Raw genomic sequence first — 57,180 nt, forward strand, 5'->3', positions numbered from 1 at the left:
GCCCTTCCTCCGCGACCGCTGCATCGACGCCCATGGGCGTCCGATCAGGCGCTTCCGGGGACGCCGAGCGCCACCGGAGTCCTTAGAACTGTCATCCGTTTTCCTTCGAGATTCTGCGTCTCCGGGAAAAACGCTCCTGCAGCTCCGACACCAGACGCTTCTCTTCGCGCCCTTCGCTCCTTCGCATCCTGGCGACGATCCTGGTGTACCCCGCCACTCATTGTGTGACCTACAACGTGCGCCTGAATCGACAGTGCAAGGCGCGGCCCGCAGTGAGTGGCCAGCCCATGACAAGGGACGCAAGGCCGCAATGTCGGTTCAGGCGCGCTCCTTGGAAGGGCGAGCCGGAGAGCCTTCATCGGCGGCGTTCCGTCGCCTGGATAAGGACGCTGCCATTCCCTGCGAGACAGGCCTTGCAGCCAAACGCTCTCCGACTCGCCATACGTTACCCAAGGAGTGGCGGGGCACACTGGAAAACGAACCGGGCACCGACCGACAACGAGGCCTCACTCCATCGAATACCCGTACTCGTCGAGGACCGGCTGCAAGCGGTCGCGATACGGCATCAGCGCGTCCCGGTAATTCCGCCAGCGCCCCGCCGAGCGGCGGTAGATGCTCTCGGCGACCTGCTCGTAGCTGTTGGTGCGGACCCGCTCGCGGCCGGCCAGGCGAGTGGCCGGATCGAGCATGGCGGGGTCGAAGTCGATGCCCAGGAACGCGCAGGCCCGAGCGACTTCGGCCTCGGGGTCGTCGACCAGGTCTTCGTAGCGAACAAGGTGCAGGCGCCCTTCGAGCAACGGCCGGATGGCGGCCCACAGCTGCATCACGTCGAGGTAGGTCGCGACGGTGTCGTCGAGCGTGTCGAAGTGGACATAGGCGTCGTTGGGCACGTAGTGCTGCATCAGGTTGCTGAGCACCACGTCGGCCGGGTGGCGAAGGGAAACGACGAACTTCGCCGCCGGGAAGGCCTGCGCCAGCAGCGGCGCGTGCAGCACGCGCAGCGGCAGTTTGTCGACGACCCGGTCGGTCGGGCGGTCGCCCAGTTCGTCGGCCACGGCCTTGCGGTAGGCGGCGCGGAAGGCGTCGGCGTCGGCGGCGGGGAACGGCCGGCGGCGGCTCCAGTACGGCTGGCCGTTCGGCTCCAGTGCGGCGCGGGCGCGCTCGAAGGTGGGGCGCTCGTCGAGCGTGGCCAGGCCCTCGGCGGCGTTGAGGATGGTATCGAGCAGCGTGGTGCCGCAGCGTGGGAAGCCGATCATGAAGCACAGCTCGGCGCCGCTGTCGGCGCCGCGGCTGTCGATGCCCGGCGCACCGGCAGCCAGCCAGTCGCGAACGCCGGCAACCTCGCGCGGGAACGCGGCGCGGTCGATCCGCGCTCGCCGCGCGCCGGATGCCGCCCGGCGGTTGGCATCGCGCACGGCCGACAGCGCTTCGTCGTAGCGACCGGCACGATCCAGCGCGTTCGCGCGCTCGAACTGGACCTCCAACGCGAGCCGTTCGGGCAGGCCGCGCGGATCGATTCGGTCGAGCAGCGCCAGCGCGCCGGCCGCGTCGCCGCGCCGCCGCTTCAACCGGGCGGCATCGACGACGACACCGGGGTGCTCGGCCGCGGCCGGTAGCGCGGGGGCCAGCGCGGCCTCGGCCTGGTCCAGGCGATTGGCCTTCTCGAAGACATTGGCCAGCTCGCGCCGCGCGTCGAGCTCGTTCGGGTCAAGCGCCAGCGCGCGCTCGAGGGCCTCGACGGCCTCGGCGGTGCGCAGCTGCTCGTTGCACAGGATGCCCAGGTAGGTCCAGGCCAGCGGGTGATCGGGCGCGCGCTCGAGTACGGCCCGGTAGTCGGCCTCGGCGGCGTCGAGATCGCCGAGCGTCTGTCGGGCCAGGCCGGCGTTCAGGCGCGCTTCGAGATCGGCGGCATCGGCCTCGAGCAGCGCCTGGAAATCGGCCAGCGCCGCGCCCGGACGCTCGGCCAGCGAGTGGGTGATACCGCGATGGAATCGCGCGGCACGCAGCCCCGGTGCCCGCGCCAGCGCTTCCCCGTAGGCGGCGACGGCGGCATCGAGGCGTCCGGCGGCGCGCAGCAGATGACCCTGGTTGTAGCGGGCCACCGCCGAATCGGGGTCGCGTCGAACGGCCTCGGCAAAGCAGCGCTCGGCGTCGGCCATCCGGCCGGCGTTGAACAGCGCGCGGCCGAGGTGCCCGTAGGCCGCGGCGCAATCGGCGTCGCGCCGGATCGCCTGCCGGGCGGCCTCGACCGCCCGCCCCGGATCACCGGCCAGCAGCGCCTGCGCCGAGCGCGCCGCCCAGCCTTCCGCGCTATCGGCTCCGACCAGCCGCTCCAGCACGGGACCGGCCCGATCGGGCCGCGCTTCGGCCAGCCACCAGTCGCGGAGCAACGCGTCGGTGGCTTCGTGACCGGCCCGGGCTTCGAGTTCGAGCAGCACCGCGGCGGTGTCACCGGCGGCCAGTCGGCGCCGGGCCTCCGACAGGATCGACGCGGCCTGCGGGGACTCCTCGGGCGTGGATTCGGTCATCGGTCGGACAGCGAACGCGGGTGGCAAGGCGAGTAGGATACAGGGGGACGCCGGTGCAAGCGCACCGGCCGGGGACCGGCACGATGCAGAACGTGGAGCGCAGCAGAATGGCGTCACGGCCGCAGCAGCAGACCGACCGGGACAGGGCCTTCGACGGAACGCCGCTGTTGCGGATGCGCGGCGTGACCAAGCGCTACGAGGTCGGCGACAGCGAGATCCTGGCCCTGCGCGGTGTCGATCTGGACCTGCACCGCGGCGAGCTGCTGGTGCTGCTCGGCGCGTCGGGCAGCGGCAAGTCGACGCTGCTGAACATCCTCGGCGGACTGGACAGCGCGACGGCCGGCTCGGTGCGCTACCGCGACCTGGAGCTGTGCGGCGCCGATGATTCCACGCTGACCGAGTACCGCCGCGAGCACGTCGGCTTCGTGTTCCAGTTCTACAACCTGGTCCCCAGCCTGACCGCGCGCGAGAACGTCGCGATCGTCACCGAAATCGCCCGCGACCCGATGGCCACCGACGAGGCCCTGGCGCTGGTCGGGCTCGGCGAGCGCGCCGATCATTTTCCGGCCCAGCTGTCCGGCGGCGAGCAGCAGCGCGTCGCGATCGCCCGGGCGATCGCCAAGCAACCGGCCGTGCTGCTGTGCGACGAACCGACCGGCGCGCTGGACTCGCAGACCGGTGTGCAGGTGCTCAAGGCGCTGGAGCGGGTCAATCGCGAGCTGGGCACGACCACCGCCATCATCACCCACAACGCGTCGATCGGCGCAATGGCCGACCGTGTCGTCCGCCTCAGCGACGGCCGGATCGTCTCGATCGACGAGAACGACGAGCGGGCGGCGCCCGAGTCGCTGAGCTGGTGACCATGCTGGCGCTGAACCGCAAGCTGTGTCGCGATCTCTGGAACCTGCGTGCGCAGGCGGTGGCGATCGCGATGGTGATCGCCGGCGGCGTGGCGACCTGGGTGATCTCGCTGTCGACGATCGACGCGCTGGACGATTCGATGCGCCTGTTCTACCAGGACTACCGCTTCGCCGAGGTGTTCGCCGACCTCAAGCGGGCGCCGCGCTCGACGCTGGCGCGCATCCGCGAGATCGACGGCGTACAGGTCGCCGAGGGCCGGATCCGGATGCCGGCGACGCTGGACCTGGCCGGCTTCGACGAGCCCGTCGAGGCGCTGATCGCCTCGCTGCCCGAACGTGGCGAGCCGATGCTCAACCGCCTGTTCATCGACCGCGGCGAACTGCCGGAAGGCGACGGCGCGGCAAAGGTGGTGGTCTCCGAGAGCTTCGCCGAGGCCCACGCGCTGGTACCCGGCGACACGCTGCAGGCGATCGTCCGCGGCCGCGCCATGGCGCTGACCATCACCGCGATCGGGCTGTCGCCGGAATACGTCTACCAGATCCGCCCCGGCGCGCTGTTCCCGGACTACGAGCGCTACGCCGTGCTGTGGATGCGCGAGTCGGCGCTGGAGCGCGCAGCGGACATGGACGGCGCCTTCAACAGCCTGGCCGTGGCACTCGCCCGCGGGGCGTCGACGGCCGACGTCATCGACCGGATCGACGACGAACTGGAACCCTGGGGCGGCACCGGCGCCTACGATCGGAGCGACCAGACCTCGCACAGTTACCTCGACGCCGAACTCGCCTCGCTGCGCGCGATGGCAAAGATCGTGCCGGTGATCTTTCTCGGCGTGGCGGCCTTCCTGCTCAACATCGTCATGCACCGGCTGATCGGCATGCAGCGCGACCAGATCGCGATCCTGAAGGCCTTCGGGTATCGCAACCGGACGATTGCCGCGCACTACGTCGGACTGGTGCTGGCGATCTGCCTGCTGGGCCTGGTGCCCGGCATGATCGCCGGCACCTGGCTGGGTCACGGCCTGGCCTCGATCTACCGCGAGTTCTTCCGCTTTCCTGCGCTGTACTACCAGCCCGGCCTGTCCATCTACGCCAGCGCGGTGCTGGTGACGGTCGCGGCCGCGCTGGCCGGCACGCTGCGCGCGCTGTGGGCCACGTTCCGGCTGGCCCCGGCCGAGGCGATGCGGCCGGAGCCACCGCGCGGATTCCGCCGGACCGTGCTCGAGCGCCTGCCCGGCGTTCGCGGCATGGACCAGCCGACCCGGATGATCGCGCGCAACCTGGAACGCCGGCCGGTCAAGTCGACGCTGGCCGTGGTCGGCATCGCGCTGGCCGTGGCGATCCTGATCACCGGCCGGTTCCAGCAGGACACGATCGACTACATGCTCGACGTGCAGTTCGGCTTTTCGGCGCGCGAGGACCTGACCGTGACGCTGACCGAGCCGGCCGGCCGCGACGCACTGCACGAGATGGCCTCGATTCCCGGCGTGACCCGGGTCGAGCCGTTCCGCGGCGTGCCGGTGGAGCTGTCCAGCGCCCATCGCCGCTACCGCACCGCGGTTCAGGGCTACGCGTCGGATCCCGTGCTGCACCGCGCGCTGGACGCTTCGCTGGCACCGATCGAGATGCCCGACGACGGGGTGCTGCTGACCGACTGGCTGGCCGATCGGCTCGGCGTCGGCGCCGGTGACCGGGTCACGATGAAGCTGCTCGATCGGCGCGACGCGGTCTTCGACGTGCTCGTGGTCGGTGAAGTCCGCGAATTCGTCGGCGCCTCGGGCTACATGCACATCGACGCGCTGAACCGACTGCTCGACGAAGGCGACCGCATTTCCGGGGCCTTCCTGGCCGTCGACGGGGACCGTCTGGCCTCGGTGTTCGACGCGCTGGAGGAGCGGCCGCGGGTCGCGGCCAGCACGCTCCGGCGGGCGATGATCGACGCCTTCAACGACACCATGGGCGAAAACATCCTGGTGTTCGCCTTCATCAACACCGTGCTGGCGGCCACCGTGGCCTTCGGCGTGATCTACAACACCGCGCGGCTGTCGTTGTCGGAACGTTCGCGCGAACTGGCGTCGCTGCGCGTGCTCGGCTTCCGGCGCAGCGAGATCGCCTGGATCCTGATCGGTGAACTGGTCCTGGTCACGCTGATCGCGATTCCGCTGGGCTGCCTGCTCGGCACCTGGTTCTGCGACTGGATCGGCCGCGCCATGGCCTCGGAGTTCTATCGGATCCCGACCGTGATCCAGCCGGCCAGCTACGCGTTCGCCGCCGCCGTGGTGCTGATCGCGATGCTGGTCTCGGCCGTCGCCATCGGTCGCCGCCTCTATCACCTGGACCTGGTCGAAGTACTGAAGACACGCGAATGAAGACTCCGGAACGAAAGACCCTTCTCGCCGCCGCGGTCGTGATCGCCGTCGTGCTGCTGCTGACGCTGAGCTTCCGGCCGCAGCCCGTGCCCGTCGACATCGTTCGGGCCGAGGCCGCCACGGTCATCGACTCGGTCCGCGAGCGGGCGCGGACGCGGGTCAAGGACCGGTTCGTCGTCTCCGCACCGGTGGCCGGCTTCGCGCTGCGCATCGACTGGGACGTCGGCGACCGGGTCGAGGCCGGCCAGGAGTTGCTGCGCCTGCAGCCGGCACCGAGCTCGGTGCTGGACCGGCGGAGCCTCGAGGCGGCGCGGGCCGAGGTCGCGCGCGCCGAGGCCGCGGTGGCGGCCACCGAGGCCGGACTGGAAGCCGCGCGGGCCACGGCGGAACTGACCGAGCAGGAATTCCTTCGACTGGAACCGCTGTTCGAGCGCGGCACGATTTCGGCCAACCAGCTCGACCGCGCCCGGGCCGCGCGGCGCGAGGCCGAGGCGCACCTGCGCTCGGCGGAGTTCGACGTGGAGGTGGCCCGCCAGGGCCTGCGGCACGCGCGCGCCGCGCTGCTCCAGGGAGAAACCAACGGCGACGACGAGCTCGAGGCCTTCCGGGTGCTCGCGCCGGTCGCCGGCCGGGTGCTGGCCGTGCTGCACGAATCGGCCGGCGTGGTCCAACCCGGCGAGCCGCTGCTGGAACTCGGTGACCCGGCTTCACTCGAAATCGTCGCCGAGGTCCTGACCGCCGACGCGGTCCGGCTGTCGCCGGGTCTGCCCGTCGATCTCGAACGCTGGGGCGGCGATGCGCCGCTGGCCGGCGAGGTGCGGGTCATCGAACCGGCGGCGTTCACCAAGATTTCGGCGCTGGGCGTCGAAGAGCAGCGCACCCGGGTGCTGGTCGACCTGGTCTCGCCGTTCGAGGCCTGGTCCGCGCTGGGCGACGGCTTCCGCGTCGAGACCCGCTTCATCCTCGACCGCGCGACCGATGTGCTGAGCGTGCCGAACGGCGCGCTGTTCCGGCACGGCGGGGGCTGGGCGGTGTTCGCGGTGGTCGACGGCCGGGCCGTGCTGCGACCGGTCGAACTCGGCCTGCGAGGCGACCTGCGCACGGTGATCGGCTCGGGCCTCCAGGCCGGCGACGCGGTCATCGCGCATCCCGATACGGAAATCGCCGACGGGGTCCGGGTCGAACCGTTCCGCGCCGCCGACTAGCCGCGCCCGCTCACGTGCCGGGGCCGCAGTCCATGCACTCGTCGAGATCGGTCGTGGTCTGCTTCATCGCGCCGTTGAGATCGCGCAGCGCGGTGCGCAGGCCTTCCTCGACGACCGGGTGGTAGAACGGCATGTCGAGCATCTCCGGAACCGTCATTCGCTGCTGCGCCGCCCAGGCCAGCAGGTGCGCGACGTGCTCCATCGCCGGACCGAACAGTTCGGCACCGAGGAATCGCCGGGTGCCGTGCTGGCCGAACAGCCGGATCTCGCCGCGATCGCGGCCCATGGTCCGGGCCCGGCCCTGGTTGCGCATCGACGCACCACCCACCGCCAGTTGATCGCCGCAGCGCGCCTCGACCTCGTCGCGGGTCAGCCCGACCTGGGCGATCTGCGGATCGGTGAACACGATGGCGAGCGGGCAGCGGCGCAGGCCGGCGCGCACATCGGGCCAGCGCCCGGCGTTGGCGCCGGCGATGCGACCCTCGTCGGCGCCCTCGTGCAGCAGTGGGACCTCGTTGTTCACGTCGCCGGCGATGAACACCGGCGCGTCGCCGCACTGCATCGTGTAGCGATCGAAGACCGGCACGCCGCGGTCGTCCAGCGCAAGACCCGAATGCTCCAGTCCCAGGTCGTCGACGTTGGGCCGGCGGCCCGTCGCGGCCAGCAGCCAATCGAAACGCTCGTCCCGTACCTCACCGCCCTCGCGCCAGCGGACGGTCACGCCGTCGTCGTGCCGTTCGATCGCCTCGACCTCGGCATCCGGGTCCAGCGGGAACTCCTCGCGGAACCCCTCCAGGGCCAGCGCGCGGATCGCCGGGTCGCGGATCGGCCCGACCGCGCCGCCGACGCCGAACATCCTCACCCGCACGCCCAGTCGGGCCAGCGCCTGGCCCAGTTCCAGGCCGATGATGCCCGGCCCGAAGAGGGCCAGCGAGGCCGGCAGGTCGGTCCAGTCGAAGACCTCGTCGCTGGTGATCAGGCGATCGCCGGCGGGCTTCAGCGGCGGCACGATGTTCGTTCGCGAGCCGGTGGCGATGACCACCCGATCGGCCCGAATGCGCTCGCCGCCGTCGATGTCCAGCAGCCCCGGCTCGACGAACCGGGCCCGGCCGCGGACCAGCGCCTCGTCCTCGATCCGCTTGTGCATGGACTGGACCGCGAGCCGGACGAACCGGTCGCGCTCGCGCCGTACGCGGTCCATGACCGCCGGACCGTCGATCGCGACCTCGCCGGTCCGGACCCCGAAGCGCTCGGTGTCACCGGCGCGATGGGCCGCCTCGGCCGCGGCAATCAACAGCTTGCTGGGCATGCAACCGACCCGCGCGCAGGTCGTGCCGTATTCGCCGGCCTCGATCAGCACCGCGCTTTCGGTGTGCTTCCGGACCTGCCCGAAGGCGACCAGGCCGGCCGTACCGGCCCCGATCACCGCAACATCCACGTTCCGCGTCGTCATCGGCGTTGTCGCTCCAGTCGAAGGTGACGCTTCAGGGTAACGGATGCCGACCCTGTGGCACACTCCCCCGCCATGGCCGACACCCGATCCGTGACCCCGTATCCGGCGCTGGAGCGTCATCGCCGGGAACAGCGCCTGGCCGCGCGCCGGCGCACGCGGATGCTCTGGCTCGCCCTGCCGCTGACCGCCGCCACGGTCGGCCTGCTGTACCTGTGGAGTCCGCCGCTGGCCTGGCTGGTCGGTGCGATCGCCGGCATGGGCTTGTTCTTCGCGCTGCTGCCCGGCGCCAGCTCGGTCGACCCCGGCGAGCTGGCCGGCGTCGAGGGCGAGCGGGCCGCGCTGGACGGGCTGCGCGCCCTGCCCGACGATTTCCGGGTGCTCAATCGGGTGCGACTGCCCGATCCCCGACTGCCCAACGGCGAACGCGAACTGGATTTCGTCGTCGCCGGTCCGACCGGGCTGTGGGTGATCGAGGTCAAGAACACGCCGGGGCTGGTGCAGGTGGTGCCCGGCGCCCGCCACTGGCCGCTGGCGAAGCGCTCGGGCTGCTCGAGCTGCCCGGCCTGGAACGCGATCGACAACCCGGAGCACCAGCTGCGCGACCAGCTCGACGCGTTCGGCCGGTGGCTGCTGATGAACGGGGTCTCGCTGCAGCCGCGCGGAGCGATCTGTCTCGCCCATCCGGAGGTGGCGATCCGGGACGCCGACGAGGCCGCCTATCCCGTATGCGTACCCAGCCAGTTACGGGATTGCCTGCAGTCCGGAAGCGAGGTCCGGCTCGCGCCGGACGTACCGGCGCTGCTCGACACGCTGTCCGGCCCGGTGCCGCGGCCGACCGATCAGGCTCGAAAAGGAAGACTCAGAAGTCCCAGCGAACCCCGCCGGTGATGAAGTTCGAGCCGCCGTTGACGTCTTCGAACAGGCCCTTGCCGCCGGAGCGGTGGTGGAGCCGGACGAAGGCGGCGAACGGCGAATCGTTCGGCGGCGAGAACTCGAACTCGATCATCAGGTAGCCGAGCAGCTTGGTGCTCTCCAGCTCGCCGATCCGCTCGGCCCGCGGCTCGATCAGCGGCACCTCGGTGGCGTAGGACACGCCGGCGCCGACGGCGAAGCTGGTGTCGACGTAGTCGTCCCAGAAGAACGGCATCCAGCGCGCGATGTAGGCCGCGTTGAACTCCCAGTGGTCCTGGAAGTCGCCCCAGTGCCTGACTGCCTGGCCCTCGACCTCGAAGCGCCAGTTCTTCGTCTGGATATGGACCCAGCCCGGGGAGACCGCGACCAGGTAGGAATCGATGAACGGCGTATCGAACTTCGTGATGATGTCGAGCAGGCGATCCGAGGCCGCCTGGCCCGAATAGGCCGAAACGTGCCACTGGCCGGTGCGGTCTTCGGGCGAGCGATCGCCATCGTCGCGGGCCGCGGCCGTCGTCGAAAGAACCATCGCCAGAAGACAGGAAACGAGAACACGGGAGGGACGCAAGGGAGTCATCGAAAGTCGGTGCAGGATCGGCCAGCCGGTATCGTACCCGCTTCGCCCGGCGCCGAGGCCCGGTTCAGGAGCGCGGCAAGCCCAGCCAGCGGGGGACCCGGCGACAGTAGTCCTCGAACAGCGGGCCGAACCGTTCGCGCAGGATGCGCTCTTCGGGCAGGACCTGGAAGCGATGCAACCACAGCGCCAGCAGCACCGGCCCGGTCAGCGCCGACAGTGCGTCGAAGTCGAAGGCTGCACCGAGCAGTACGGCAACGAAGCCGACATACATCGGGTTCCGGCTCACGGCGAACACGCCGCGATCGACCAGCTGCGACGCACGCGCCGGACGGGTCGGGTCGACGGTGGTCCCGAATCGCCGGAACTGCCAGACGCCAGCGGCCGCGAACAGCGCACCGACGATGACCAGCACCGTACCGAGGTCATCGGACAGGCCGGCCGGCAGCGGTATCGGCGGGCTCCAGTACGCCGAGATGCGCATCGCGAGCAGCAGCACCAGCCCGGCGGCGACCGGAGGAACCTTCAGTTCCAGCCACCCGACCCGGCGGTTCATCGACCGCCTTCGATCCATTCTCGCCAGCCCGCCTCACCGAGCCGTCGCAGGGTCTCGATGTTGCGGCGGTAGATCGCGTCGGGATCGTCGAGGCCGGCCACGGCGCGCGCCACGCTTTCCTCCCGCAGCAGGTGCAGGATCGGCACCGGCGAGCGGTTGGTGCAGTTGGCCGGATCGTCGGGCGGTGCGTCGGCAAAGCGGTAGTCCGGATGGAAGCCGACGACCTGCAGCTCGCCTTCCAGGCCCAGCGCCCGGAGCACGGCATCGGCGAGATCGAGGAAATCGTTGAAGTCGAGAAAATCGTCGAACAGCAGCGGGCTGGCCAGCAAGGTGGTTTCCAGCGCCTCCGGATCGGCCTCGGCCAGCCGACGAAGCTCACCGTCCAGGTCGGCGACCAGCGCGTCTTCGCGATCGGCCCGGCTGACCGCGATCCGCACCCGCCCGGTCTCGTAGGGCCGGCGGGCGAACGGACACAGGTCCAGGCCGAGCACGCCGCGCTCCAGCCAGGACCGGATGTCCGCCACGATGCGGTCGGTGGGTGCCGAGAAGGTCATGCGCAGCCCGCCCGGGTCGAGTCGGTCGCTAGTGTACCCCCCCGGCCGCCGCGGCAAGCCAGCCGCGACGGTCCGGCTGCTACACTTTCGCGCTTGTCCCCCGACCGGCCCGCATGAACCATTCCAACGAAACGCCGTCCAGCGACGCTTCCGATGAGTTCGCCAATGAACCGGTCCGCGAAATCGAACGCGACGGCGTCCACTACACCCTGCTCGGGACCGCGCACGTCTCGCCGGCGTCGGCCGCCGCGGTCAAGCACCACGTCGAGTCCGGCCGCTTCGACGCGGTCGCGATCGAGTTGTGCCCGTCCCGTCATCGAGCGCTGACCGACCCGAGCGCCTGGCGTTCGATGAACCTGTTCCAGGTCATCCGGGAACGCAAGGCCGGGATGATGATGGCCAGCCTGGCGCTGGCCGCCTACCAGCGCCGGATCGCCGAGCAGTTCGATATCGAGCCGGGCGCCGAGATGAAGGCGGCGATCGAGGCCAGCGAACGCCGCGACCTGCCGCTGCAGCTGATCGACCGCGAGATCGGCATCACCCTGAAACGCACCAGCCGCCGGCTGTCGTGGTGGAAGCGCTGGGTGCTGACCAACGGGCTGGTGCTCAGCCTGTTCTCGCGCGAGAAGATCGAGGAAGAGGACATCGAGCGACTCAAGCAGGGCGACATCCTCAACGAGACCTTCAGCGAGTTCGCCGACCAGTCGCCGGAGCTCTACGAGAGCCTGATCACCGAGCGCGACCACTACATGGCCGCCCGGCTGCGCGAGGACAACGCGGCCCATCCGGGCCGCCGCGTGCTGGCCGTGCTCGGCGCCGGCCACCTGGCCGGCACCGCCGAGGCGCTGACCCGGGACGTCGAGCCGTCGAGCGAGGTCGAGCGCCTGGACCGGACCCCACCACCGTCGAAGGTCTGGAAGGCCCTTCCGTGGATCATCCTGGTCGCGGTGCTGACCGGCTTCGGCATCGGATTCTCGCGCAGCCCCGAGCTGGGCTGGTCGCTGGTCCTGACCTGGGTCGTGATCAACGGCGGGCTGTCGGCGCTGGGTGCCCTGGTCGCCCGCGCGCACCCGATCACGGTGCTGGCCGCGCTGTGCGCAGCGCCCCTGACCTCGTTGAATCCGACCATCGGCGCCGGCATGGTCACCGGCGCGGTCGAAGCCTCGCTGCGCAAGCCGAGGATGGGCGACTTCGAAACGCTGCGCGACGACGTCGTCCAGCTGTCGGGCTGGTGGAAGAATCGCGTGGCGCGCGTGTTCCTGGTGTTCTTCCTGTCCAACCTCGGCTCGGCGCTGGGCACCTGGATCGCCGGGGCGAGCATGATCCGCCAGCTGGCGGCCTGAGGAACCGGATCAGTCGTCGGGCAGGCAACCCAGCTGCCCCTGCAGCGGGTTGTGCGGCTTGGCCAGGAAGCTGGCGCTGACCTGCAGGCGCAGCGGCTCGCCGGTCTCGGGGTTGCGCACCCCCTGCGCTTCCAGCACCGCGTTGATCGTGCCGGTGAGCCGATTGTCCTGGTAGTCCGTGATCTCGATCGACCCGCTGCCCGGCTCGCCGGGCGCCCAGGCGAAGCGCGTCTGCGCGGTCATGTCCCGGTCGAAGTCGCCGGTCAGCACTTGGATCAGGCCGGGCTCGAGCGCGCCGCGGAAGCCCGGCTCGATCGGCTGATCGAAGACCGATGCCGTCAGCCGGAAGCCGCCCAGCGCCGAAGCCAGCTGGGCATTCGCGCCGGCCGCCGGGTCCATCTCGATCAGCGTGATGCCCAGGGTCTCGGTGGGCAGGGCGGCCGCCTCGCGCTGCCAGGCCGCAGCGCCGGCCCGGAGCTCGGCGCGTTCCTCGTCGGACATCCGATCGCCGGCGAGTTGCTCGAGGAAGCCGGCCATGCCCTGCACGTTGCCGGGGTTCGTCATCAGGCCGGTCGAGGTCGAGCCACCGGACGTCGAGAAACGCGCGACCCGGCCGGCGGCCGACGTCGAGGTGGTGTCGCCCGACAGCGTGGCCGAGAAGCTGCAGCCGTCGATCGGCTCGAGCTCGAACTCCAGGCGGAAATCACGGGCGTCCGTGGCGACCGGATCGCGACCGACGTTGGACACGCGGGCCAGGAATTCCGGCGCGTCCCCACCGCCCGTAACGACGGTCTGGAACACGTTGCGCGCCGCGACCCAGGCCGGATCGCGGAACTCCGGCTTGAGGTCCATCTGCGACGAAGCGAAGGCCGATGCTCCCCCCGGCATCGAGTAGTCGGTCTCGCCGACCGCCAGGTGCAGGTCCTCGTGATCGGGCCGGATCCGGATCGTCAGCCGCGCCGCCTCGCCATCGGGCACCTCGGCCTTGACGCGCACCGCCTCGGCGGCGATTTCCCGCACGCGGCCGGAGTGCTCCTCCTCGACCACCCGATCGTCGCGGTAGCGAAGTCGCTCGTCGTGGATCGATGAAAAATGCACAGGCCGGTTCGCGAAGTCGGCAATGAATGCCGGAAACAGTTCGTACAGGCCGAGGCTCCGATCCTCGAGCCAGGTCTGGAGATCGGCGAGGCCTTCGTGCTCGGCAAAGTCGAACTCGATCAGCAGGTCGGCCAGGTAGCCGACCCGGTCCGGGGCGGCCAGGACCTCGCCCAGCCAGAGCCACCACCGGAATGTCCGGTATTCATTCACCAGCGAATCGGGACGATGCAGGGGAAAATCGTAGAACCGATCGAGCGACGTCGCATCGGTCAGGCCCGTGCGGTGCAACCATGCGATCTGGACCGCGACGGCCATGGCTTCGACGACCCACTTGGGTTTCGGCCCTTCGAGGATCGGATACCGAGCCTGGACCGCATGGAACATTTCGTGCACCATCACGCCCGTTTTCGAAAGCCTGCGTCCGTGGCTGACACCGCTCCCATCGGACGCATCGCCCATCGCGAAGAACGACGTGAAATCGACGTACAGATTGCCGCCGCTGTACAGTCCGTTGTAGTTCGGCTTCCCGGGCGGCCTGAGGATGCCGTCCGCGACCCAGGCCAGGTTGGCCTCGTTCTCGTTGTCGGTCCGGGTATCGGTCGGAACGTCGGGTTCGCGGAAGCACAGCGTTTCCAGCCACTCGCTCGCCGCTTCCAGCTCACTGCGTGTCGCCGCCGCTACGCCCGTCGTACGCGTGTCATCGCATTCCAGGCTCTCGTAGGCCTCGTTGGTGATCATCAGGTCCTCGAGATCGAGCCGCTCGAGCACCTCGCCGGTGCATCGCACCCACCAGTCGGTCGTCGGCCAATGACCTCCGACAGGACACTCGTCGGCCCGTGCGATCGGCGCAAGCAGTCCGCCGGCGAACAACACCGTGAGGCAGTAACCTCGGATCCTCGAGTATCCTGAATGAGTCGCGCGCATCGGCTGCTTGCCATTCGACCATGGTCCTGCCTCCAAAGTACGGGAAGCGCGTTTCCGATGCGACACATCGAAGCCGAACTGGCAGCCCATGGAGAAATCAAGCACAATCCTCGACGACCGGCATGGCTTCCTGCGACCGCGGGTCGGACATGCAGGGTGCCGGTGGCGTTCGAACCACGTCCGGCACGCCGGCCGCCACTGACTCCGCACCGCCTCGAAATGAACCGAATCGGAACCGCTCGATGAGCCTCAAAGAACGTCTGTTCGGAATGCCCTGGGAACACAAGAACGCCGAAGAGCGCGTCCTTGCGATCACCGGCAGCACCGACCCCCGCCTGCGCGAGGCCCTGCCCGGACTGGCGACCGGTGATCCGGACCCGCACGTTCGGCTGGCGGCGCTGAAGCGGATGGACGACGAAAATGCCTGGCGCACCGCCTGCCGCGACGATCGCGACGGCAAGGTTCGCGAGGCCGCCCACCGCTCCGTGCTCCACTGGATCACGACCGCGCCCCGGCCGGACGCAGTCGACGCGCGCCGCGAGTGGCTGCGCGGTGTCGATGACGCCGCGCTGATCAAGCGCGTGGCCGAGTCCGCGCGGGATGTCGAGCTGCGTCGCGATGCCCTGGTCCGGATCGGCGCCCAGGGCTACCTCGGCGATCGCTTCTGCGAGGAGCCCGACGACGAGGTCGCTGACGAAATCCTGGCACGGATCGATCAGGCCTCGACGCTGAAGCGCGTTGCCGAGCGCCTGCGCACCCGGCACAAGCAGCGCCACCAGGCCGTGCTCGAGCGGCTGGGCTCGCTGGCCGACGACGGCGGTCGCGCGACCCGCGAGTCGCGGGCGCGCGAACTGGTCGACGGCATCGAGCAACTGGCCCGCGGTCAATACAGCGGCGACCGCGAGGCGCGCGCCGACGAACTGCAGGCGCGCTGGGCGGAGATCGAGGAACCGGAACCGGCTCTCCAGCGGCGCTTCGAAGGTGCCCTGCAGATCGTTCGTCGTGCGCTTCGGCCGCGGCCCGAACCAAGGGAGACCGCCGAGAGCCCCTCTGCGAACACCAGGGCGGCCTCCCCGCTGGAGCAGGCCGTCGAGGCGCTTCGCACGCTGGCCGCGCAACCGGTCGGCGACGACACGGCACAGCGCCTGCGCGAGCGGGTCGCGGAGTTCGAGCTGGCCTGGAAAGCGATGTCGGACCCGGACGAAGCGGCCCGCAAGCAGGCCCAGCACTTCAACGCGCTGGCCGACGAGCTGCGGGCCCGGCTGGCGCCGGCCGCCGCACCGGCGACGAAAGAGAAGGACGGCAAGCCCGCGCCCAGCGGCCCCGACCCGGCCCTGATCGAGGCGCTGGAGACCGCACTGGAGACCGCCGAGCGAGCGCTCGACGGCGGCGAGATCCCGACCGCGAGCGAAGCGGTCAATGCCGCCCGAAGCGCGCACGACCGCATTCCGAAACGACATCGGCCGACCGAAGCCGCGGGCCGGTTGACCCGGATGAGCGGCCGGCTGAAGGAAATGCGCGACTGGCAGCACTGGTCGAACAACAAGCTGCGCGAGCGACTGATCGAGCGCGCCGAGGCGATCGACCCGGCCGAGCTGCACCCGGATGCGATCACCGAACGCCTGAAGGAGCTGCGCGAGCGCTGGCGCCAGCTCGATGCCCAGGAACTCCTGCCCGACGAGAAGCGCCGCTTCGCCGCACCCCATGCCCAGTGGCGCCGCTTCCAGGCCGCCTGCAAGCAGGCGTTCGAGGGCGCCAAGCCCTACCTGGAAAAACGCTCCGAGGTCCGCGAGGAATCGCTCGGCGAGCTGAAGGCCTTTCTCGACGATGCCGAACGCCTGGTCGACGATGAGGCTGCCGATCGCGACGCCCTGGTGCGCCATCAACGTGCCGCCCGCCAGGTGATCCGCAATCTCGAGCAGGTACCGCCGAAATCACGCGGGCGCATGGCCAAACGGCTCAAGGCGCTGATGGACCGGATTTCCGCCCGGCTCGATGCCGCCTCCGAGGCGGTCGAGCAGGAAAAGCGCAGGCTGGTCGCCGAGGCCCGCAAGCTCGCCCATGAAAAGGACCGCACGGTGGCCATCGATCGGGCCAAGGCGCTGCAGGCGGCCTGGAAACAGGCCGGACGCGGTCGGCGCAAGGTCGAGGACGCGCTGTGGAAGGAGTTCCGCGAGCCGATCGATCCGCTGTTCGAGGGGCTGAAGAAGGAGCGCGACGAACAGCGCGAAAAGGATCGCGCGGCGATCGACGAACTGAAGGCCCTGTGCGAACGGGCCGAGGCGCTGGTGAACGCCGGCGACGACGAACTGGAAGCCGCCGCGGGACCGCTCGCCGGCCTGGAAGACGAGTTCGGCCAGCACGGCCGCGTGCCGCCGGCGCTGCGCAAGCGGATGGATGCCGCGATCAAGACCTACCGGCGGCGGATGAACGAATTGGCCGAAGCGCGCGAACAGGCCGCCCGTGCGCACCTGGACGCCCTGGCCGAAGCGCTGCAGCAGGCCTGGGCGGCGATCGCCGGCGGCCAGGCGGCCGCGCCGGACCGCCCGGACGTGCCGGCAGACGACCCGCTCGGCCAGCAGATGAATGACCGCCTCGAGGCCTTCCTGGCGCCCGGGGCGAAGCCCGATGTACTGGCCGACGAAGTCCGGCGCGGCACCGATCGGGCCCGCCAGGTCTGCGTCGAGATGGAGTGCCTGACCGGCCTCGAGAGCCCGGCGGCCGACAAGAACCTGCGCATGGACTACCAGCTCAGCCGGCTGTCGAGCCGGCTCGGCGAAGGCGCCGCTCGTCCGGACATCGACGCCGAGCGCGCCGAGCTGCTACGCCGCTGGCTGGGCAGCTTCCCGCACGATCCGGCGGCGCATGCCGCCCTGGCCGAGCGCTATCGCGCAGCCGACCGGATTCTCAAGCAGATGAGCGCCTCATGACGCGAATGCTCGTACCCGCAGCGAAACCGCTGACCTTCCTCGCCCTTCTCCTGCTGCCTGCGCTGGCCACGGCCCAGGACGCCGCTGCAGGCGCACCCGATCACGCCGGCTGGATCTCGCTGCTGCCCCCGCTGGTCGCGATCGGTCTGGCGCTGGCGATCCGCCAGGTGATCCCGGCGCTGTTCGCCGGCGTCTGGATCGGCGCCTGGGCAGCGACCGGCTTCTCGCCGATCGGCCTGCTGTCGTCGCTGATGGAAACCGCCGATACCTACATCCGGATGGCGATCGCCGAGCCGGACCACGCCTCGGTCATGCTGTTCACGCTGCTGGTCGGCGGCATGGTCGGGGTGATCTCGCGCAACGGCGGCATGCTCGGCATCGTCGAACGCATCGTCGTGTTCGCCGACACCACGCGACGCGCGATGATGGCCACGGTCGGCATGGGGCTGGCGATCTTCTTCGACGACTACGCCAACACGCTGGTCGTCGGCAACACCATGCGGCCGATCACCGATCGATTGAAGATCTCGCGCGAGAAACTGGCCTACCTGGTCGACTCCACTGCCGCGCCGATCGCCTGCATCGCGCTGGTCACGACCTGGGTCGGCTACGAGGTCGGCCTGATCCGCGACGCGATGGCCTCGATCCCGGGCCTGGACCTGAACCCCTACCTGGTCTTCCTGAATTCCATCGCCTACAGCTTCTACCCGCTGCTGGCGCTGGTGCTGGTGTTCAGCGTGGTCGGGCTCGGTCGCGACTTCGGGCCGATGCTCGCCGCCGAGCGACGAGCCCGTCACCAGGGCCAGGTCGCGCCGCCGACCTCGGGCGCGAAACTGACCGCCGACGACATGCAGGACGTCCAGCCCGAGCCGCACGTTCGGCTGCGCGCGATGAACGCGGTGCTGCCGATCCTGACCCTGGTCTTCGGCGTGGTCGCCGGCATGTTCGTGACCGGCGAAGGCGCGACGATCCGGGATATCGTCGGCTCGGCCGATCCGTACAAGTCCTTGATCTGGGGCTCGCTGGCCGGCTCGCTGGTCGCCATCGGCCTGTCGATGGGCCAGCGCATCCTGTCGCTGGAAGACGCGTTCGGCGCCTGGTTCTTCGGCGCCCGCGCGATGCTCTATGCGATCGTGATCCTGGTCCTGGCCTGGGCCTTGTCGGGCGTGACCGACGTACTCGGCACGGCCGGCTACCTGGTCTCGCTGCTCGGCGATTCGCTGCATCCCGGCCTGCTGCCGGCGCTGGTGTTCGTGCTGGCCGCGGTCACCGCGTTCTCGACCGGGTCGAGCTGGGGCACGATGGGCATCCTGCTGCCGCTGATGGTGCCGCTGGCCTGGGCGCTGATGGCCGCGCAGGGCATGGACGGCACCGAGCACCTGCCGATCCTGTACGCCACCGTCGCCTCGGTGATGGGCGGTGCGGTCTGGGGCGACCACTGTTCACCGATCTCGGACACCACCATCCTGTCGTCGATGGCCAGCCAGTGCGATCACATCGAGCACGTGCGGACCCAGCTGCCGTATGCGCTGCTGGCCGGCGGCATCGCATTGCTGTTCGGCGCCCTGCCCGCCGGCTTCGGCGTTCCCTGGTGGATCGGGCTGACGGCCGGAGCCGCGGTGCTGGTCGGAATCGTGCGCTGGAAGGGCCGGCCGGCCTGAGCCGCGCGGCTCAGCTGCTGTAGCGGGCGCGCAGGATACGGACCCGCCGCAGGTATTCGCGGGTCTCGTCGAACGGCGGCACGCCGTTGTAGCGGTCGACCGCGCCCTCGCCGGCGTTGTAGGCCGCCACGGCCAGTTCCCAGTCGTTCTCGAAGCGCCGCAGCAGCTCGGCCAGATAGGCCACGCCGCCGGAAATGTTCTCGACCGGATCGAACGGATCGGCCACCCCGAAGCGGACCTGGGTCGCCGGCATCAGCTGCATCAGGCCCTGCGCACCGGCATGCGACTGGGCCGCCGGATTGAACCAGGACTCGGCGTGCATGATGGCCCGGACCAGCGCCTCGTCGACCCCGAACAGTTCGGCGGCCGCGCGCACTTCGTCACGGAACGGATCGCGCTTCAGCGGCGTGGCATGCCAGTCGACGCCCTTGATGCAGGTGCCGTAGCAGCCGATGTTCTCGAGGTCGGCGTACTTGCCTCGTTCCGGCGGGATGTTGGTCAGCACGGTGATGCCGTTCTCGTCGGTGTAGCGATAGACCTGGCCGACGACCGGGCCGGTCAGCACCACCAGGGCGAGAAGCGCCGCCGCCCGCATCTCAGAACCCGCCGGTCACCGTGATGCCGCCGTCGGCGGTAATGATCTGACCCGACAGCCAGGCCGAATCGGGGCCGACCAGGAAGGCGATGACCCGGGCGATGTCGTCCGGCTCGCCGATCCGGCCCAGCGGCGTGGTCGCTTCGAAGTGCTTGACCGCCCGCTCGTCGGCCAGCAGCGCCCTGGAAAAATCGGTGCGGATCAGACCGGGCGCGACGCCGTTGACGCGGATGCCGTCGCCGCCGAACTCCAGCGCGAGGTTGCGGACCAGCTGGTTCTCGGCCGCCTTCGACATGCCGTAGGCGCCGATGACCCGGTTGCCGAGCAGCCCGGCGATCGACGAGACCAGCACCACGGCGCCGCCGCCGGCCCCGGCGATGTGCGGACGCACCAGGTGGCTCAGCCGCAGGCTGCCGAACACGTTGTTGTGCATGATCACGTCGAAGGCCTTGCGATCGACGTTGTCGGACGGACCATAGACCGGGTTGCTGGCGGCGTTGAGCACCAGGTGATCGATCCGGCCGAAGGCCTCGACGGTGCCGTCCACCAGCGCCTCGAGCTGCTCGTCCTGGCCGACATGGCAGGCAATGGCGACCGCCTCGCCGCCGGCGCCGCGGATGGCCTCGGCGACCTGTTCGCAGGATTCCTGGTTACGGCTGGAGATCACCACGCGGTGGCCGCGGGCGGCGAGCAACTCGGCGGCCGCGCGGCCGATGCCGCGACTCGATCCGGTGATGATGGTGACGGGGCGTTCGCTCATTCAGGAAGTCCTTGGTCGAGACACGATTCGTTCAGGCCAGGGTGTGCTGATCGCCCGGCAAGTGGGCGACGCAATTGATGCGTTCGACCCGCCAACGCCCGTCGGGCAGGCGATGCAACTCGGTGACCGAGGCATTGTACAACGCGACATTCAAGCGGCGCTGCCAATCCAGGTCCTGCTCCAGCAGCACCGTGGCCAGGGTGCTGATGACGCCCGCCGAGGTCACGGCGGTGACCGTGTCGCTCTCCGCCATGGCCTCGACCAGCCGCCCCCCCGCGCGGCGCACCCTCTCGTCGAAGGCGCGCCAGCGGCCGTTGACCGGACACTCCAGCCGCTCGGTCTGCCAGGCGGAAAGCACCTCGGGAAACAGTTCGAGGAAGGTCTGCAGATAGGCCGCCGGGTCGGCCATCGCTTCGGGCGGCGGCGGCGTCATGCCCAGTCCCGAGGCCGGGTCGAACGCGGCGGTAAGCAGGTGGTCGACCCGGTACTCATCGAGTTCTGCATCGATGGCCTGGCGGTCACCGATCGAATCGGCGGTCTCGCGGTGGCGACGCAGGCCGCCGCGAACGATCCGGGCCGCGCCATCGATGCCGCGCAGGTGCGCACCCAGGCGCTCGGCCTGAGTGTGCCCGGTCGGCGACAGGCGATCGTAGTCGTCGGTCCCCAGCGAACCCTGAGCGTGCCGGACCAGAAGGAGACGATGTGCAGTGGCAGTCATCCGACTAGACTAGTGCACCCCGCCACTCTTTGTGTGACGTACAGCGTGCGCCTGAACCGACAGTGCAAGGCGCGGCCCGCAGTGTATGGCCAGCCCTTGACAGGGGACGCAACGCCGCGATGTCGGTTCGGGCGCGCTCATTGAAGGGCGAGCCGGAGCGCCTTGATCTGCGGCGTTCTGTCGCCTGGAAAGGACGGCGCCGTTCCCTGCGAGACAGGCCTTGCCGCCAAACGCTCTCCGACTGGCCATGCGTTACACGATGAATGGCGAAGTACACTAGCGCGAACGGCAAGTGAAAGGCGCGAACATCCGACGCCGAAACCGCTTGACTGTTCTCATCCGACTTCACCCAGGGAGCAACGCATGACCGTCGAAAGTCTTCTCGGCATTCTGATCATCGGTGGCCTGGCCGGCTGGGTTGCCGGCCTGCTGGTCCGGGGCAAGGGCCAGGGCATCGTCATGAACATCGTCGTCGGCATCGTCGGCGCGGTGCTCGGCAGCTGGCTGTTCGATTTCTTCGGCATCAGCGCGGCGGGCACGATCGGCAGCTTCGTCATCGCCGTGGTCGGCGCGGCCGTGCTGCTCGGCATTCTCCAGCTGGTCCGCAAGTAGTCGGCGGCAGGGGGGCGCACGGAGATGGCCGCGATGCCGGTGGAACTGAAGGTGCTCGGACTGGCCGCGCTGCTGCAGGCCGGCCAGTTGATCCTGATGGCCATCCCGGTCAACCGCCAGCTCGGCGTCGGCTATACGGCCGGCCCGCGCGACGAACCGCAGCAGCCGACCGGCATCGCCGGCCGACTGCTGCGCGCCTGCGACAACCATTTCGAAGGCCTGATCCTGTTCACGATCGCCGTGCTGGTGGTCGTGCTCGGCGACCGGAGCGACGGCTGGACCGCGGCCTGTGCATGGGTCTACCTGGTGGCCAGGGTGCTGTACGTACCGGCCTACGCCTGGGGCGTCTTCCTGCTGCGCTCGGCGCTCTGGGCGGTCGGGTTCCTGGCCACGCTGGCCCTGCTGCTGCTGGGGCTGTTCTGAGCCGCGACCGTTCGAGGAGAGAGAACTTCAGATGACGCGCGAAACCTTCCTCTGGCACGACTACGAGACTTTCGGTGCCGATCCGCGACGCGATCGTCCCTGCCAGTTCGCCGCGCTGCGCACCGACCTCGAGCTCGAACCGATCGGCGAACCGATCGTGCTCTACGCCCGGCCGGCAAGCGACCTGCTGCCGACGCCGGAAGCCTGCCTGATCACCGGCATCACGCCGCAGGACGCCGAGGAAAAAGGCGTGCCGGAATACGAGTTCGCGCGCCGGATCGAGGCGCTGATGAGCGAGCCCGGCAGCTGCGCGGTCGGCTACAACAACTTCCGCTTCGACGACGAGGTCACTCGCTTCCTGTTCTGGCGCAACTTCCTCGATCCCTATCGACGCGAATACGCCAACGGCAACAGCCGCTTCGACCTGATCGACCTGCTCCGGATGACGCGCGCGCTCCGACCCGAGGGCGTCGAGTGGGTCAACCGCGACGACGGCACGCCGGGCTTCCGGCTCGAGGACCTGGCCGCGGCCAACGGCTTCGACACCGAACACGCGCACGATGCGCTGGCCGACGTGCGCAATACGCTCGGCATGGCCCGACGGGTGAGGACCGCCCAGCCGCGGCTGTGGACCTGGGCGCTGCGGCTGCGCGACAAGGCCACGGTCGACGGCCTCTTGAGCAAGCGCGAAGTGCTGCTGCACGTCTCCTCGCGCTACCCGGCCGGCGAGGGCTGCATCGCGCCGGTGCTGCCGCTGTTCCGCCATCCGCAGATCGCCAGCCAGTGGCTGGTCTGGAATCTCCGCGTCGATCCCGCGCCGTTCGCGGATCTCGACGACGAACTGCTCGGCGACCTGTACTGGACCCCGGCGGCCGACCTGCCCGAAGACATGCAGCGCCTGCCGGTAAAGTGGGTGCGGACCAATCGCTGTCCGATGCTGTCACCGACCGGCGTGCTCGACGAATCGGCGGCCGAGCGCACCGGCATCGACCTGGCCGCCGCGCACCGTCACGCCGACCGGCTGTCCGCCGAGTCCGAGCTGGTCACCGGGCTGATGCGCGTATTCGGCGCGCCGCATAGCGGCGACGAAGTCGATCCCGAACAGGCCTTGTACGCCGGCTTCGTCCCGCGCGAGGACCGGGCCCGCATGGAACCGCTGGCGACGATGGCGCCCGAAGATGCCGCGGCCTGGATCAACCGCGAAGCCGAGCCGTTCACCGACCCGAGACTCAACGCGCTGCTGCTGCGCTTCGCCGGACGCCATGCGCCGGATGCACTGGACCCGGAACCCCGCGCGGAGTGGGACGCCTGGCGGCGCCGCCGCCTGGTCGACGATCCGGACCTGGCGTCGATCCAGATCGACGGCTACCGCGCCCGGCTCGATGCGCTTCGCCCGCTGCATCCGGATCGTGCCGATCTGCTCGATGCGCTGGCTGCCTGGCCGGCCCGGCTGGGACTGGTCTGAACCGTCGGAACAAGCGGTCCACGGCAAGCTTCCGGTCTGACTTCAACGACTTGCGAACAGCCGGCGGCCGGGTCGTTGCAGCGCTCGTTATGCACATGCTCCGCGTCGAGCCCCTTGACAGATTCTTTACGTAAAATTCCTACAAAGCCCGTCAAGCTTTACGCCATAAATCATTGTAATTTATGGATTTGTATGGAACTGGCTGATTTTTGGTCAATTCCGTGACGATCATGTGCCTATCGGGGCACGCCGATTTACACACAAAGTTTTCCACAGCTTTTGTGGATAAACATCGGCGGGCCGAAACGGCTCAGGCCACGGCCAGCGCCAGTTGACCGGGTGCCGGCCCGGGCGACCCTCGGCGGGTGCGTTCGACCGCCTGGCGCAGCAGGCGATCGCTGCGTGGCGAGACGAACTCCAGGGTGGTGCCGTCGTCGAACTGCAGCATCATGACCACCGGCGGTTCGCCGTTGCGGCCCGGCCGGGCAATCACGCCCTGGATGCACTTGCCGACGATGCCATCGCGCAGGCCGCGGCTGGTGCGGGGATCGATCGAATCCATGAAACGCTCCTTTTCGTCCGGTTCGGGCACAGTGAACCACCCCGGCTTCTCAAAAGCCGAGAACGTCGGAGTCGTGTGCGGTCATCGCGAGCAGGAATCGCCCATCGGACTGCGCATCGGGCAGCCCATCCGGTCCTGGAATTCGTCGCGACAGCGCGGCGGCCAACCCGCCGCGCAATGGTCAGACGTTGAAGCGGAAGTGCATCACGTCGCCCTCGGCGACGACGTACTCCTTGCCTTCCAGTCGGAGCTTGCCGGCCGCCTTCGCACCGGCCTCGCCGCCGGCGGCGATGTAGTCCTCGTAGGCGGTGACTTCGGCGCGGATGAAGCCCTTCTGGAAGTCGGTGTGGATCCGCCCGGCGGCCTCCGGCGCAGTCGCACCGCGGCGCACCGTCCAGGCGCGGACTTCCTTCGGGCCGGCGGTGAAGAAGGTCAACAGGTCCAGCAGCGCGTAGCCGGCCCGGATCAGCCGGTTCAGCCCCGGCTCGGTCTCGCCGAGGTCGGCCAGGAATTCGGCCTGTTCCTCGGGCGCGAGCTGGGCCAGCTCCGCCTCCATCGCGGCCGAGACCACCACGATTTCGGCGCCCTCGGCGTCGGCGCGCGCCCGCACTGCGGCCACCATGGGGTTGTCGTCTGCGCTGGTGTCATCGACATTGGCGACATACAGCACCGGCTTGGCGGTGATGAACTGCCAGCTGCGCAAGCGGGCACGGTCGTCGCCCTCGAGCGCCATCGAGCGGAGCGGGTCGCCGGCGCCCAGGTGAGCGACCACGCGTTCGAGCAGCGCGGCCAGCTTCATCGCGTCCTTGTCGCCGGACTTGGTCTGCTTGGCGGTCCGCGCCAGCGCCTTCTCGGCGGCGTCGAGATCGGCCAGCACCAGTTCGGTATCGATGGTCTCGATGTCGGATATCGGATCGACCCGACCGGCGACATGAGTGACATCCTCGTCCTCGAAGCAGCGCACGATGTGTGCGATCGCGTCGGTTTCGCGGATGTGGGCCAGGAACTTGTTGCCCAGGCCCTCGCCCCTGGAGGCCCCGGCCACCAGGCCGGCGATGTCGACGAACTGCATGGTGGTCGGGATCACCTTTTCCGGCTTGACGATACCGGCCAGCGCCTCCAGCCGCGGGTCGGGCACCGGCACCATGCCGACGTTCGGATCGATGGTGCAGAACGGGTAGTTCTCGGCCGCGATCTCGGCCCGGGTCAGGCAGTTGAACAGGGTCGACTTGCCGACGTTCGGCAGTCCGACGATTCCGCACTTGAATCCCATCTGAAGGTCCTCGAATCGGTCAGGCCGAACGCCCGCGGGCGTGCAGCGTCTTCATCGCCTCGCCGGCGCGACCGGCCAGGAAATCGGGCAGCACCGCCACCGAGCGGTCGATGGACTCCACGATGGCGTTCTCGTCGTCGGCCGGCGCGCGACCCAGCACCCAGGGGGTGACCTGCTCGGCCAGGCCCGGGTGGCCGATGCCGATGCGCAGGCGCCAGAAGTCCTGCGTGCCCAGGTGTCGGAACGTGCTGCGCAGGCCGTTGTGACCGCCGTGACCGCCGCCCTGCTTCAGCCGTGCGGTGCCCGGCGGCAGGTCCAGCTCGTCGTGCGCGATCAGCACCCTGTCGGCAGGGATCCGATAGAAGTCGGCCGCCGCCCGGATCGACTGCCCGGACTCGTTCATGAAGGTCCCGGGCGCCAGCAGCACCGCATCGATGCCGTCGATGCGCGTCTTCAGGGCCTGGCCGTGCAGCTTCTTCTCGTTGCGCAGTTCGCCGCCGTGGCGTCGAAGCAGCGCATCCAGAAACCAGAACCCGGCATTGTGCCGGGTCCGGTCGTACTTCGGGCCGGGGTTGCCCAGCCCGGCAATCAGCCAGAGGCCATCCATGGATGGACTGTCCGCGGCGCGGCCTTACTCGGCCTTGTTCTCGTCGTCGGACGACGCCCCGGACTCGCCTTCGGACTCGTCGGCCTGTTCGCCTTCGCTTGCATCCTCCGCCTCGCCGACTTCGGGCTCGGCACCTTCGGCCAGCGCGGCATCGGCCTCGGCGGCCAGCTCACCGGAACCCTGGCCGGCGCGAACGAACACGGCCGTGACCAGTGCGGCGTTGTAGTCCTCGTCGTACTCGACGGCGGGAATCATCACGCCCTCGGGCAGCGAAAGGTCGCGCAGCGTGACGGACGCACCCGGCTCCAGCTTGCCGAGATCGACCTCGATGTATTCCGGCAGGTCCTTCGGCAGCGCTTCGATCTCGACGTCCATCATCTGGTAGGAAATCACCACGCCGCCCTTCTTGCCGGCCGGCGAGGTTTCCTCGTTGATGAAGTGGACCGGCACCGACATGCGGATGGGCTGGTCGTCCTTCACGCGCAGGAAGTCGACGTGCATGATGCGCAGTTTGTAGGGATGGCGCTGCAGGTCGCGCAGGACGACCTTCTGCTTGCGGCCGTCACCGACCGTCAGCTCGAGGATCGAGGCGTGGAAGGCCTCTTCGTCGGCGGCGTGCAGGATGAAGTCATGTTCCAGCGTCAGCGCGACCGGATCCCGGCCGGCGCCGTACAGCACGGCCGGCACCTTGTTCGCGTGACGCAGGCGGCGGCTCGCACCTTTCCCCACATCCTCGCGGACTTCGGCCGGCACCTTGTAGATCTTGCTCATGGAGATGCCCTTTTCGAATTGGATTGAATGCACCGGACGCCCGCGACCAGGCCTCCGGACCAGCCGCCCATTATAGACCGGGAAGCGGGGCGAGCGAAAGCCCATCAACGGCCGGCTCAGTGAACAGGGGCCATCGAAAACGTACCGCGGATGAATGCAGATGAACGCAGATGCAGATCCGCGGGAGCCGGGCCATCTCGATCGGCCCCGCCGCCGGCTGACGTGATCACTTTCCGGAGCCTCCTGAGGAACAGGCGTGCTCCAGCGGTTCACGAATCGCTCGAGGGTTCTGCAGTGCGGACTTCGAGGCCCTGGGCGCCATGCCGGCTACTCCCCCCGGTCGACGAACCGGGATGCAGTTCCAATCCGCCTTCATCTGCGGCGTTCTGTCTCCTGGAAAGGACGCTGCCATTCCCTGCGAGACAGGCCTTGCAGCCAAACGCGCTCCGACTCGCTATCCGTTACACGACGAGTGGCGGGCTAGGACTCCGCCTCGCGTGCGGCCGCCAGGGCGTCGGCCAGGCGCTTGCAGCCGCGCAGATCCAGCTTCGCCTTGACGCCCTTGACGTTGCCGGCCGGGACCAGCGCGGTGCGGAAGCCCTGCTGGGCGGCTTCGCGCAGGCGCTCCTCGCCGTTGTAGACCGGCCGCAGCTCGCCCGACAGTCCGACTTCGCCGAACGCGACCAGGCCGCGCGGCGGCGGCTTCTCGCGCAGTGAGGATTGCAAGGCCAGGGCCACGGCCAGGTCGGATGCGGTTTCGCCGACGCGGATGCCGCCGGTGACGTTGACGAACACGTCCTGGTCACCGACCTGGATGCCGCAATGACGGTGCATGACGGCGAGCAGCATCGCCAGCCGGCCGGCATCGATCCCGACCGCGACGCGACGCGGCTGCGACAGGCTGCTGGGTGCGACCAGCGCCTGGACTTCGACCAGCATCGGCCGGGTGCCCTCGCGGGTGACCAGCACGCAGGAGCCGGCAGCCGGCTCGCTGTCCTCGGACAAGAAGATCGCCGAGGGGTTGGACACGGCGCGCAGGCCGCCGTCGGTCATCGCGAACACGCCGAGCTCGTTGGCTGCGCCGAAGCGGTTCTTGACCGAGCGGATCAAACGGAAGCGGCTGCCGGAATCGGACTCGAAGTACAGCACGCCGTCGACCATGTGTTCGAGCACCCGCGGTCCGGCCAGCGCGCCTTCCTTGGTCACGTGGCCGACCAGCACCACGCTGCAGCCGGTCTGCTTGGCGAACTGGACCAGCCGCGACGCGCATTCGCGGACCTGGGCCACCGCACCGGGCGCAGACTGGAGCGCGTCGCTCCACAGCGTCTGGATCGAATCGACGACCAGGAAGCGCGGCCGGTTGGCCGCGGCAGTGGCCAGGATGGTTTCCAGCCGGGTCTCGGTCAGGCATTCCAGCCGCTCCGGGTCCAGGCCCAGCCGGCGCGCCCGCATCGCGACCTGGGCGGCCGATTCCTCGCCGGTCACGTACAGCGACTTCAGCCGTTCGGCCACCGCGGCCTGGGCCTGCAGCAGCAGCGTCGACTTGCCGATGCCGGGGTCTCCGCCGATCAGGGTCACCGACCCCGGCACCAGTCCGCCGCCGAGAACGCGATCGAGCTCGCTCAGCCCGGACGAGAAGCGCGGGGTGTCCTCGGCCTTGACCGCGCCGAGCGTGACGACCTCGGCCGAGGCCTCGCCGGTCCAGCTGCGGGTGCGCTGACGCGGTCCGCCGGTGTCGGCCGGGACGCTTTCCTCGAGGCTGTTCCAGGCGCCGCAGTCCGGGCACTGTCCGGACCACTTGGGCTGGCTGGCGCCGCATTCGCCGCAGACGTACAGGGTCTTGGTCTTCGCCATGACGCTATTCTCGCAGAAGCGGCCGCGGGGAACCGGCCCGGGCCGCCGTACAATGACTGCGATCCTTGATGCGGAGCGCCCCGGCGTGCAGCGCGAAGAGCAACCCCTGATCGGCGAGTCCGGCGCCTTCCTGTCGGTGCTGGAGCGCGCCTCGAAGGCGGCCCGTCTCGACCGCCCGCTGCTGATCGTCGGCGAGCGCGGCACCGGCAAGGAACTGATCGCCGAGCGGGTCCATTTCCTGTCGCCGCGCTGGGACCAGCCGCTGGTCAAGCTCAACTGCGCGGCGATCAGCCCCGCCCTGCTCGAATCGGAATTGTTCGGCCACGAGGCCGGCGCCTTCACCGACGCGGCCCGGACCCGGATCGGCCGCTTCGAACAGGCCGACGGCGGCACCCTGGTGCTCGACGAACTGGCCACCACGGCCCCGGCCGTGCAGGAAAAGATCCTGCGCATCATCGAGTACGGCGAGTTCGAGCGACTCGGCAGTTCACAGACCAGGCAGATCGACGTTCGCGTGATCGGCGCCACCAACGAGGACCTGCCGGCGCTGGCCCGGGCCGGCCGCTTCCGCGCCGACCTGCTGGACCGGCTGTCGTTCGACGTGATCACGCTGCCACCGCTGCGCGAACGCGCCGACGACATCGTGCCGCTGGCCGAGCACTTCGCGATCCGGATGAGCCGCGAACTCGGCCGGGCGCTGTTCGCCGGGTTCACCGCCACCGCCGTCGAACAGCTGCTGCACTGGCCCTGGCCGGGCAACGTGCGCGAATTGAAGAACGTGATCGAACGCGCGGTGTATCGACTGGAGTCGGCCGACCAGCGGATCGACGCGCTGCAGTTCGACCCGTTCGAATCGCCGTGGCGGCCGGCCTTCGTCGATCCGAACGCCACCCCGACGCGGCCGCCCGAGGACCTCAAGGCCTGGCTGGCCGAACAGGAACAGCGCTGGATCGAACAGGCGCTGTCCGAATGCGGCCACCACCAGAAGCGCACGGCCGCGCGGCTGGGGCTGAGCTACGATCAGCTGCGCGCGGCGCTGCGCAAGTACGGGATTTCGCGGTAGCGGACCCGGCGCGTGACGCGGCAGACCAGCTCGTACGGGATGGTTCCGGCGGCGCGCGCAATTTCTTCGACCGGAAGCCCCCGGCCCCACAGCACCACCGGGTCGCCGACGGCGGCATCCGGCTGACCGGCGAGGTCGACCGTGGCCATATCCATCGAGACCCGGCCGGCCAGCGCCTGGCGCCGCCCGTTGACCAGCACCGGCGTGCCGTCCGGCAGGTTGCGCGGATAGCCGTCGCCGTAGCCGATCGCGGCCACGCCGATCCGCACGTCGCGCGCGGCGCGGTAGCGCGCGCCGTAGCCGACCGCGTCGCCGGCCGGCACGTCGCGTACCGAGATCAGCCGGGATTCCAGCGTCATGACCGGATCGAGGCCGAGCTCGGGACCGTCGCGATCGGCCAGCGGCGAGACCCCGTAGGGCAGCAACCCGGCCCGGACCCAGTCGCGACGTGCACCGGGGCGGGTCAGCAGCGCGGCGCTGTTGGCCACGCAATGCGGGCCGTCCAGGCCGGCCACGGCGGCGTCGAAGGCCGCCAGCTGGTGGTCGGTCATCGCGCCCTCGGGGTCATCGGCGCAGGCGAAGTGGGTCATCAGCACGACCGTCTCCACGCCGGGCAGCGCGTGCAGGCGGCGATAGGCCGCCTCGGCCGCCTCCAGCGCGAAACCCAGTCGGTGCATGCCGCTGTCGAGCTTCAGCCAGACCCGCGGCCCGGGCGAGCCGCCGGCGGCTTCGATCCAGTGCAGTTGCTCCGGCGAATGCACGACCATTTCCAGCGCCAGCGCGTCGACCACCGGCAGCTCTTCGGCCGCCATCACGCCCTCGAGCAGCAATACCGGGGTGCGCGGATCCAGCGCACGGATCGCACGGGCCTCGTCGAGCGTGGCCACCGCCAGCAGGTCGGCCTCGACCAGCGCCGGCAGGCAACGCTCCAGTCCGTGGCCGTAGGCATCGGCCTTGACCACGGCCATCACCCGCGCCTCGCCGGCCCAGCCCCGCACCCGATCGAGGTTGCGGGCCAGCGCTGCAACATCGATGACGGCTTCGGTACCTCGCGCCATGAACTCGCGCTCCAGGGAAAGAAGGGAATCGGCCGACCGCGGCGGGCTTCAGCCGATCAGGATGCCGCGACGTTTCAGGTAGGCCAGCAGCTCTTCGACGCACTCGTCGACGCTGAGTTCAGCGGTATCGACCACGATTTCGGGCTCTTCCGGGGCTTCGTACGGTGAATCGATGCCGGTGAAGTTGCGGATCACGCCGGCCCGCGCCTTGGCATACAGGCCCTTGGGGTCACGCGATTCGCAGACCTCCAGCGGCGCGTCGACGTGGATCTCGATGAACTCGCCGTCTTCCATCAGCTCGCGGACCAGCGCACGATCGGCCCGGAACGGCGAAATGAACGCCGACAGCACGACCAGGCCGGCGTCGGCCATCAGCCGGGCGACTTCGCCGATCCGCCGGATGTTCTCGACCCGGTCCTCGTCGGTGAAGCCCAGGTCGCGATTGAGCCCGTGGCGGACGTTGTCGCCGTCGAGCAGATAACTGTGGTGCCCGCGCTGGAACAGCGCCTGCTCCAGCGCGTTGGCCACGGTCGATTTGCCGGCGCCGGACAGCCCGGTGAACCACAGCACGGCCGGCCGCTGCGCCTTCTGGGCCGCGCGCGAGCGCTTGTCGACGCTCTGGCGGTGCCAGGTCACGTTCTCGGACTTGTCGGTCAGCGCGTCGGTGACCGGACGGACGATCATCCCGGCGCCGACGGTCAGGTTGCTGACCCGGTCGACCAGGATGAACGCACCGCTGCCGGGCTGTGAGTGGTAGGCGTCGAAGGCCAGCGCGCGGCCGGTGCGGATGCGGCAATGACCGATCTCGTTGAGCGCGAGCTGCTCGGCCGGCTGGTGTTCGAGGGTATTGACGTCGATGCGGTGATGGATGGCCTCCGGCGTTGCCGGCAGCTCGGTGGCGGCCAGCTTCATGTCGTACTGCCGGCCCGGCAGCATCGGCCGGTCGTGCATCCAGACCACCCGCGCGTCGAAGCAATCGCCGACGCGCGGCAGCTGCTCGGCGTGGACCAGCATGTCGCCGCGAGAGACGTCGATCTCGTCGGCCAGGGTCAGGGTCAGCGACTGTCCGGCCACGCCCCGATCGACGGCACGCCCGTGCAACAGCACCTCGGCCACCTCGCTGCGCCGGCCCGATGGCAGGACCACGACCGGATCGCCGGGCGCCACGCATCCGCCGGCCAGCTGGCCGCAGAAGCCGCGGAAATCGGATCGGCTGCGGTTGACGTACTGGACCGGGAATCGCATCGGCCGCCGCGAATCGTCACCGCCGCCGGCCGGCACGGACTCCAGCCACTCGAGCACGCTCGGACCGTCGTACCAGGTCATCGACTCCGACGGCCGGGTCACGTTGGCGCCGGTCAGCGCGCTGACCGGCACGCAGCGGTAGTGCGCGATGCCGAGCTGGCGCGCGAAGTCCTCGTAGTCGCGTTCGATCGCCTCGAAGGTGGCGCGATCGTGGTCGACGGCGTCCATCTTGTTGACCGCGACGAGCACCTGCTCGATGCCGAGCAGGTGGACCAGGTAGCTGTGTCGACGCGTCTGGACCTGCATGCCGCGGGTGGCGTCGACCAGCACCACCGCCGCGCGCGCAGTCGAGGCCCCGGTCACCATGTTGCGGGTGTACTGCTCGTGGCCGGGGGTGTCGGCGATGATGAACTTGCGCGACTCGGTGGTGAAATAGCGGTAGGCGACGTCGATCGTGATGCCCTGCTCACGCTCGGCCTGGAGGCCGTCGACCAGCAGCGCCAGGTCCGGCGCATCACCGGTCGTGCCGTACTTGCGCGAGTCGCGTTCGACGGCGGCCAGCTGGTCCTCGAACACCTGCTGGGTATCGAACAGCAGCCGACCGATCAGCGTCGACTTGCCGTCGTCGACCGAGCCGCAGGTGATGAAGCGCAGCAGGTCCTTGCCGCGGTGCTGCTCGAGGTAGGCGTGGATGTCGAACTCGGTCATGTCAGAAGTATCCCTGCTGCTTCTTCTGTTCCATCGACGAGGCGGCGTCGTGGTCGATCGCGCGGCCCTGACGCTCGGAGGAGCGTGCGACCAGCATCTCGTGGATGATGTCCGGCAGCGTGGCGGCCTCGGAGCGGATCGCGCCGGTCAGCGGGTAGCAACCCAGTGTGCGGAAGCGCACGCGTTCCATCCGCGGCGTTTCCCCCGGCTCCAGCGGCAGCCGGTCGTCGTCGACGACGATCAGCATGCCGTTGCGATCGACGACCGGGCGCTCGTCGGCGAAATACAGCGACGGCACCGGGATGTTCTCGAGGTGGATGTACTGCCAGACGTCGAGCTCGGTCCAGTTCGACAGCGGGAACACCCGGATGCTCTCGCCGTCGGCGACCCGGCCGTTGTACAGGTTCCAGAGTTCCGGCCGCTGGTTCTTCGGATCCCAGCGGTGATGCCGATCGCGGAACGAGAACACCCGCTCCTTGGCCCGCGACCGCTCCTCGTCGCGCCGCGCGCCGCCGAATGCCGCGTCGACCCGGTACCTGGTCAAGGCCTGTTTGAGCGCCTGGGTCTTCAGCACGTCGGTATGGACACCCGGGCTGTGGTCGATCGGGTTGATGCCCTGCTCCAGCCCCTCGACGTTGCGGTGCGTGATCAGTTCGATGTCGTCTTCGGCCGCGACCCGGTCGCGGAACGCGTAGACCTCCTGGAACTTCCAGGTCGTATCGATGTTGAGCAGCGAAAACGGCAGCCGGCCCGGCGCGAAGGCCTTGCGCGCCAGGTGCAGCATGACCGCAGAGTCCTTGCCGATCGAGTACAGCATGACCGGGCGCTGGGCCGTGGCCGCGACCTCGCGGATGATGTGGACGGACTCCGCTTCCAGTGCCTCGAGATGGGTCAGCCGGCAATCGGCATCGGTGCTCATGCGCTCACCTCGCGATCGCGCAGGAAGGCGGCAAAGTCCGCGCCCAGCTCGGGGTGGTTCAGCGCATAGTCGACGGTGGCCCGGAGGTAGCCGAGCTTGCTGCCGCAGTCGTAATGAGTGCCCTCGAACTCGAGGCAGTCCACGCCCTGCTCGTCGATCAGCGAGGCGATCGCGTCGGTCAGCTGGATCTCGCCGCGATGATCCGGCGCGGTGGTTTCGAGCAGCTGGAAGATCCGCGGGGTAAGGATGTAGCGACCGACCACGGCCAGGTTCGAGGGCGCGTCCTCGGGTGCCGGCTTCTCGACGATGCCGCGCACCGAATGGAACCGTTCGCCGGACTCGGCCTCGATATCGACCACGCCGTAGTGCTGGGTGCGCGACGGCTCGACCGCCTCGACGCTGATCACCGAGCGGCCGGTGGCCGCGTAGCGTTCGGCCAGCTGCATCATCACCGGTCGGTCGCCGGCCTCGATCAGGTCGTCGGCCAGGATCACCCCGAACGGCTTGTCGCCGACCAGCGGCCGCGCGCACAGCACCGCGTGGCCGAGGCCGAGCGCTTCGCGCTGGCGTACGTAGACGCAGTGGATGCCCTCCGGCAGCACGCCGCGCACGGTATCGAGCAGGTCCTGCTTGCCGCGCTGGGCCAGCTCGGTTTCGAGCTCGTAGGCCATGTCGAAATGGTCCTCCAGCGCGCGCTTGGTGCGGCCGGTGACGAACACCAGGGTCCGGGCCCCGGCCGCGATCGCTTCTTCCACTGCGTACTGGATCAGCGGCTTGTCGACGATCGGGAGCATTTCCTTCGGGCTGGCCTTGGTCGCCGGCAGGAACCGGGTGCCGAGACCGGCCACGGGAAAGACCACCGTTTCGATGGCGCTGCGGGTCATGGAGCTTGTCCTCGAGACGCGTGACTGCGAGGTATTCTACCCGGCCCGATTTCGGCCTGTCCGGGCCCGGCCGGCGCCGTCATGAAATCGTCATGCCCGTGGCCACCGCGCTTCGTTGGTAACGACTCGGGGCTTCACATCGAAGGCACATCGACCGCCCGTGCGCCGCGGCCGGGTACAGTGAACGATCAACGAGACCGGAGGCCGACTGCCATGGCGTTCCTGATCATCGCGCCGGGTCGCGACACCCGCGCGCTGGAAGCCGAACTGAGACGGCTCGAGCCGGGGCTGGACCTGCGCGTCTGGCCGCAGCTGGGCGACGCCGCTGCGATCCGCTTCGCGCTGGCCTGGAATGCGCCGGCCGGCGTGTTCGGCGACCTGCCGGCGCTCTGCACGGTGGCCTCGCTCGGCGCCGGTGTCGATGCCCTGGTCGACCGCCCGGACCTGCCGGAGACCGTTCCGGTGACCCGGCTGGCCGGTCCGCGACTGGCCGCCGACCTGGCCGCCTACCTGGTCGCGATGACGGTGGACTGGTGGAAACGGCTCGACGAACAGCGCCACGACCGCAGCTGGCGGCCGCGGCCGCCCCGGCCGGCACCGCGGATCGGGCTGCTGGGCCTGGGCCGGATGGGCCGGCGCGCCGCCCAGGCGTTCCGGTCGCTGGACCTCGAGGTGGCCGGCTGGAACCGCTCCGGCCGGGCCGACGACGGCCTACCGGTCGAGTGCGGCGACGACGGACTCGTTCGACTGGCCGGGCGCTCGGACGTGCTGATCAACCTGCTGCCGCTGACCGCCGCCACGCGCGGGATCATCGATGCCCGACTGCTGGCCGCGCTGCCCGCCGACAGCCTGCTGATCAACGTCGGTCGCGGTGCTCACGTGATCGAACACGACCTGCTGGCCGCGCTCGATGCCGGCCGACCCGGGCGCGCGGTGCTGGACGTGTTCGAGACCGAGCCGCTGCCGGACGATCACCCGTTCCGGCGCCATCCCGACGTGGTGGTCACGCCGCACGTCGCCGCGCTGACCGATCCGCGCGAGGCGGCCGAGCTGGCGCTGGCCCAGTGGCGCTGCGTCGAGCGCGGCGCGCCGCCCCCGGACGCGGTCGACCGCGTCCGGGGGTACTGAACGGTCCGCGGCCTCAGCGGCGCTCGAACTTCAGCGTGAAGCGGTCGCTTTCGCCGATCGCCTCGTAGCCGGCCGGGTCCTCGCCTTCGGGCACGTTCAGCCCGGGCGGCAGGGTCCAGACGCCGTTCGGATGATCGGCCGTGTCGGCCGGGTTGGCGTTGACCTCGCTGGAGTCGACCAGCCGGAAGCCGTTGGCCTCGGCGCGGGCCACGACCCAGCTCGACTTGACGTAGCCGTTGAACCGGCTGTCGTCGGCGTCTTCGGGCATGCGGTGACCGACGATGCCGAAGGTCCCGCCGGGCTTGAGCACATCGCGCGCGGCCTGCAGGACCTCATCGAACACCCCGTCGCGCTTCCAGCCGTGCACGCTGCGGAACGACAGCACCATGTCGGCCGAACCGGCGGGACCGAGGTCCGTCGTCTTCGGCGGATGGAACGGCACCACCACCGGCTCGCCGAAGCGCTCGACATCGGCCACCCGTTCGCGCCAGGCAGCCATGGCCGGCTCGAAGTATCCGGGCGGGTCATCGATGCTCAGGTCGAAGTGGCCGGCCACGTACTGGCCCTGCTCGGCCAGGTACGGCGCGAGAATCTCGGTGTACCAGCCGCCGCTGGGGGCGAGCTCGACCACCGTCATGTCCGGCTGGATGCCGAAGAAGGTCAGCGTCTCGTACGGATTGCGGGCATCGTCCCGGGCCTTCTCGGCGGCCGGACGGGCATCGTCGTCGACGACGGCGCGCAGGCGGTCGTCGGCCAGCGCCGGTGCGGCCAGCACCAGGCCGGCCATCAGCGCGCCGGCGGCGCGGAACAGGGCCCGATCATGAGCCGGGGTACGGTTGTGCATGGGGGTTCTCCAGTGGGTCCAGGTCAAGACTGAGGGTCAGGTCGTACAGGGTATGTCCACTTGCCGCGTACTTTCGCTCGAACGGCGTCAGCGGCGCGTCGGCCTCGAACGATACCACCGGGGCCGCCGCGCGGCCATGCAGCGACAGCGCATGCGCGCATTCGTCGAGGTAGATCCGCCAGTTCGACCGCACGGTAAGCACGCCGCCCAGCGCCACCAGCGTCGGAAACACCGGGTGGGCGGGCCAGCGCCGGCCGACCTGGCCGGGCTTGGGCGACGGGTTCGGGTACAGCAGATAGTGCCGGGCCGGCCGCAGGCGGGCCTCGAGCAGCAGGCGCCAGGCGTCTTCCAGCCGGGCCCGCGCCAGCAGGACCGCAGCACCGGTCCGCGGCGCGCGCGCCAGGCGGTGCGCCGAGCGGTCGATGCCGAGCACCTGTGCGTCGGGATGACGGCGGGCCAGCAGCGCCGTCGACGCGCCGGTGCCGCAGCCGGAGTCCAGGATCAGCGGCCTAGAGGGGTCGCGCCAGCGCAGCACCTCGTCGAAGGCGGCACGGCTGCCGGCGTGGATCGGTGCGGCCCAGCGGTGGCGGCGGTGGCGCAGAACGAGTCCGGCCAATCGCGGATGAACGCCGCGCTGCGGCGATCGCACCGGTCGGGACGGCGGGTTCGGCGCGGGGCCGCTACGGGGGAGATCGTCCGAGGAAATGGTGGGCCGTGAAGGACTCGAACCTTCAACCAACGGGTTAAAAGCCCGGTGCTCTACCACTTGAGCTAACGGCCCGCTCGAACGAAGCGCCGAAGTATAGCAGGCAGGCGCCGACCGCGGAAGCCGGACCGGCTCATCCGGTGTCGGCCTTGACGCGCTGGTAGACCGCTTCCTGCTCGTCGAGGGTCCGCTCGGCGAGCGGGCGCCCCTCGGCCTCGGCGGCGGCTTCCATCGCGCGGAAGCGACGCTCGAACTTGTGGTTGGTCCGGCGCAGCGCGGCGTCGGGGTCGAGGTCGAGCTTGCGGGCCAGGTTGGCCACCGCGAACAGCACGTCGCCGAGCTCGTCCTCGAGCCGGTCGCGGTCGGCCGGGTCGAGCTCGGCCTCCAGTTCGTCGAGCTCCTCGCGGATCTTGGCGAGCACCGGCTCGATGTCCGGCCAGTCGAAGCCGACCCGGCCGGCGCGCTTCTGCAGCTTGACGGCCCGGCGCAGCGGCGGCAGGCCGCCGGACACGCCGTCGAGCGCGCTCTGCGCGCCGCCCGCGGCCCGCTCCTGCTCCTTGATCGCTTCCCAGTTCGCGGTCTGCTCGTCGGCATCCATGCGTGGCGCATCGCCGAACACGTGCGGGTGTCGGCGGATCAACTTGTCGGCGATGCCGTTGGCCACCTCGGCGAACCCGAAGGCGCCGGCCTCGCGACCCAGCCGGGCATGGAACACCACCTGGAACAGCAGGTCACCGAGCTCGTCACGGACGTGCTCGAGATCGCCGCTCTCGATCGCATCGGCGACTTCGTGGGCTTCCTCGATGGTGTACGGCGCGATGCTCCGGAAATCCTGCTCGAGGTCCCAGGGGCAGCCCGACACCGGATCACGCAGCCGATCCATGACCTCCAGGATCCGGTCGAGGGCCTTGTGGTTCTCGCTCATTCGGCGTCCTTGGCTCGGGCTTCGGGGGGCAGGTCCAGCGTCACGCGCAGACCGCCCAGCGGGGAGCGACCGGCGGTCACCCGGCCATCATACCCGGACACGATCCGTTCGACGATGGCCAGCCCCAGACCCTGCCCTTCGACCCGCTGCCGGTCGCGCTGGTCGCCGCGGACGCCGCGCTGGAGCATCCGCTCGAACTCCTCGGCGTCCATGCCCGGTCCGTCGTCGTCGACATCGATCTGCAGACCGCGTCGACGCAGGCTGGCGGTGCCCTGGCGCGCCTGGACCCGGACCCGGGCCGCGCCGTACTTGGCGGCGTTCTCGGCCAGATTGCCGACCAGCTCCAGCAGGTCGCGCTCCTCGACGTTGGCGGCCAGGCCCTCGGCCACGTCGAGCTCGAACTCGACGTCGTGGTAGAGCTTGCCGAGCGTACGGATGGCGCGATCCAGCACTGGCCGCACGCCGACCAGGGCGCGCATCGTGCGACGTCCCGAGCGCAGTGCGCGATCGAGCTCGGCACGGACCCGCAGGCGCATCTGTTCGACCGTGTCGCGCAGCGATTCCAGATCGACGTCGTCGTCGTCGAGCTGGGTCCCGATGACCGCCAGCGGTGTCTTCAGGGAATGGGCCAGGTCGCCCAGCGCGCGTCGGTACTGCTCGACGTTCGTGCGTTCGGTCGCGAGCAGCGCGTTGAGATTGGCGGTCAGCGGTTCGAGCTCCCGTGGATAGCGCCCGCGCAGCCGGTCGGCCCGGCCGGCCTCGACGTCACCGACTTCGCCGGCCACCCGCCGCAGCACCAGCAGGGGCTGGACCAGCAGTGCGATCAGGGCCACCAGCAGAATCGCACCGGCCAGCGCCAGCCAGCGCCACAGCACGCTGCCGAACCGCGCCAGGGTCTCGTCCATCCGGTTGCGGTCCTCGGCCGACCAGACCACCAGGTCGACGATCCGGCCGTCGGGCAGTTCCCAGCCCAGCCCGATCTGGCCGCGATGGTATCGGTCCTCACCGGCGGCCAGGAAGCGGCTCTGGCCGCGTCCGATCGAAGCCGCCGGCGGCTGCAGGTCCACGCCCAGCGTCGACGGCGAGCGCCAGCGCTGGAACGAGTCCGGCGCACCGGTCGGCGAGGACAGCCGCAGCCCGGCGTACAGCCCCGAGGCCGGTCGGGCAAGCAGTGAATCACCGAGGTTGCTCGGCGCGACCAGGCGCCCGTCGGATGTGACATCCATGCCGGCCAGGACCTGGAAGGCTGCGCCCTCCAGGCGTTCCTGCAAGGCCAGTTCGGCCGCGCTGCGATACGCCTGCTGGACAGCCAGCCCGATCAGGCCGAGCGCGACCAGCAGAACGACCAGCGCCGAAACGGAAAGACGCAGCAGCAGTGACGGAGCCCGGCGCGGCGATTCGTCCTCGGGGCCGGGCGGCCGCGCGGCGACCGTTGTGTTCGGAGCGGACCCGGACATCGAGGCGGGTTCAGGCGTCCGGACTGAACCGGTAGCCCCGGCCACGAAGCGTCTGGATCGGCTTCCAGTCGCCGTCCGGATCGAGCTTGCGGCGCAGCCGTCCGAGAATCACTTCGATCACGTTCGAATCCGGATCGGCATCGTCTTCGTAGAGGTGCTCGTTGAGCTGGAGCTTCGACAGGACCTGGTCGGGGTGGAGCACGAAATAGGCCAGCAGCTTGTATTCGAACTGGGTCAGGTCCAGCGGCTCTCCGTTCAATGTCACCTTCTGCGAATTCAACTGGACCTTGAGCGGGCCGAACACCACGTCGGAACTGGCGTGGCCGCCGGCCCGACGCAACAGCGCGTTGACCCGGGCCAGCAGTTCTTCGGTCCGGAACGGCTTGGTCAGGTAGTCGTCGGCGCCGTTCTCCAGCGCCTCGACCTTGTCTTCCCAGTGATCGCGGGCGGTCAGGATGAGCACCGGATACCGCTTGTCGGCGCGCCTGAGTTCCTTGACCACGTCCAGGCCGGACTTGCCCGGCAGGCCGAGGTCGACGATCGCCAGGTCGATCGGGTATTCCTGGGCCATGTAGGCCCCTTCGATGCCTTCGCCGCAGGCATCGACGACGAACCCTTCCCGCTTCAGTCGTTCGCTCAGCGTTTCACGCAGCGCCGTCTCGTCCTCCAGCAGCAGAACCCTCATCGGTCTCGTCTCCGATCGTCGGCGGGAACCCGGATCGTCTTGACCACACCGTCGCGGGTCATGATCCGGATCTCGTAGAACCGCCGGCCGTTGCGCTCGACCTCGCGCGCCGAGACCACGCGGGCATCGTTCTGTCGCGCAACGCGTTCGGCGACCTCGCGCAGCGAGTCGGCGCGGACTTCGCCGCCCGGCAGCGCGGCGGCGCCGAACAGCAGGGTCGTCGCCATCAGCCCGGCGGCCAGGATCTGCTTGAAGGAGGTCTTGATCATGCCGCCATTCTAGACCCGCGGTCTGAATCCGTGCTGAACCACGCCTGCGCATCGGGTCGTGACCAACCAACGAAAAAGGCCGCCCCGGGGGCGGCCTTTTCCGAACCTCGGCGTCAGACGCCGAGCGTAGTGCTTACGCCATCATGCGACGGCCGGCCAACCCGCCCAGGGCGAGCAGGACCAGTGCCATCAGCAGAAGGCCCCAGCGGTTCATGGTCGGAATGACCAACGGCTGGCCCTGACAGGTGACGAAGAAGTTCGCTGCAGCGACGTCGGCACCGACGATTTCGCAGGCCACCTCGGCCTGGAACAGGCCCGGTGCGGTCGGCGTGCACTGGAACGAAGCCGCTTCCGAAGCACCGGCCCCGACCGTGAAGCTGATCGGGTCGGGCGTGAAGGTGAACACGCCATCCGGATCGGTCACGGAGCAGGACACGTCGTAGCTGTCGACGGCACCGGCGTTCGAGAACACCAGGTCACCGGCCGGCGTGGTCGTGGCCGGCGGAACCACGCCCAGGTTCAGCGTACCGCCGTCGGCCGGGCTCGAGCCGAACACGGCGTCGGTCTGGCCGGAGCAGGTCAGCGGGTAGGTCACCGGAGCAGCCGTGTCGTTGTTGGTCACTTCCAGCGTGGCCGTCAGCGCACCGGCAGCGGCCGGCGGCGTGCAGGTCACTTCGATGTCGGCACCGCCGTCCGGCGAACCCACGACCGGGTACGGACCGGTGTTGTTGATCGTCACGGCAAACGCCCCGGCATCCGGGCCGGTGATGTTGGCCGGGCCGATGGTCAGCTCCGACGCCGTGCCGGAACCGTTACCGGTGTTGTAGACGTCGATCGCGATCGGCGGCGAGGTCACACCGTTGGTCACCGTGCCGAATGCCAGCGTAGCGCCGACGGCCGGATCGGAGGTGTAGGTCGGGAACTCGTCGAGGATTTCGCAGGTCACGGTAACGCTATCGGTGTCGGCATTGCCGCCATTCGCGTCCGTGGAGTCGAAATCGATCGTGGCCGAGAAGTTGCCCGCGGTAGTGCGGTCGCAGGACACGGTGTAGACCTGGTTGCCACCGGTGGCAATGGTCGTCGTGCCCGCCGGGGTCACGGTGAACGTGCCCGGGTTCGCGCCGCCGAGGGTCGGAGTCACGTCTGCAGGCGCACTGAAGGCGTCACCGGCGTTCGACACGGTCACGGTGTCGCTCGGGTCGGCCGCATCGGTGGTCAGACCGTTCAGCGTGATGCTTGCCGTCGAGGTCGTAACGTCCGGGGTCAGGCCGGAGCAGCTGACCTGATACAGCGGTGCCGGTTCGTTGATCGAGTTGTTGGTCACCTCGACCGCAGCAATTCGCGCTCCTCGCGCAGTCGGCGTACAGGTCAGATCGACCGGCACATCCGCACCACCGTCGGCGATCGTGAACGGCGCCGTAACGACCGTGAAATCACCGGGGTTTGCGCCGGTCAGCGGGAACGCGGTGACTTCGAGGGTCTGATCCCCGATTTCGGAGACCGTGATGTCGGCCGCGGAGGCATCGGCAAGTTCACCGACCAGTGCCGCGCCGATGTTGATCGCCGGACCGCCCGAGGACGGCGTCGATGCATAGCCGGCATTGCCGGTGATCGAACCGGTGATCTGGCCGTCGGAACCGGTGATCGCAACAGGGGCGCCAGTCAGATCCGAACCAGACGCATTGGTGAACGTCAGGGTGTGCGTTCCAGGCTGGTTGATCTGGAACTCCCACTGGCCGATCGGTGCAATGTTGAACGGCGTGATTTCGTCGATCGGAAACGCCAGATCGGCAATGAGGGAGCGAATGATTCCGCTCCCCGCGCCACCCGGCTCGGTGCACGTTGCCGAGTGCGTGGCCGGGATGTTGTTTCCGCAGGTGCTCACGTCGACCGGCGTCAGCGCGGCGGGGTCGTAAGTGATGTCGAACTGGTAGCCGGCAACGTCGTCGGCGTCCAGCGCGGAATAGTCGTAGGTCACGACCACGTTACCGCCAACGGCGCCGGAAGCGCTGCCAACGGTGATGCTGATGTCGGCAAAAGCCGATGCCGAGGCCAGCAGGGCGGCCCCGGCAATGCTTGCCGGAAGAAGTTTCTTGTACAACATGGGTAGTCTCACTCCTGGATTGAGATCGGTGTTCTAGTTATTTCAGGTGGTCCGGCGTGATGTCCACACCCTGTGCGTCGGCAAGGACGACACCGGCCAACTGCGCGGCAGGTGCTGCATCGGCCGAAGCCTGGCGCAGTTCCATGCGCTTGGACTGGTCGCGCGACGGTGCCGTGATGGTCACCAGCGTACCGTCCGGAAGCGGCGCGTTCTCCATCGAGAACACGATCACGCGGAGGTTGCCCTCATCGTTGATCGTGCAGTTCGCGATGTGGCTTTCCGCAACGCTGGTCCCGCACTGGAACTGGCCTTCTGCCACCTTGATCCCCTTGACGTCGAACTGCAGGCCAACGACCTGACCGTCCGAAACGTATTCCACTGTGTACCCGTTACCGCTGGGCTGAACCCACAGGTCATTTCCTGAAGCATTTCCCTTGTCGGCATGAGCCGCGCCGGCCGACAGCGCCACCACAGCGGCTGCAGCCAGGATTCGATGATTGATGCGCATGATTCGGATCTCCTTTAAGGAATGGTGGCGAACTTTACTGGGTGACCTGGCAAGCGCCAGTCGTACCCGCCAGCGTGACGATCTGGATCACGTCCTGGACGTTGATCTGCCCGTCCTGACTGCAATCCGGCGTGCCATTCGCCAGTGCACCGCCACCTGCTTCGGTAACGATCTGGATCACGTCCTGAACGTTCACGATTCCATCCGCATCGCCATTGACGTTGCAGTTGCAGAGACGACCGACCGCGGTGCTGCGACGCGACTCGTAGGCGTCGAAATACGTTGTGCCGGTATGCGTGTTCAGGTTGCCGAGCCGAACCGACTGCAGCTGCGTGCCGGCGTTGCTGAGCGTGGTGTTCTCGGACGCGGTTGCGCCGTTGACCGAAAGCGAGATAACGCCAGAACCGGCGCCCTGCGCCCAGTCGATCTCGATCGAGTTCCAGGCATTGCTGGTGCCGGCCTGGCTCACGGACTGCCCCGTAGAGGTGTCGGTCAGGGTGACGTTACCGGAGGCGTCGACCGTGACGTTGAACCGCTCGCTGCCGCCAGCGGTATCGCCGTAGCCTGCGTAGATTTCGGCCGTGTCGCTGTTGCCGGCCCAGAAGTAGGTCCGCGCGACGATGCGATCGATGCCGCCCGGGTTGTTGTCCTGGACGTACCCGGCGCCGGTAACCTCCATGCCGCACAGCCCGGCGTAGCGAGCGATGCTGTCGGTCAGCGGATCACCCGCAGCCACAGCACCGCTGTTGCTGCTCCAGTTATCGAGCGTGCAAGCCATCGCGGCCTGGCCGGCGAATGCTGCGCCCAGCAGCAGAGCGCCCGCGGCGGCCGTGCGTCCGAGGATGGATTTCGAATTCGTGTTTCTCATGAGAACCAACTCCTGAATGTCATCGATTTCAATATGTTGCAACAACGGTAAGATTGCGTTCAGCGGGTCGCACCTTGGGCCCTCGGTATCTTGCACACTCCCCGCCGGGGTCTGTTTCCAGACCGCCAAGCGCGATAGTAGCAGCATTCCTGCCGGGTTTCCAATCCCCGATCGGAGCCAGAACCCGCCCGGAATTCGTGACTCCCGTCACGATCCCGCACCCCGGACGCGCCCGTCGTGCAGATTCGCGACTGCGCCTTCCATTCTTATAAACGCGTTCCGTGACGAAATCACGTCAAGATTCAGCACGATTCAGAAGATTTCGGCGATGCAGCAGCGCAGCGACCCCCCGGCCTTCTCGACCTCGTCGAGCTCGACGGCGTGAATCCGGAAGCCCCAGCCCTCGAGCTGCTGGCGCTTTTCGGGCGCCAGTGCACGCCAGGCGGTCGCGCTGAAGAACAGGTCGTCGAGGGTCACCGCCAGGCAATTGCCGGCGAAGGCCTGCTTCTCCTCCCGGGTGATTTCCAGCACGCGGCCCGGAAAGGCCTCGGCGATCGCGGCGGGTACGGCCGGATCGACGAAGGCGTCGGGGCAGATCACCAGCGCCCTGGAGGCCAGCACCGACATGACCACGTTGGTGTGGTACTCCTCCGGCTTGAGGTCGAAGCGGAAGGTCAGGGCCAGCTCGAACGCATCGTGCATCGCCCGGCAGCCCGCCTCGTCGACCCGACCGGTCATCCCGCAGAATCCCAACCGCCGCGCCCGGTCGATGACCAGCGCACCGGTCAGCTCGGCCACGCAGGCCGGGCCGGCGGCGAGGTCGATGGTCTGGTATTCCATCAGGTCGGAAAAGAACGCGCGGATGTCCGGCCGCTCGGCCTCGCGCTGGCGCTCCGGGTGGCGCATGGCGCCGACGATGAAGCGCCCCGGAATCGTCGCGAACACGTTGTTCGGGAACAGGTCGTCGGGATTGGCCTCGCGGCCCGGGAACCGGATCACAGGAATGCCGCAGCCGGCGATGGCATCGGTCAGACGCCGGTGCTGCTCGAGGGCCAGCGACGGGTTCACGCCGACGGTCAGGTCCATGTAGCGGTTGTCGCGGGCGGCCTGGCGGGACAGACGGAACTGGTCCGGTTCGACCAGGAACACCGCCCGCGGCACGGCGGGTGAATCGTCGGTGAGCCAGTCCTGTCGGATCTGGTCGAGAAAGTCTTCGGGACGGGTAACGATCATCGGGTCGAGGCGGTGGATTCGGGAAAGCGCCCGGCAACGGCGGCGCCATTCTCGGGGCCGGGACCGATCGCGTCAATCCCCTCGTCGATCATCCCCGCCGCGCCCGGAAGAAGGCCCGCAGCCGATCGCCTGCCTCGTCGCCCAGCGGCCCCTGCTCGATGCGGCAGCGATGGTTCAGCGCCGGGTGGTCGAGCACCTGCAGCACCGAACCGCCGGCCCCGGCGCGCGGATCGCGGGCGGCGAACACCACCCGCTCGACGCGCGCATGGACCAGCGCCCCGGCGCACATCGCGCAGGGCTCCAGCGTGACGTACAGCGTGGTCCCCGGCAGCCGGTAATTGCCGACCGCCGCGGCGGCCGCGCGCAGCGCGACGATCTCGGCATGGGCGGTCGGATCGGCGTCGGAAATGACCCGGTTACCGCCCTCGCCGAGCACGCGGCCGTCGGCATCGACCAGCACCGCCCCGACCGGCACTTCGCCGCGCCGCTCGGCGGCGTCGGCCAGCGCCAGCGAGCGCTGCATGAGCCGAAGGTCGGCTGAACACTCGCGGGGCGATGGATCGGATGCACTGGGCGAATGCGTATCGCGGGTCACGGTTCGAATCTCCGGAAGACGAACGGCTCGGCGGTCGATGTCGAAGCCGCCGGACGGACCGCCACTCGCGCGAGGGCCGTTGATGGCGGGAGCACCGGGCAGGGTCCCGGAACATAGTACAGAAGAGTTCCGCCGTTGAGCCGATCGGCAGCGGCCCCGACCCGTCACACCACCCGGCTTGGCTATACTCGCGCCTTGCTGCCGCCTCTGGTACTCCGACCCCGATGATCCACGACGCCCGGACCGACCTGCCGGAAGTTCTCGAAGCCGACGTGGCGATCGCCGGCGGCGGGCCGGCCGGCATCGTGCTTGCGCTTGAACTTGCCGAGCGGGGACGTCGGGTGCTGCTGATCGAGGGGGGTGGCCGACAATCGCCGAACGGCGGAACCTCCATCTACGACAACACGACCAGCGGTCGGCCCTATCCATTGACGGGCTCGCGCCTGCGCTGGCTCGGCGGAACCTCGAATCACTGGGGCGGCTGGGTGCGACCTTTCGATCCGCGCGATTTCACCGATGCCCCCTCGGGCGATCTGCCTGGCTGGCCGATCGACGCCGACGCACTGAATGCCGGTTACCGCCGGGCCGCGGCATGGTGCGAGGTCGGAAGCGCCGACTACGATGTCGGGCGCATCGGCCTGGAGCGTCGCGCCCGGCTGCTGGACCTGGCGAACACCGGCTTCGAGCACCGGGTGTTCCGTTTCAGCCCGCCGACGCGGTTCGGCTCGCGGTACGCGGAGAGCCTGGATCGTTCGGAGCTCATCGATTGTCGCGTCAACCTGAACCTGGTCGAGCTGCAGCAATCCGAAGACGCGGTGTCGAGCGCACGCGCCGTCACGTTCGAAGGCCGATCCTGCACCCTTCGCGCCCGGCATTTCGTCATTGCGATGGGCGGCGTGGAGAATGCGCGCTTCCTCCTCGATCAGGCACGCGTGCCCGGCAACCAGGCCGGGCTGGTCGGCGGCGGATTCATGGACCACTTCGGCTTCACCCCGGGGCTGATGCTGGCCGATGCAGGGCTGCAGTACGAGCGCGGTCGGATCGCCGGCGACGACCTGATGACCGTGATGGCGCCCTCGGCCGGCACAGAGGGACCGAATTCCTGCGTGCTGCTGACCTCGACCGCTCCCGACGACATCCTTCCGCCGGCCTACTGGACCAATCGCACCAGCGGTAACGCGGCGGGCGGTCACTACCGGATCAGCATGATCAACGCGCCGACCGCGCGTCGGGAGAGCCGGATCACGCTCGGCGACGAGCGCGACCGGCTCGGCCTTCGGCGCCCGCACCTGCACTGGCACCTGCCGCCGACCGAATTCGAACCGGTCATCGCACTGTTCGAGCGCTGGATGGACGCCATCGGCGCCCGCAACCGGGCCCGGATCAAGTGGACCCGCAAGACGCCACCGGACGAGAACGACAACGTCGGCGTCGGCTACCACCACATGGGCACCACGCGCATGTCGGCCGATCCGGCCGATGGCGTCGTCGATCCGGATGGCCGGGTCTGGGACCGGGACAACCTGTACGTCGCCGGCAGCTCGGTCTACCCCGCCGCCGGCTTCGCCAATCCGACCCTGACCATCTGCGCGCTGGCGGTCCGCATGGCCGCACACCTCGATCAACGACTGGAGGCCTGAACGATGCGCCGGCGAGCCCTTCTGAAAACCACCGGCCTGACCGTCATCGGCCTCCAGTTCGGCCTGCTGGCCGGCTGCAGCGACGAGGCGTCCGATCCGCTCGCGATCGCGCCGTCCGATCCCGGTGCGCCGGCCGCGCTGCGCGCCCTGGCCGCGCGACTGGAGGGCATCGACTTCGTCGGGCCGGTGTGCGTGGATGAACTCCGCAACCCGGCGCCGCTGACCACCCTGCTCGAGCGCCTGCAGGCGACCTCGACCGACTCGCTGGACGAGGCGATCACCGTGGCGCTGCAGCAGGACTTCCGGGCCGGCGATCGGGTCGACATCGCCGGTTGGCAGCTGGCTCGCACCGAATGCCTGTTGCTGGCTGCGGCTGCGACCGCACGCGGCCTGCGCGATCCGGCGCGTACCGGACCCGGCGCGCTGCGGTTCGAGGACTTCGCCACCATCGAGCGCTGGGGGCCGGACGAGACGATCGAAGGGGCGACGTTCAACCCGACCGGCGACGGCCGCGGCGGCTTCTGGGTTCGCGTCGCCGACCCGGTACCCGCCTCCACCCGGTTGATGCTCGACGGTGTCGAACTCACCACGCGCTTCCCGGCCGGCGGGGTCACCGCCAGTCTCGAACCGGCCCACATGGAACGGGTCATCGCCAAGCCCGGCATGTACCCGCTGCTGATGGTCGACACCGCTCGCAACGTCGCGCAGCGGGTCGGCTATCTCACCGTCCGCCCCCGCCCGCCGGCAGCGATACTGGCCGACGGCTCGACGTCCAGGGCATTCTGCGAAGTCGAGCGCTGGGGACCGGATCACGCGCCGCAGGGCCAGGCCTTCAACGAGCAACCCGACGGCAGCGCGGCCTTCTGGATCCGGATCGGCTGCGCACCGACCGAAGCGGTGCTGCTCCTGGACGGCACGCCGCTGGATACCTCGGTCCGGCCCGGGCTGGTCTCGGCTCGCGTTCCGCACTTCGCCGAGCTCGAATCGGGCGAGCACCCCCTCGTGCTGCGCGATCCGGCGTCGGGTGAAGCGCTGGACATCGGACGCTTCCGGGTCCTGTAGGCCAGGCCGGGCTCCAACGAATCGATGGAATGCGCCCCGTCGGCGGGCGCGTTTATCGACGGTCGGCATGCTGCACGATCTGCCGTCGGCGGCGTCGTGCCGCGTTGCGGCAGGTCCGACTCGCGGTCCATCCGCTCTTGTCCATTGCAGGCCCCGAACCGGTCTGGGATACTTCCGCGGCCCGATCAGGAAATGACCCACGGGAAGGATTCGAAGCATGCCTTCATTGCAAGCCCTGCCGTTGCGAGATCCCCAATTGCGATCCGAGCAAACGCGATCCGAGCAAACGCGATCTCGCCCATCGAACGCACCCGGCGCGCCTGGCCGGCGCCGCGTGCTGTCGCTGATCGGACTGGGCCTGCTGGCGCCGATCCTGCCGATGGGCTGCGCCGACCCGCACAGCGAACGGATGGCCTGGCCGGAACTCGCCCGAAGCCTGACCGGGATGGACGACGAAACCGGACGACGGATCGGTCGATCCTGGGCCGAGCAGAAGACGGGGGCGGAGGCCCTGCCCGAGATCGACGGCGGCCGCTGGGCCGGTGACGGATTGCTGTACGCGCCGGGCACCGAACCGCTGAGCCAGCTCGAAGCCCGGGTCCGCGCGCAGTATCTGAAGCAGGAAACGGCCACCGTGGACGGCTGGGTTCTCAGCCGGCTCGAACTGGACGTGCTCGCCCGGCTCGCCGAGACGACCGGATGATCCTCGACGCGAGGAATTCCGCCGTCGAACTGAATCGACGTACGCCGATCCTGATCATCGGCGGCGGCGTGGCCGGGATCACCCTGGCGCGCAAGCTCGCCCGCCATACCCGGGTGACTGTGCTGGAAGCCGGCGGTTTCGAACCCGAAGCCGATGTTCAATCGATCTACGAAGGCGAAGCGGTCGGCCTGCCCTACTCGCTGACCGCGACTCGACTGCGTTTTCTCGGCGGTACGAGCAATCACTGGGGCGGCTGGTGCGGCCGATTCGACGACCTGGACTTCCGCGTTCGAGACTGGGTGCCGCACAGCGGTTGGCCGATCGAGTCGTCCGACATCGCGCCGTACTATGCCGAAGCCGCGGACCTTCTCGATCTCGGTCGCGCCGAATTCTCGCCGGCCGCGCTGACCGACGATCCGCGCCTCGCCGCGTTCACTGCCAATCCCTGGCTCGATCACCGCGCGTTCCGATTCAGTCTGCCGGTCACGCGCTTCGGCGCCAAGTACCGCGGCGAACTCGAGGCCAGCGACACGATCGAGCTGCTGCTCCACGCCAATGCGACCGAACTGCGGATGGACGAAGCGGGCGGCCGAATCGCCGAGGTCCGGGTGCGGACCCTCGACGGCCGGCGCGGCACGATTCGCGCCGGCACCGTCATCCTCTGCTGCGGGGCCATCGAAAACGCGCGCCTGCTGCTCGCCAGCCGCAACCAGGTGGACCACGGCGTCGGCAACGCACACGACCGGGTCGGTCGATTCTTCATGGAGCACCCGCACGTCAACCTGATGGACCTGCTGCCGCGCGACATGGACTGGTGCTACGGACAGATGGCGCTGCGCAAGGACGGAGACCACTGGTTCGGATTCGGGCTGACGCTGAACGAAGAGGTGATGCGCGCAGATCGCTGCCTGAACCTGACCGCCCACTTCATGAACCGCGAATGCCAAGCCGGCGAGACGGTCACGGTCTCCGCGATGTTCGAGCAGGCACCGAACCCGGACAGCCGAGTGACGCTGTCCGACGCCGTCGATGCGCTGGGCCTGCCCCGGGTTCGGCTCGACTGGCAACTCACCGAACTGGATCGCCATTCGTTCCGGCGGGCCGCGCAACGAATCGCCGGCGCGCTGGGCAGCATCGGTCTCGGTCGGGTACGGGTCGGCGCCTGGGCCGGCGACGACCCGCCCGAGCGGATCGGCTACGGTTCACACCACATGGGCACCACTCGCATGGCGGCCTCGCCGCGCGACGGCGTGGTCGACGCCGACTGCCGGGTCCACGGGCTCGACAATCTCTACGTGGCCGGCAGCAGCGTCTACGCGACCGGCGGTCCGATCAACCCGACCTTCACCCTGACGAGCCTTGCCCTTCGACTGGCCGATCACCTGCAGGGCCGAACGACAGGTCCGTAATCAGACAGCCGAGCTCGCGCGCATCGCCGGAAGGCGAATGCACCGCAGACGACTCGATGCGCACCCTGATCGTTCCTCCGGCGGCGAACGTGGTCGGCAACTGCAGCGGGTCCGCGCCCCGCTCACCGCACGGAATTTCAGCGAGGTGCCGACCGTCGACGGTCACGGTCAGCATCGGCGCTTCCGGCCAGTCCTCGGGCAGAAAGGTGTCGAGCCGGAGTGCATCGACCGGCCGGCGCGGCGTGAACTCCTCGATCAGCATCGCCCCCATCCAGCCGTCGTCGAAGCGCGGCTGCAGCAAGCGCGGCTGGACCTCCAGCGCCGCATTCAAGGCGCGGTACGCTCGCCCGGTGTCCTTGAGTTCGAAATCCCGATCGCGGATGCCGCTACGCTGCACGAAACCGGTGCTGTTGACTTCGTGCAGCGTGACCGCTCCGTCGGCTTCGAGCCGCAGGCGGCGCGCGCCGAGCTCGTGCTCCACGCAGACGCGCTGTCGAGGGCCGGCGAACTCCAGCGCCGCGAAGGCGTCCTGCCCGCCGCCCTGGAACGCGTCCAGCCGCGCCGTCCCGTCGACCGCCGTTGCCGCGACGCACAGCTCCGCGATGTCAGGCCGACCTTCGATGCTGTAGGCGAAGCGCCGGAGGTCGGTGGCCAGCGTCGCGCCGTCGCCCAGGTGAAGATCGGCTCCGTTCAGCTCGACCGCTCCGGTGGTCGTCCAACCGGCCAGGCCGACGAAGAACTCGGGGTTGGCGATGGCGTCGTGCGCGTAGTCGGCCCAGGTCCAGACCCCGACCCCGCCGGTGCGGCCCTGCAGCACTTCGGCGGCGCGGTTCAGGAACTCCGACACGTCCTCATGCGGAATGCGACCGTTGCTCTCGTAGCCCGGCGTGAAATCCTCGAACAGGAACTGGCCGATGAAGATCTGCCGCGGACCGGCATGTTCGGCCACTTCGTCGAGCTTCCGCGCGAGGCGGTCGGCGGCGAGCTCGGGGCTGAGCAGTTCGCCCCGGTTCTCGCCGCCCATGCCCGGCGCCCAGTACAGCGTCACCCAGTCCGCCCCGGGCAGCGACCAGACCGGCCGATGGTCGAACCAGCCGATGATCTCCTCGCCGTCGTAGATCGGGTCGCTGTCGATGCGGATCTCCATCGACAGCTTCGGAAACCGGGCGCGCGCCGGTTCGAAGAAGCGCTCGATCCAGGCCTCGGACATGAACTCGAGGAACAGCGCGTAGGCCGGCGTGCGGCGCTCCGGGATCAACACGCGGCCGGACGGATCGGTCGTGAGCCCGAAACGCTCGACCGCTTCGTCAATGTCGTAGCGGTCGAGCAGCCAAGCTTCGAACCCGGTCGTCCGCGCCGCCTCGCGGCGGATCGCTTCCGGCGCCTGACCGAACCAGGTCACCGTCCACAGATCCTCCCACGAGAAGAACCCGAACTGCAGGCCCGGAACATCACCGACGGCCTGCCACAGCGCTTCGATGTAGTCCAGCCAGGCACGATAGTGCGTCTCGTCCTGCCACAGCTGCATCAGCCGCTCGGCAGCACCCGGATCGATCCAGTCCCAGGCGTACGAAATCCGGAGGATGGTCTTCAGGCCCATCGCGTCGGCCTGCTGCATCAGTCCGCGCAGCCGGGCCACACGTTCCGGGTCGAGCTCGCCGGAGCGCGGATCCGGCGCGAAGCCCGGCCACGGAACGAGAAAGACCACGGTGTTGAACCCGTCGTCGAGCAAGCGCTGGAAGTCCCGCTCCGCGATGGCTTCGAGTTCGGTGTTCCAGAAATTGACCGGCCAGGCCTCGCCGAACCAGTGCGCGGCTCGGATGTACGGATCGGCCGCCCTCTCCGGCGGCGGGACGGCCTGACTCGGTGCGGCCTCGCCCGGCGTCTCCACCGTACGCAGCTGCAGGACCACAAGAATGGCGACCGGCACGAGAACCAGCGCGATGAGCAGGAGTCGCTTCATGACCGATCAGTGGGCCACGCGGGTCGTTCGGTCGCACTCAGCCGCCGCATACGCGCCGTGGGCAGGGCGCGCAAAGCGCGCGTACCGGCCCGAGCGTCGAGCGAGGGGAATTCGGCCCACGGCGCCTGTGCGACGGCCGTTCGGGAGCCCCGGTGCCCTCGACGGATCACTCCCACTCGATCGTCGCCGGCGGCTTGCCGGAAATGTCGTAGACGACCCGCGAGACACCGTGGCACTCGTTGATGATCCGGCGCGAGACGTGGTCGAGGAATTCGTGGTCGAGGTAGGCCCAGCGCGCGGTCATGAAGTCGATCGTTTCCACGGCGCGCAGCGCGATGACGTATTCGTAGCGGCGCGCGTCGCCGACCACGCCGACGGACTTGACCGGCAGGAACACGGCGAAGGCCTGGCTGACCTTGTCGTAGAGGCCCGCGGCGCGCAGCTCCGAGATGAAGATGTGGTCGGCCTTCTGCAGCGGCTCGACGTACTCGGGCTTCACTTCGCCGAGGATCCGCACGCCGAGGCCCGGGCCCGGAAACGGGTGGCGCATGACCAGCTCGGCCGGCAGGCCCAGCTCGACGCCGATCCTGCGCACTTCGTCCTTGAACAGTTCGCGCAGCGGCTCGATGAGCTTCAGGTTCATGTCCTCGGGCAGGCCGCCGACGTTGTGGTGCGACTTGATCACCTTGGCCTTGCCGGTGGTCGCGCCGGCCGACTCGATGACGTCGGGGTAGATCGTGCCCTGGGCCAGCCACCCGGCCTCGCGATGACTCTTGGCCGCGGCGTCGAAGACCTTGATGAACTCGCGGCCGATGATCTTGCGCTTGGCTTCCGGGTCGGACACGCCGGCCAGCGCCTCCATGAACTGGTCGCGCGCGTTGACCCGCTCGACGCGCACGCCGAGGTGCTCGGCAAAGGTCGCCATGACCTCGTCGCCTTCCCGGTAGCGCAGCAGCCCGGTGTCGACGAAGATGCACAGCAGCTGGTCGCCGATGGCCTGGTGCAGCAGCGCGGCGACCACGGACGAATCGACGCCACCGGACAGGCCGAGCAGCACGGTGTCGTCGCCGACCTCGTCGCGCACGCGCTGGATCTGGTCCTCGATGATCGCCTCGGTGGTCCACTCCGCGGCACAGCCGCAGATGTCGTGGACGAAGCGTTCGAGAATGCGCCGGCCCTGCGCCGTGTGGGTGACCTCCGGATGGAACTGCAGCCCGTAGTAGCGGCGCTCGTCGTCGCCCATGCCGGCGATCGGCGCCGAGGCGGTGGTGCAGATCGTCGAGAAACCCTCGGGCAGCCGAGTGACCTTGTCGCCGTGACTCATCCAGACTTCCAGTACGCCGCGACCGGTTCCGTCGATCCGGTCCTCGATGCCGTCGAGCAGGCGGCATTTCGTGCCCAGCGCGACCTCGGCGTAGCCGAACTCCTTCTCGTCCGACGGCTCGACCGCGCCGCCGTAGTGCGCGGCCATGGCCTGCATGCCGTAGCAGATGCCCAGCAGCGGCACGTCGAGCTCGAACACCACGTCCGGAATCCGCGGACTGTCCTCGTAGCCGACCGATTCCGGCCCGCCCGACAGCACGATGCCGCTGGCGCCGAAGTCGCGGATGGCCGCTTCGCCGACGTCGAACGGCAGGATTTCGGAATAGACCCCGATCTCTCGGATCCGCCGCGCGATCAGCTGGGTGTACTGCGAGCCGAAGTCGAGAATCAGGATTCTGGAGGCGTGGATGTCGGTCATGGCGAGGCTGCGGCGGATCCTGTGGGGTATTTTCGCAGATTCACGCCGTCGGGCGCGCGCGGCTGGCCGGGAATCTCCGCGCTTTCCGATTGATACTGGGTGGAACCCGCACGCGCACCGGCGGCCGGCCGCGGGCGCAGCGCTCCACGATCACCCCACCCGCGAGGCGCGAGCAATGAAGACAACCCGATTTCTGACCTTCCTGGCGGCCCTGCTTGCCGCGGGCGCGGTCCATGCCGGCACGACGACCACGGTGACCTATCAGGGCCAGCTGCGCCAGGCCGGCGCACCGTTCACCGGCCTGGCGGACCTGGAATTCCAGCTCTACGACCAGGCCACGGACGGCAACCCGGTCGGTGCGCCGCAGTCGCGACCGGACTGGCCGGTGGAAGACGGGCTGTTCCAGGCCGAACTGGATTTCGGCGTCGATGCGTTCACCGCCCAGGTCCGCTGGCTGGAGGTGCGCGTGGGAGGCACGCCGCTGTCGCCGCGCCAGGCGGTACGCCCGTCGCCGATGGCCCTGTTCGCACTGGCCGGCAACGAAGGACCGCAGGGTCCGCCGGGCTCACCGGGCGATTCGCACTGGGTGCTGGACGGCAACGCCACCTACTACACCGCCGGGCCGGTGGGCATCGGCATGACCGCGCCGGCCAGCGACTACGCCCTCGGCGTGTCCGGCGGCGTCGTGGCGCAGCGCGGCAGCGATCTTTTCAGCCCGCAGCTGCTGCTGTTCGAAACCCAGCCGGACGGCTTCGCACGCATGGAGTTCCGCAACTCGGGCCGCGCGCGACTCTGGTCCATCGCGACCCGGTCAGGCGGCAGCGACCCGACCACAGGGGCGATGAATTTCTACAACACGACCGGCGGGGACCTGTTGACCCTCCGCGGCGACGGTCCAGTGGGCATTCGCACCACCGATCCGCTCGCACCGCTGCACCTGCGCTCGCAGGACCAGTGGGCCCCGGGTGTGGGCACCGGCCGCGGCGATTTCTACGTAGGCGACGGTGACGTCGGCCTGTCGATGGGCGTGGCGCTTGGCGGGGGCGGGCGCGGCGTGAGCCGCATCTGGACCCGCGGCGGCGTGGAAAACCTGTTCCTTGGCTCGGCCGCCTACGGCACCACGGTTTCCATCCTGCCGGGCCAGGTCGGCATCGCCAACAGCAACCCCGGAAATACGCTGGACGTCAACGGCGGCGTGCGCATTCGCGGACTGGCTCACGGCGGGGCGGCCAGCGTTCCGGTCCGGGTCGCACCGAACGGCGATCTCGTGACCGGCTCGGGAACGACCCAGCACATCGCCATTCCCGCAGCCGCGTTCCGGCCCGACAGCGACAACGTGGATTTCGTGGTCAGTCAGGGGGCCTTCGTGCTGATGGGCGCCGCCCGCCTGGATGCGCCCGTCCATCTGCCGCACGGAGCGACGATCACGCAGGTCCAGATCTGGTACGAAGACAATGTCCCCGGCTCACTGGAGTTGTCGTTGCGAGAGTGCGACCACGATACGGACTTCTGCGGCAACCGGATCTTCCTGCCGACCGCCGGTGCGGTCGACGGTCTCCGGTCGGCGACCTTCAATCTCTCGTTGACGATCGACAACCTGAACAACAGTTACGTGCTGTCGGTCTTCAGTCTCGTATGGAACGGTCTGGACACCCGGGTCAACGGGGCCCGGATCAGCTACACCTTGCCATGAGACGCCCGACACCCCGGACGGCCGGGGGTGCCCCGGCGCGGCATCAACCCAGCTTGTAGTTCGGCGCTTCCTTGGTGATGGCCACGTCGTGGGCGTGGCTCTCGGTGACGCCGGCATTGGTCACGCGGACGAAACGCGGCCGGGTGCGCATTTCCTCGATCGTCGAACAGCCGCAGTAGCCCATCGACGAGCGCAGTCCGCCGAGCATCTGGTGGATGACGCTGCCGAGCGGGCCTTTGTAGGGCACCCGACCCTCGATGCCCTCCGGGACCAGTTTCTCGGCCTCGGTGTCGCCCTGGAAGTAGCGGTCCGACGAGCCCAGCTGCATCGCGCCCAGCGAGCCCATGCCGCGGTAGCTCTTGTACGAGCGGCCCTGGAACAGTTCGACGTCGCCCGGGGCCTCTTCGGTGCCGGCGAACAGGCTGCCGATCATCACCGCCGAGGCGCCGGCGACGATCGCCTTGGCCAGGTCGCCGGAAAACCGGATGCCGCCGTCGGCGATCACCGGCACGCCCTTCTTTGCCATTGCCGCCGCCGCGGCGGCCACCGCGCTGACCTGCGGCACGCCGACGCCGGCGACGATCCGGGTGGTGCAGATCGAGCCCGGACCCTGGCCGATCTTGACCGCATCGGCACCGGCCTCGACCAGCGCCTCGGCCCCGTCGGAGGTCGACACGTTGCCGCCAATGACCTGGACATGCGGGTAGTGCTTCTTGCACCACGCGACCCGGTCGAGCACCCCCTTGGAGTGGCCGTGGGCGGTATCGACGACCAGGATATCGACCCCGGCCTCGACCAGCGCCGCCACGCGGTCGTCGGTATCGCCGCCGGCACCGACCGCCGCGGCGACCAGCAGTTGCTCGGAATCGTCCTTGGCGGCGTTCGGGAAGTCGCGCGACTTCTGGATGTCCTTGACGGTGATCAGCCCGCGAAGCTGGAACTCGTCGTTGACCACCAGCACCTTCTCGATCCGGTAGCGGTGCAGCAGTTCGAGCACCTCGTCCTGGCTGGCGCCCTCGCGCACCGTGACCAGCTTTTCCTTGCGGGTCATGATGTTGCGGACCGGGTCGTCGAGCTTCTTCTCGAAGCGCATGTCGCGGCTGGTCACGATGCCGACCAGCTCGCCGCCGTCGACCACCGGCACGCCGGAGATGTTGTGCCGGCGG

Annotated in this window: 49 protein-coding genes and 1 tRNA gene (1 of these 50 cut by a window edge); 17 read left to right on the forward strand and 33 right to left on the reverse strand. The window is 69.2% G+C overall.

The features are described from left to right. Positions 1–506: 506 nt before the first annotated feature. Positions 507–2,528 carry a tetratricopeptide repeat-containing sulfotransferase family protein gene (locus HFP89_RS02740; RefSeq protein WP_168716108.1) on the reverse strand — a complete coding sequence of 674 codons (2,022 nt, stop codon included), beginning with the start codon at positions 2,526–2,528 and terminating at the stop codon, positions 507–509. A gap of 173 nt (positions 2,529–2,701) precedes the next feature. Here HFP89_RS02740 and HFP89_RS02745 point away from each other — a divergent pair, with 173 nt between their 5' ends. The 3 genes from HFP89_RS02745 to HFP89_RS02755 are packed head-to-tail and all read left to right on the forward strand — an operon-like array spanning position 2,702 to position 6,959. After that, a complete protein-coding gene (locus tag HFP89_RS02745) occupies positions 2,702–3,388 on the forward strand; it encodes an ABC transporter ATP-binding protein (RefSeq protein ID WP_168716177.1) in 687 nt (228 codons plus the stop codon). A gap of 2 nt (positions 3,389–3,390) precedes the next feature. Further along, entirely contained in the window at positions 3,391–5,754 is a 2,364-nt protein-coding gene (locus HFP89_RS02750; protein ID WP_168716178.1) for an ABC transporter permease, read from the forward strand. Next, positions 5,751–6,959, forward strand: a complete 1,209-nt coding sequence (locus HFP89_RS02755; protein ID WP_168716109.1) for an HlyD family efflux transporter periplasmic adaptor subunit — start codon at positions 5,751–5,753, stop codon at positions 6,957–6,959. The genes HFP89_RS02750 and HFP89_RS02755 overlap by 4 nt, the downstream gene beginning before the upstream one ends. Positions 6,960–6,969: 10 nt before the next feature. Here HFP89_RS02755 and HFP89_RS02760 read toward each other — a convergent pair whose 3' ends face one another. Further along, positions 6,970–8,412 carry a dihydrolipoyl dehydrogenase gene (locus HFP89_RS02760; RefSeq protein WP_168716110.1) on the reverse strand — a complete coding sequence of 481 codons (1,443 nt, stop codon included), beginning with the start codon at positions 8,410–8,412 and terminating at the stop codon, positions 6,970–6,972. 54 nt (positions 8,413–8,466) lie between these two features. Here HFP89_RS02760 and HFP89_RS02765 point away from each other — a divergent pair, with 54 nt between their 5' ends. Next, entirely contained in the window at positions 8,467–9,300 is an 834-nt protein-coding gene (locus tag HFP89_RS02765) for a nuclease-related domain-containing protein (RefSeq protein ID WP_168716111.1), read from the forward strand. Here the strand turns inward: HFP89_RS02765 and HFP89_RS02770 are convergent. The 3 genes from HFP89_RS02770 to HFP89_RS02780 form a co-directional block, all read right to left on the reverse strand. Next, positions 9,272–9,853: a hypothetical protein gene (locus tag HFP89_RS02770; RefSeq protein ID WP_168716112.1), complete on the reverse strand. Its 582-nt coding sequence runs from the start codon at positions 9,851–9,853 to the stop codon at positions 9,272–9,274. The two genes, HFP89_RS02765 and HFP89_RS02770, sit on opposite strands and share 29 nt — an antisense overlap. A 112-nt stretch (positions 9,854–9,965) precedes the next feature. Then, positions 9,966–10,454: an isoprenylcysteine carboxylmethyltransferase family protein gene (locus tag HFP89_RS02775; RefSeq protein ID WP_168716113.1), complete on the reverse strand. Its 489-nt coding sequence runs from the start codon at positions 10,452–10,454 to the stop codon at positions 9,966–9,968. Continuing rightward, the gene (locus HFP89_RS02780) at positions 10,451–11,008 is read right to left on the reverse strand and encodes a DUF1415 domain-containing protein (RefSeq protein WP_168716114.1); all 558 of its coding nucleotides are present in this window, start codon (positions 11,006–11,008) and stop codon (positions 10,451–10,453) included. The genes HFP89_RS02775 and HFP89_RS02780 overlap by 4 nt, the downstream gene beginning before the upstream one ends. A gap of 113 nt (positions 11,009–11,121) precedes the next feature. Here HFP89_RS02780 and HFP89_RS02785 point away from each other — a divergent pair, with 113 nt between their 5' ends. Further along, positions 11,122–12,351 carry a TraB/GumN family protein gene (locus tag HFP89_RS02785; RefSeq protein WP_168716115.1) on the forward strand — a complete coding sequence of 410 codons (1,230 nt, stop codon included), beginning with the start codon at positions 11,122–11,124 and terminating at the stop codon, positions 12,349–12,351. A 9-nt stretch (positions 12,352–12,360) separates the two neighbouring features. Here the strand turns inward: HFP89_RS02785 and HFP89_RS02790 are convergent, their stop codons facing one another. After that, positions 12,361–14,235 (reverse strand): hypothetical protein, encoded by a 1,875-nt coding sequence (locus tag HFP89_RS02790; protein WP_168716116.1) that lies wholly within the window; start codon positions 14,233–14,235, stop codon positions 12,361–12,363. Between the two features lie 380 nt (positions 14,236–14,615). Here HFP89_RS02790 and HFP89_RS02795 point away from each other — a divergent pair, with 380 nt between their 5' ends. After that, a complete protein-coding gene (locus tag HFP89_RS02795; protein WP_168716117.1) occupies positions 14,616–17,303 on the forward strand; it encodes a DUF349 domain-containing protein in 2,688 nt (895 codons plus the stop codon). Then, positions 17,300–18,964, forward strand: coding sequence for a Na+/H+ antiporter NhaC family protein (locus HFP89_RS02800; RefSeq protein ID WP_168716118.1), 1,665 nt, complete (start codon positions 17,300–17,302; stop codon positions 18,962–18,964). Before HFP89_RS02795 ends, HFP89_RS02800 begins: the two co-directional genes overlap by 4 nt. 10 nt (positions 18,965–18,974) lie before the next feature. Here the strand turns inward: HFP89_RS02800 and HFP89_RS02805 are convergent, their stop codons facing one another. The 3 genes from HFP89_RS02805 to HFP89_RS02815 are packed head-to-tail and all read right to left on the reverse strand — an operon-like array spanning position 18,975 to position 21,037. Further along, positions 18,975–19,559 carry a lytic transglycosylase domain-containing protein gene (locus tag HFP89_RS02805; RefSeq protein ID WP_168716119.1) on the reverse strand — a complete coding sequence of 195 codons (585 nt, stop codon included), beginning with the start codon at positions 19,557–19,559 and terminating at the stop codon, positions 18,975–18,977. 1 nt (position 19,560) lies between these two features. Then, positions 19,561–20,319: a glucose 1-dehydrogenase gene (locus HFP89_RS02810; RefSeq protein WP_168716120.1), complete on the reverse strand. Its 759-nt coding sequence runs from the start codon at positions 20,317–20,319 to the stop codon at positions 19,561–19,563. A 31-nt stretch (positions 20,320–20,350) separates the two neighbouring features. Then, positions 20,351–21,037, reverse strand: a complete 687-nt coding sequence (locus tag HFP89_RS02815; protein ID WP_168716121.1) for a histidine phosphatase family protein — start codon at positions 21,035–21,037, stop codon at positions 20,351–20,353. A gap of 363 nt (positions 21,038–21,400) precedes the next feature. Between HFP89_RS02815 and HFP89_RS02820 the strand changes: the two genes are divergently transcribed. The 3 genes from HFP89_RS02820 to sbcB are packed head-to-tail and all read left to right on the forward strand — an operon-like array spanning position 21,401 to position 23,537. Further along, on the forward strand, positions 21,401–21,649 hold the full coding sequence (locus tag HFP89_RS02820; RefSeq protein WP_168716122.1) for a GlsB/YeaQ/YmgE family stress response membrane protein: 249 nt from the start codon (positions 21,401–21,403) through the stop codon (positions 21,647–21,649). Positions 21,650–21,682: 33 nt separating this feature from the next. Continuing rightward, on the forward strand, positions 21,683–22,072 hold the full coding sequence (locus HFP89_RS02825; RefSeq protein WP_168716123.1) for an MAPEG family protein: 390 nt from the start codon (positions 21,683–21,685) through the stop codon (positions 22,070–22,072). 31 nt (positions 22,073–22,103) lie between these two features. Then, positions 22,104–23,537: an exodeoxyribonuclease I gene (sbcB, locus tag HFP89_RS02830; RefSeq protein WP_168716124.1), complete on the forward strand. Its 1,434-nt coding sequence runs from the start codon at positions 22,104–22,106 to the stop codon at positions 23,535–23,537. Between the two features lie 310 nt (positions 23,538–23,847). On the opposite strand, the gene HFP89_RS02835 is transcribed toward sbcB, so the two are convergent. The 5 genes from HFP89_RS02835 to radA all read right to left on the reverse strand — a co-directional run bounded on the left by HFP89_RS02835 (position 23,848) and on the right by radA (position 28,604). Further along, complete coding sequence (locus tag HFP89_RS02835) at positions 23,848–24,099, reverse strand: hypothetical protein (protein WP_168716125.1); 252 nt, start codon at positions 24,097–24,099, stop codon at positions 23,848–23,850. Positions 24,100–24,280: 181 nt separating this feature from the next. Continuing rightward, entirely contained in the window at positions 24,281–25,372 is a 1,092-nt protein-coding gene (ychF, locus tag HFP89_RS02840; RefSeq protein WP_168716126.1) for a redox-regulated ATPase YchF, read from the reverse strand. 19 nt (positions 25,373–25,391) lie between these two features. Next, positions 25,392–25,979 (reverse strand): aminoacyl-tRNA hydrolase, encoded by a 588-nt coding sequence (gene pth / locus HFP89_RS02845; protein ID WP_168716127.1) that lies wholly within the window; start codon positions 25,977–25,979, stop codon positions 25,392–25,394. A 24-nt stretch (positions 25,980–26,003) separates the two neighbouring features. Then, positions 26,004–26,750, reverse strand: coding sequence for a 50S ribosomal protein L25/general stress protein Ctc (locus HFP89_RS02850; protein WP_168716128.1), 747 nt, complete (start codon positions 26,748–26,750; stop codon positions 26,004–26,006). A gap of 480 nt (positions 26,751–27,230) precedes the next feature. Beyond that, complete coding sequence (gene radA / locus HFP89_RS02855) at positions 27,231–28,604, reverse strand: DNA repair protein RadA (protein ID WP_168716129.1); 1,374 nt, start codon at positions 28,602–28,604, stop codon at positions 27,231–27,233. Between the two features lie 52 nt (positions 28,605–28,656). Here radA and HFP89_RS02860 point away from each other — a divergent pair, with 52 nt between their 5' ends. Further along, positions 28,657–29,667 carry a sigma 54-interacting transcriptional regulator gene (locus HFP89_RS02860; protein ID WP_168716130.1) on the forward strand — a complete coding sequence of 337 codons (1,011 nt, stop codon included), beginning with the start codon at positions 28,657–28,659 and terminating at the stop codon, positions 29,665–29,667. Here HFP89_RS02860 and alr read toward each other — a convergent pair. Genes alr through galU form a run of 4 tightly spaced genes read right to left on the reverse strand, consistent with a single transcriptional unit; the run spans position 29,625 to position 34,481 of the window. Then, on the reverse strand, positions 29,625–30,725 hold the full coding sequence (alr, locus tag HFP89_RS02865) for an alanine racemase (protein ID WP_168716131.1): 1,101 nt from the start codon (positions 30,723–30,725) through the stop codon (positions 29,625–29,627). The two genes, HFP89_RS02860 and alr, sit on opposite strands and share 43 nt — an antisense overlap. 48 nt (positions 30,726–30,773) lie before the next feature. Further along, positions 30,774–32,678: a sulfate adenylyltransferase subunit CysN gene (cysN, locus tag HFP89_RS02870; protein WP_168716132.1), complete on the reverse strand. Its 1,905-nt coding sequence runs from the start codon at positions 32,676–32,678 to the stop codon at positions 30,774–30,776. 1 nt (position 32,679) lies between these two features. Then, the gene (cysD, locus tag HFP89_RS02875; RefSeq protein ID WP_168716133.1) at positions 32,680–33,597 is read right to left on the reverse strand and encodes a sulfate adenylyltransferase subunit CysD; all 918 of its coding nucleotides are present in this window, start codon (positions 33,595–33,597) and stop codon (positions 32,680–32,682) included. Continuing rightward, positions 33,594–34,481, reverse strand: coding sequence for a UTP--glucose-1-phosphate uridylyltransferase GalU (gene galU / locus HFP89_RS02880; RefSeq protein ID WP_168716134.1), 888 nt, complete (start codon positions 34,479–34,481; stop codon positions 33,594–33,596). Before galU ends, cysD begins: the two co-directional genes overlap by 4 nt. A 213-nt stretch (positions 34,482–34,694) precedes the next feature. Between galU and HFP89_RS02885 the strand changes: the two genes are divergently transcribed. Then, on the forward strand, positions 34,695–35,609 hold the full coding sequence (locus HFP89_RS02885) for an NAD(P)-dependent oxidoreductase (protein WP_168716135.1): 915 nt from the start codon (positions 34,695–34,697) through the stop codon (positions 35,607–35,609). A gap of 13 nt (positions 35,610–35,622) precedes the next feature. On the opposite strand, the gene HFP89_RS02890 is transcribed toward HFP89_RS02885, so the two are convergent. The 12 genes from HFP89_RS02890 to tadA all read right to left on the reverse strand — a co-directional run bounded on the left by HFP89_RS02890 (position 35,623) and on the right by tadA (position 45,731). Then, positions 35,623–36,453 carry a class I SAM-dependent methyltransferase gene (locus tag HFP89_RS02890; RefSeq protein WP_168716136.1) on the reverse strand — a complete coding sequence of 277 codons (831 nt, stop codon included), beginning with the start codon at positions 36,451–36,453 and terminating at the stop codon, positions 35,623–35,625. Beyond that, positions 36,428–37,069 (reverse strand): methyltransferase domain-containing protein, encoded by a 642-nt coding sequence (locus HFP89_RS02895; RefSeq protein WP_168716137.1) that lies wholly within the window; start codon positions 37,067–37,069, stop codon positions 36,428–36,430. Before HFP89_RS02895 ends, HFP89_RS02890 begins: the two co-directional genes overlap by 26 nt. A gap of 89 nt (positions 37,070–37,158) precedes the next feature. Continuing rightward, positions 37,159–37,234: transfer RNA gene (locus HFP89_RS02900), tRNA-Lys, on the reverse strand. A 58-nt stretch (positions 37,235–37,292) separates the two neighbouring features. Beyond that, positions 37,293–38,084, reverse strand: a complete 792-nt coding sequence (gene mazG / locus HFP89_RS02905) for a nucleoside triphosphate pyrophosphohydrolase (RefSeq protein ID WP_168716138.1) — start codon at positions 38,082–38,084, stop codon at positions 37,293–37,295. Then, positions 38,081–39,541 (reverse strand): ATP-binding protein, encoded by a 1,461-nt coding sequence (locus tag HFP89_RS02910; RefSeq protein WP_168716139.1) that lies wholly within the window; start codon positions 39,539–39,541, stop codon positions 38,081–38,083. Before HFP89_RS02910 ends, mazG begins: the two co-directional genes overlap by 4 nt. Before the next feature lie 10 nt (positions 39,542–39,551). After that, entirely contained in the window at positions 39,552–40,226 is a 675-nt protein-coding gene (locus HFP89_RS02915) for a response regulator transcription factor (RefSeq protein WP_168716140.1), read from the reverse strand. After that, complete coding sequence (locus HFP89_RS02920; protein ID WP_168716141.1) at positions 40,223–40,495, reverse strand: hypothetical protein; 273 nt, start codon at positions 40,493–40,495, stop codon at positions 40,223–40,225. The genes HFP89_RS02915 and HFP89_RS02920 overlap by 4 nt, the downstream gene beginning before the upstream one ends. 133 nt (positions 40,496–40,628) lie before the next feature. Continuing rightward, entirely contained in the window at positions 40,629–42,599 is a 1,971-nt protein-coding gene (locus HFP89_RS02925; RefSeq protein ID WP_168716142.1) for a choice-of-anchor D domain-containing protein, read from the reverse strand. A 37-nt stretch (positions 42,600–42,636) separates the two neighbouring features. Next, the gene (locus tag HFP89_RS02930) at positions 42,637–43,107 is read right to left on the reverse strand and encodes a hypothetical protein (protein WP_168716143.1); all 471 of its coding nucleotides are present in this window, start codon (positions 43,105–43,107) and stop codon (positions 42,637–42,639) included. A 34-nt stretch (positions 43,108–43,141) separates the two neighbouring features. After that, a complete protein-coding gene (locus HFP89_RS02935; protein ID WP_168716144.1) occupies positions 43,142–43,975 on the reverse strand; it encodes a hypothetical protein in 834 nt (277 codons plus the stop codon). 312 nt (positions 43,976–44,287) lie between these two features. Then, positions 44,288–45,208: an arginine deiminase-related protein gene (locus tag HFP89_RS02940; protein WP_168716145.1), complete on the reverse strand. Its 921-nt coding sequence runs from the start codon at positions 45,206–45,208 to the stop codon at positions 44,288–44,290. Positions 45,209–45,296: 88 nt separating this feature from the next. After that, positions 45,297–45,731, reverse strand: coding sequence for a tRNA adenosine(34) deaminase TadA (gene tadA, locus HFP89_RS02945; protein ID WP_168716146.1), 435 nt, complete (start codon positions 45,729–45,731; stop codon positions 45,297–45,299). A gap of 296 nt (positions 45,732–46,027) precedes the next feature. Between tadA and HFP89_RS02950 the strand changes: the two genes are divergently transcribed. From HFP89_RS02950 to HFP89_RS02965, 4 genes are all read left to right on the forward strand, one after another. Then, complete coding sequence (locus HFP89_RS02950; protein WP_168716147.1) at positions 46,028–47,443, forward strand: GMC oxidoreductase; 1,416 nt, start codon at positions 46,028–46,030, stop codon at positions 47,441–47,443. Between the two features lie 3 nt (positions 47,444–47,446). Next, entirely contained in the window at positions 47,447–48,505 is a 1,059-nt protein-coding gene (locus HFP89_RS02955) for a hypothetical protein (protein ID WP_168716148.1), read from the forward strand. Positions 48,506–48,839: 334 nt separating this feature from the next. Then, positions 48,840–49,208 (forward strand): hypothetical protein, encoded by a 369-nt coding sequence (locus HFP89_RS02960; RefSeq protein WP_168716149.1) that lies wholly within the window; start codon positions 48,840–48,842, stop codon positions 49,206–49,208. Continuing rightward, positions 49,205–50,617 carry a GMC family oxidoreductase gene (locus HFP89_RS02965; RefSeq protein WP_168716150.1) on the forward strand — a complete coding sequence of 471 codons (1,413 nt, stop codon included), beginning with the start codon at positions 49,205–49,207 and terminating at the stop codon, positions 50,615–50,617. Before HFP89_RS02960 ends, HFP89_RS02965 begins: the two co-directional genes overlap by 4 nt. Here the strand turns inward: HFP89_RS02965 and HFP89_RS02970 are convergent. Both HFP89_RS02970 and guaA read right to left on the reverse strand, forming a co-directional pair. Then, positions 50,553–52,580, reverse strand: a complete 2,028-nt coding sequence (locus HFP89_RS02970; RefSeq protein ID WP_168716151.1) for a hypothetical protein — start codon at positions 52,578–52,580, stop codon at positions 50,553–50,555. The genes HFP89_RS02965 and HFP89_RS02970 overlap by 65 nt on opposite strands. Positions 52,581–52,746: 166 nt before the next feature. Further along, positions 52,747–54,321, reverse strand: a complete 1,575-nt coding sequence (gene guaA, locus HFP89_RS02975) for a glutamine-hydrolyzing GMP synthase (RefSeq protein WP_168716152.1) — start codon at positions 54,319–54,321, stop codon at positions 52,747–52,749. Positions 54,322–54,496: 175 nt separating this feature from the next. On the opposite strand from guaA, the gene HFP89_RS02980 reads away from it, so the two are divergent. Continuing rightward, a complete protein-coding gene (locus HFP89_RS02980) occupies positions 54,497–56,014 on the forward strand; it encodes a hypothetical protein (protein ID WP_168716153.1) in 1,518 nt (505 codons plus the stop codon). 43 nt (positions 56,015–56,057) lie between these two features. On the opposite strand, the gene guaB is transcribed toward HFP89_RS02980, so the two are convergent. Then, positions 56,058–57,180: the 3' portion of an IMP dehydrogenase gene (guaB, locus tag HFP89_RS02985; RefSeq protein ID WP_168716154.1), read on the reverse strand. Its footprint extends 335 nt past the window's final position; only the last 1,123 of its 1,458 coding nucleotides appear in the window; its start codon lies beyond the right edge, outside the window; it ends in the stop codon at positions 56,058–56,060.

The sequence above is a fragment of the Wenzhouxiangella sp. XN79A genome, from assembly GCF_012272825.1.
Classification (GTDB): Bacteria; Pseudomonadota; Gammaproteobacteria; order Xanthomonadales; family Wenzhouxiangellaceae.

Coding starts and splice junctions, on each gene's coding strand:
- HFP89_RS02740 (WP_168716108.1), bottom strand. CDS start 2,528: ATGACCGAATCCACGCCCGAGGAGTCCCCGCAGGCCGCGTCGATCCTG.
- HFP89_RS02850 (WP_168716128.1), bottom strand. CDS start 26,750: ATGAGCAAGATCTACAAGGTGCCGGCCGAAGTCCGCGAGGATGTGGGG.
- HFP89_RS02750 (WP_168716178.1), top strand. CDS start 3,391: ATGCTGGCGCTGAACCGCAAGCTGTGTCGCGATCTCTGGAACCTGCGT.
- HFP89_RS02760 (WP_168716110.1), bottom strand. CDS start 8,412: ATGACGACGCGGAACGTGGATGTTGCGGTGATCGGGGCCGGTACGGCC.
- cysD (WP_168716133.1), bottom strand. CDS start 33,597: ATGAGCACCGATGCCGATTGCCGGCTGACCCATCTCGAGGCACTGGAA.
- mazG (WP_168716138.1), bottom strand. CDS start 38,084: ATGAGCGAGAACCACAAGGCCCTCGACCGGATCCTGGAGGTCATGGAT.
- HFP89_RS02920 (WP_168716141.1), bottom strand. CDS start 40,495: ATGATCAAGACCTCCTTCAAGCAGATCCTGGCCGCCGGGCTGATGGCG.
- HFP89_RS02835 (WP_168716125.1), bottom strand. CDS start 24,099: ATGGATTCGATCGATCCCCGCACCAGCCGCGGCCTGCGCGATGGCATC.
- HFP89_RS02890 (WP_168716136.1), bottom strand. CDS start 36,453: ATGCACAACCGTACCCCGGCTCATGATCGGGCCCTGTTCCGCGCCGCC.
- tadA (WP_168716146.1), bottom strand. CDS start 45,731: ATGCAGCGCTCGCTGGCGCTGGCCGACGCCGCCGAGCGGCGCGGCGAA.
- HFP89_RS02910 (WP_168716139.1), bottom strand. CDS start 39,541: ATGTCCGGGTCCGCTCCGAACACAACGGTCGCCGCGCGGCCGCCCGGC.
- HFP89_RS02810 (WP_168716120.1), bottom strand. CDS start 20,319: ATGAGCGAACGCCCCGTCACCATCATCACCGGATCGAGTCGCGGCATC.
- HFP89_RS02950 (WP_168716147.1), top strand. CDS start 46,028: ATGATCCACGACGCCCGGACCGACCTGCCGGAAGTTCTCGAAGCCGAC.
- sbcB (WP_168716124.1), top strand. CDS start 22,104: ATGACGCGCGAAACCTTCCTCTGGCACGACTACGAGACTTTCGGTGCC.
- HFP89_RS02820 (WP_168716122.1), top strand. CDS start 21,401: ATGACCGTCGAAAGTCTTCTCGGCATTCTGATCATCGGTGGCCTGGCC.
- ychF (WP_168716126.1), bottom strand. CDS start 25,372: ATGGGATTCAAGTGCGGAATCGTCGGACTGCCGAACGTCGGCAAGTCG.
- HFP89_RS02805 (WP_168716119.1), bottom strand. CDS start 19,559: ATGCGGGCGGCGGCGCTTCTCGCCCTGGTGGTGCTGACCGGCCCGGTC.
- HFP89_RS02755 (WP_168716109.1), top strand. CDS start 5,751: ATGAAGACTCCGGAACGAAAGACCCTTCTCGCCGCCGCGGTCGTGATC.
- HFP89_RS02970 (WP_168716151.1), bottom strand. CDS start 52,580: ATGAAGCGACTCCTGCTCATCGCGCTGGTTCTCGTGCCGGTCGCCATT.
- HFP89_RS02935 (WP_168716144.1), bottom strand. CDS start 43,975: ATGAGAAACACGAATTCGAAATCCATCCTCGGACGCACGGCCGCCGCG.
- HFP89_RS02860 (WP_168716130.1), top strand. CDS start 28,657: ATGACTGCGATCCTTGATGCGGAGCGCCCCGGCGTGCAGCGCGAAGAG.
- HFP89_RS02770 (WP_168716112.1), bottom strand. CDS start 9,853: ATGGTTCTTTCGACGACGGCCGCGGCCCGCGACGATGGCGATCGCTCG.
- HFP89_RS02940 (WP_168716145.1), bottom strand. CDS start 45,208: ATGATCGTTACCCGTCCCGAAGACTTTCTCGACCAGATCCGACAGGAC.
- HFP89_RS02915 (WP_168716140.1), bottom strand. CDS start 40,226: ATGAGGGTTCTGCTGCTGGAGGACGAGACGGCGCTGCGTGAAACGCTG.
- HFP89_RS02775 (WP_168716113.1), bottom strand. CDS start 10,454: ATGAACCGCCGGGTCGGGTGGCTGGAACTGAAGGTTCCTCCGGTCGCC.
- HFP89_RS02980 (WP_168716153.1), top strand. CDS start 54,497: ATGAAGACAACCCGATTTCTGACCTTCCTGGCGGCCCTGCTTGCCGCG.
- pth (WP_168716127.1), bottom strand. CDS start 25,979: ATGGATGGCCTCTGGCTGATTGCCGGGCTGGGCAACCCCGGCCCGAAG.
- guaA (WP_168716152.1), bottom strand. CDS start 54,321: ATGACCGACATCCACGCCTCCAGAATCCTGATTCTCGACTTCGGCTCG.
- HFP89_RS02780 (WP_168716114.1), bottom strand. CDS start 11,008: ATGACCTTCTCGGCACCCACCGACCGCATCGTGGCGGACATCCGGTCC.
- HFP89_RS02800 (WP_168716118.1), top strand. CDS start 17,300: ATGACGCGAATGCTCGTACCCGCAGCGAAACCGCTGACCTTCCTCGCC.
- HFP89_RS02785 (WP_168716115.1), top strand. CDS start 11,122: ATGAACCATTCCAACGAAACGCCGTCCAGCGACGCTTCCGATGAGTTC.
- radA (WP_168716129.1), bottom strand. CDS start 28,604: ATGGCGAAGACCAAGACCCTGTACGTCTGCGGCGAATGCGGCGCCAGC.
- HFP89_RS02955 (WP_168716148.1), top strand. CDS start 47,447: ATGCGCCGGCGAGCCCTTCTGAAAACCACCGGCCTGACCGTCATCGGC.
- HFP89_RS02815 (WP_168716121.1), bottom strand. CDS start 21,037: ATGACTGCCACTGCACATCGTCTCCTTCTGGTCCGGCACGCTCAGGGT.
- HFP89_RS02745 (WP_168716177.1), top strand. CDS start 2,702: ATGCGCGGCGTGACCAAGCGCTACGAGGTCGGCGACAGCGAGATCCTG.
- alr (WP_168716131.1), bottom strand. CDS start 30,725: ATGGCGCGAGGTACCGAAGCCGTCATCGATGTTGCAGCGCTGGCCCGC.
- HFP89_RS02795 (WP_168716117.1), top strand. CDS start 14,616: ATGAGCCTCAAAGAACGTCTGTTCGGAATGCCCTGGGAACACAAGAAC.
- HFP89_RS02825 (WP_168716123.1), top strand. CDS start 21,683: ATGCCGGTGGAACTGAAGGTGCTCGGACTGGCCGCGCTGCTGCAGGCC.
- HFP89_RS02965 (WP_168716150.1), top strand. CDS start 49,205: ATGATCCTCGACGCGAGGAATTCCGCCGTCGAACTGAATCGACGTACG.
- HFP89_RS02925 (WP_168716142.1), bottom strand. CDS start 42,599: ATGTTGTACAAGAAACTTCTTCCGGCAAGCATTGCCGGGGCCGCCCTG.
- HFP89_RS02885 (WP_168716135.1), top strand. CDS start 34,695: ATGGCGTTCCTGATCATCGCGCCGGGTCGCGACACCCGCGCGCTGGAA.
- HFP89_RS02930 (WP_168716143.1), bottom strand. CDS start 43,107: ATGCGCATCAATCATCGAATCCTGGCTGCAGCCGCTGTGGTGGCGCTG.
- galU (WP_168716134.1), bottom strand. CDS start 34,481: ATGACCCGCAGCGCCATCGAAACGGTGGTCTTTCCCGTGGCCGGTCTC.
- cysN (WP_168716132.1), bottom strand. CDS start 32,678: ATGACCGAGTTCGACATCCACGCCTACCTCGAGCAGCACCGCGGCAAG.